The sequence below is a fragment of the Rhodococcus ruber NBRC 15591 genome, assembly GCF_001894945.1.
Taxonomy (GTDB): Bacteria; Actinomycetota; Actinomycetes; order Mycobacteriales; family Mycobacteriaceae; genus Rhodococcus; species Rhodococcus ruber.
Window position 1 is genome coordinate 114,737 of sequence record NZ_BCXE01000021.1, and the last position, 56,932, is coordinate 171,668.

A 56,932-nucleotide genomic window follows, 5' to 3' on the forward strand; every position below is an offset into this window, starting at 1 on the left:
CCGCCGCGGGGCAGGTCAACGCGGTGTACGACGCCTACCCGACGGTGCGTGCGGCTCTGGGTCTGAGCAACTACCGCACGGTGCCGCTCGCCGAGGCCTTGGGCTCGGCGGCGGCGACGATCGACCGGCGACCTCTGTCGGAGAACTGGACACCGCGCGGCGACCTGCCGGAAACCGGGGCGGTGACGACCGCACGGATACCGGGCGCTGTCTCCGGATTCCGTGCGCGGGACGCACGAATCTACCTCCCCCCGGCGTACTTCGCCGACCCGCGACCCGAACTGCCCGTGCTGGTGCTGCTGGCCGGCCAGCCCGGTGGCACCGAAGACTGGCTCGTCGGCGGACGGTTGACGCAGATCATGGATGCCTACGCGGCGGAGCACGACGGCCTCGCACCCGTCGTCGTGCTGGCCGACGGAACCGGCGGGCAGTTCGACAACCCGCTGTGCGTCGACTCGCATCTCGGCAACGTCGCGACGTACCTGACCGTCGATGTGCCGGCCTGGGTGCGCAGGCAACTGCAGGTCGACCCGGATCCGTCCGGATGGGCGATCGGCGGCTTCTCCTACGGCGGGACGTGCGCCCTGCAACTGGCGACCACCCGGCCCGACGTCTACCCGACCTTCCTCGACCTGTCGGGGCAGGCGGAACCCACCATCGGAGACCGGGACCGCACCGTCCGGGAGGTATTCGGCGGCGACGCGGCCGCCTTCGCGCGCAACAACCCGGCCGAGTTGCTGACGCGTAACCGGTACCCCGGATCGGCGGGTGTCTTCGTCGTCGGTCTCGACGACCGCGAATATCGCTCCGGGCTGGAGCAGCTGACGACAGCGGCCGCGGCCGCCGGAATGGACGTCCACCTGACGGAGCTTCCCGGCGCACACAGCTTCGCGGTGTGGTCCGCCGGATTGGAGAAGGAGTTGCCGTGGCTCAGCCGACGACTCGGCCTCGTCGCTCGATGACGGCGCGTGCCGGTGGGGTGCTGCGCCGGGCTCCGGTGTCCCTGACCCTGCTCGCGGTGTTCTGGGTGGCCGGACTCGTCACTGGTTCGGTGCTGCACGGCCCGTCGCGCGAGTTGGCCCTCCAGATCTCGCTGGGTACCGGCAGCATCGGCGAAGGCCGCGTATGGGTGCTGTGGACCTCCGGGCTGTTCGCCTCCGGTCTCGGCGAGTACATTCTGGCGACTGCGGCGATCCTTGCGGTGGCCGTGCCCGTCGAGAACCGGATCGGTGCCGGCAGGTTCGCGGTGGCCGCCGTGGTCTCGCAGGGCGCAGGTGCCACGCTCGCGCTCGTCGTGGCGCTGCTCGCGTCCTCCGTACCGAACTCGTGGGGATTCGAACTGCACGGTCACCTGATCGAGGACCCACTGCCGTGGATCCTGGGCGCCCTGCTCGCGGCCACCGCGGGGATGGGCACTCTGTGGCGTCGCCGTATTCGCACACTGGTGCTGGTGTTCCTCGTCACGACCGCGCTGTTCGCCGGCCACCTGCAGGACGTCACGCGCCTCTGCGCGGCGCTGACGGGGTTTTTCCTCGGTCCGGTGCTGTTCGGGCGGGCCGCCCGCGGTCCGGCACTCGGCGGCACGGTGCGGGAGCGCCGCACCCTGGTGGCGCTCGTCGTGGCGGCGAGCGTCCTCGGGCCCGTCCTCGCGGCGTTCTCGCCACACGCCATCGGCCCGCTGTCCGCGCTGCGCGAGCTGTTCGACCAGGTCCCCTATACCGCACGGGAGCTGGTCGACGTCTGCGCGGACCCGGCTCTGCGTGACGAGTGCCGCAAGGGGCAGCAGGCGCTGCGCTTGTCGGGCATCGGGCCCCTGGTGATGAACCTCATGCCGTCGGCGGTGCTACTGGTCGGGGCGGAGGGTCTGCGTCGCGGGCGCCGCGCCGCCTGGCTCCTGTCGGTATGGGGACACGTCGCACTGATCGCCGTGGCCGCAGTGAGCGTGATCGTGCAGATCACCGAGCAGGACGAGACCCGCTCACTGCTGTACGGCGCGCGCCGCAGCAGCTCGGTCTCCATGGAACTCGCACCGCTGCTCGCCCTTGTCGCGGTGCTCGTGCTGCTGCTGGCGACCCGGCGGTTGTTCGGCGTGCAGGCACCGCGCGGCACCTATCCCCGCGTGTGGCTGGGCACCGGGGCCGCCGCAGGCGTCGCCCTCGTCACCTATGTGGCGCTGGGAACGCTGCTCTCCGACGACTTCGACCGCGATCCGGGCATCGGCACGCTGCTGCGCGACGCGCCGCGACGGCTCGTGCCGCCTGTGTACCTGCAGTTGTTCGAACCCCCCGTACTGCCGCTGACGTCACCCGCCACACTGCTGTTCGAGTGGGTCGGAGTGCTCGTGTGGGTCACATTCTGCATGCTGATGCTCCGCAGCTTCGTGGTCCCCGCCGTCGGGCACGATCCCCGCGACGAGCTTCGCGTCCGTGCGCTGCTGCACCGCCCCGGGGGTAGTTCCCTGTCCTGGATGACCACGTGGAGCGGCAACCGGTACTGGTTCACCGCCGACGGCCGGCACGCCGTCGCCTACCGGGTGCACTCGGGTGTCGCGCTGACCACCGGTGACCCCGTGGGCAATCCGGCCGACCTCGAGCGGGCGGTCGACGAGTTCGCCACGTACTGTCTCGGCAACGGCTGGACCCCGTGCTTCTACTCGGTCGGGGAGGACACCGCCGCAATCGGCCGGGGTCACGGCTGGAGCTGCCTGCGGGTAGCCGAGGAGACGGTCGTGGCATTACCCGGCCTCGCCTTCAAGGGCAAAAAGTTCCAGGACGTGCGCACCGCCCTCAACCGCGCCGTCAAGGACGGAGTGCAGGCACGGTGGACGACGTTCGCCGAGGCTCCGCTGGCGGTGACGGAACAGATCGTGGCGATCTCCGAGGAGTGGGTCGCCGACAAGGGCCTCCCCGAGATGGGCTTCACCCTCGGCGGCCTCGAAGAACTGCGCGACCCGGAGGTGCGACTGCTCCTGGCGATCGACGCGGACGACCGCGTGCACGCGGTGACGTCGTGGCTGCCGGTCTACCGGGACGGCGCCCTGATCGGTCTGACGCTGGACTTCATGCGCCGCCGCTCGGAGGGATTCCGTCCCGCAATGGAATTTCTCATCGCCTCCGCCGCGATGTCCGCGCAGGAGGAGGGTCTCGAGTTCCTCAGCTTGTCGGGCGCGCCGCTCGCCGGAACCGACCCGGCGGCCGACGCACTCGACCGCGGCGCACTCGACGCGCTGCTCGATCTGCTGGGCCGCACCCTCGAGCCGGTCTACGGATTCCGGTCCCTACTCGCCTTCAAAACGAAGTTCCAGCCGCAGCACCGGCCCATGTACATGGTCTTCCCCGACGCCGCAGCACTGCCCACGATCGGACTCGCCGTCGGGCATGCGTATCTGCCCGACGTGTCGCTCGGGCAGGGACGCCGGCTGGTCGCGCAGTTGCTGCGCCGATGAGCCGGCGTGACCTCACACCCGGGTGATGTGATCGTCCTTGCTGCCGCTCACGGCCTTGTACACCATGTAGCCGCCGAAGATCAGCGCACTCACCACGAGAATTCCGAACAGGTGCTCCGCGAGCGCCCCGATCACCACGAGAGCGATCCACACCAGCGCCACCACACCCACGATCTTCCAGAACATCGTCCACTCCTTGCCTCGTTGCCGTCGAGGTCGATCCTGACACTCCCCGCACCGAAAAACACCAGGTCAACGCAGAGATCAGGGAAAGATGGGTGGTTACCCGGAGACCGGAGCCGCACTGCTGGGGGCCCGGCCCGGAGCGGGGTGGTGACAGGGAGCACGCCGCGGCGACATACCCTCGACAGGTTCGGTCCCCTCGTCAGAAGGCTGAGAATCGTGTCCTCGACCCGCAGCACGCCCGCCCGCGACCTGGCACAGATCGCCGTGTTCGCCGCCCTGATCATCGCCCTGGGCCTGCCCGGACAGATCACCATGGGCTCGTCGGGCGTGCCGATCACGCTGCAGACGCTGGGCGTCATGCTTGCCGGCGCCCTGCTCGGCGTCCGCAGGGGCGTGCTGTCGGTGGCGACGGTGATCGTGCTGGGCCTGGCGCTGCCGGTGCTCGCGGGGGGACGCACCACGCTCACGGCGCTGGCCGGGCCCACGGTCGGCTTCCTGCTCGGCTGGCTGCCCGCCGTGGCGGTGATCGGCTGGCTCTCGGCGCGCATGCTGCCCCGCTACCGGGTGCTGCCGGGCATCGCCGTCAACGTGCTCGGCGGCATCGTCGTGCTCTACGCGTTCGGGATCGCCGGCATGCTCGCGCGCACCGATCTCACGCTGTGGGCGGCCCTGAGCGCGAACGCCACCTTCCTGCCCGGTGACCTGCTCAAGGCCGTCGTGGCGGCGGTCGTCGCCGCGCAGGTGCACCGCGCCTACCCCGCCCTGTCGAGTCCGAGCGCACCGGCGCGCCCGGCCGCCGATCCCGCGCACTGAACGTCGCGCCGGACACGACCGCATGAGCGAGATCCGCTTCCGGCAGGTGGGGCACGCCTACGGGGAGCGCACCGTCCTCGACGGCATCGACGTGACCCTCACCGAACGCCGCGTCGGGATCGTCGGTGCCAACGGCAGCGGCAAGTCCACCCTGGCGCGGATGATCAACGGACTGGTGGTCCCGACCTCCGGCACCGTCACGGTGGACGGCCTCGACACCGCCCGCAAGGCCCGCGAGGTGCGCCGGCGCGTGGGATTCGTGTTCACCGATCCCGATCATCAGATCGTGATGCCCACTGTCGCGGAGGACGTCGCCTTCTCCCTGCGCCGCAGCGGACTCGGCAAGGACGAGCGCGCGGAACGGGTACGGCGGGTGCTCGCCGACTTCGGGCTGGCCGGGCACCACGACCACCCGAGTCACCTGCTCTCCGGTGGGCAGAAGCAACTCCTCGCCCTCGCGGCGATCATGGTCACCGAGCCGCACGTACTGGTGGCGGACGAGCCGACGACGCTGCTGGACCTGCGCAACGCCCGGCTGATCGCCCGGACCTTCGCCGCCCTCGAGCAGCAACTGGTCGTGGTCACCCACCATCTGGATCTACTGGCGGGCTTCGATCGGGTGCTCGTCGTCGACGGCGGCCGCGTCGTCGCCGACGATGCGCCGGGCCCGGCGATCGACTTCTACCGCAAGCTGGTCTCGTGAGCACCCTGGGGCTGTACCACCGCGCGTCGTCGCCGGTGCACCGGGCACCGGCGGGACCGAAGCTGCTCGTCACGGCCGCGCTCATCGTGGCGCTCACGGTGTGGATGCGGCAACCGTGGCAGGTGCCGGCCGCCTCGGCACTCGTGCTCGGGCTCTACCTGCTGGCCCGGATCCCGCCCCGTCCCGCGCTGCGACAGCTTCGGCCGCTGCTGTGGATGCTCGTGGTGATCGCGGCGTTCCAGGTGCTGCTCGCCGGCTGGGAACGGGCGGTGGTGGTGTGCGGCCAGCTGCTGGTCGCGGTGGCCCTGGCCGCGCTGGTCACGCTGACGACCCGGGTGAGCGACATGCTCGACGCGATCGTGACGGGACTTCGTCCGCTCCGCCGGGTCGGCGTCGACCCGGAGCGGGTGGGTCTCGTCCTGGTGATGACCGTCCGGGCGGTCCCGATGCTCGGAGCGATCGTCGCGCAGGTCACCGAGGCGCGGAAAGCCCGCGGCCTCGGCTTCTCGCTGCGGGCCCTGGCGGTGCCCGTCGTGGTGGGGGCGCTGCTGACCGCCGAGGCGATGGGTGAGGCCCTCGTGGCCCGCGGCCTGGACGACTAGTCGCCGGCGCGCCGTCAGTTCCGGTAGCGGCTCTCGATCTGCTGGATCTCCCGCCACGACTGGGCCCAGCCCTCGAGTCGATCCGACGCCGAGATCAGCTCGGCGCGCTGACGGTCGAGCAGATCCATCGAACGGGTCCCGTCCGGGGCCGCCGCGAGCCGGGCCGCGGCGGCGACGAGTTCCTCGAACTGGTCGACGCCCGTGTCGAGCCGCTTCCCGGCGGCCGCGACGGCCGGACCGAGGTGGGCTTGGGCGGCGGCGCTGTCGCGGGCCGCGGCTTCGAGTGCGACCACGTCGACCGCGACTGCTTCGAGGGCGCCGGCGGCGTCTCGGGCGGCCGACGCGATCTCCTCCAGATCGTCGGCGGCGACGGTGCGGGACCGGGCCAGCACCGTCAGCAGCTGGGCGAGACTCTGTTCGTCGCTGGCGAGCCGGGCCATCGGGGACCGCGCGACGGAACCCGACGGCGGCAGGGCCCGGCGGGCGGGCGCCGGCGGCGGCAGCGCCACGGCGTCGAGACGCCGGAAGGTACGGAACGCGAGTGCGGCGGGCACGACGAGCGCGGCCGTCGTGCCGCCGGTGGCGACGACGGTCCAGTCGGGAGCCGACGCTGCCACCAGGGTCGCGGTGCCGACCCCACCCATTCCGGAGGCAGTGCCGAAGATGCGGGCACGGCGACGCGCGCGACGCTTCTTGCGCCGCAGCCGGGCCGCGGGGTCGTTCCAGCGGCGCGCCGCCTCGACCACGTTGCCGGTCATGTCCCGGAGCGCGGCCGCGGCCGGACCGGGAAACTGTCCGGTCCGGCCGCGTGCGGGAATGTTCATGACGATGTCGCGTTTCTGCAGTCGGTGATCGACGCCGGCGCTACTGAGAGCCGGCGCTACCCGCCGCCGAGGGCGGTTCCTTGGTCGGGTTGACCGCGGGGGTCGCGGGCGCCGCGGCGCCGGGCAGCGCCTCGCCCTTCATGGAGGCGCGGATCTGCTCGAGACGGCTGTGGCCGGCCATCTGGACGGTGGCCTGCTGGACCTCGAGCATCCGGCCGTGCACCGAGTTCTGGGCGAGCTCGGCCGACCCGAGCGCGGTGGCGTAGCGACGCTCGATCTTCTCGCGGACCGCGTCCAGGCTCGGCGTGGTGCCCGGCGCGGCGAGCGTCGAGTCCATCGAGCGCAGGGACTCGCTCACGCGCTCCTGCATCTTGGCCTGCTCGAGCTGGCTGAGCAGCTTGGTGCGCTCGGCCACCTTCTGCTGCAGCGCCATCGCGTTCTGCTCGACGGCCTTCTTCGCCTGTGCCGCAGCCTGCAGCGACTGGTCGTGCAGGACCTTCAGATCCTCGACGGACTGCTCGGCGGTGACCAGCTGGGCAGCGAAGGCCTCTGCGGCGTTCGTGTACTGGATGGCCTTCTCGGTGTCGCCGGCCGCGTTGGCCTGGTCGGCCATGAGCACGGCCTGCCGCGCGCTCGCGTTCAGCTTCTCGACCTCGTCCAGCTGCCGGTTGAGCTTCATCTCCAGCTGACGCTGGTTGCCGATGACGGACGCGGCCTGCTGGGACAGCGCCTGGTGCTGACGCTGCGCATCCTCGATCGCCTGCTGAATCTGGACCTTCGGATCGGCCTTCTCATCGATCTTGGAGTTGAACAGTGCCATCAGGTACTTCCAACCCTTGACGAACGGATTAGCCATGGGTGTGATCCTGCCTCCATCTGGTACGCCGCGGCGAACGCGACCCGATGCACGGCCCTCGCGCACCGTTTCCGGACGGTCCCGGGAGCCCCGCATACCCGGCCGTCGTGTGTCCCGAGCCACCCCCCGGTGGTGACCCGGAGTGTGTCGCTTTCGTCCGCGTCCGGCCAGGCCGTCGCGGTCCGACCTCCATGTTATGCGGCAGCCAGCGCGCGTGCCGCCGGCGGCGGGATCACCACCCGCGTGTCCTGCGCCACGAGTGCCGCGTGCTCGGCGGCGAGGGCCTCCGAGTCGCGGGGAGCCGGCTCGGCTCCGACGACCGCCGCTCCCACCGGGGTCCGGCCGCGGGCGGGAACCGCATCGGCGAGCGACTCGCTGACGTCGAAGAGCACGTCGGACAAGGGCACGTCGAGGGCGTCGCAGATCGCGGCGAGCAGTTCGCTCGACGCCTCCTTGCGTCCGCGTTCGATCTCGGAGAGGTAACCGAGGCTGACCCGGGCGCTGCTGGAGACCTCACGCAGGGTGCGGCTCTGCGAAACGCGGGTGCGCCGAAGGCTGTCACCGATTGCCTCACGCAACAACAGCGCCATCCCATCCTCCTTCGTCCGTCGTCGCTCAACCCGTCAACGCACGACGCACGTCGCCGGGTTCCCGGCTCCCCGCCCGGGCACGAAAACCCCTGCCGGGCGCGGCTCCGCACGGGTCCGGTTGCCACCGGTACCGCGGTGTCAAGACACTACATCCCCGCGGCGGCGTGCACGCGGGTGAGTAGGCCCGACACGGCGGCGTGGGTGGCACCGGACCGGATGTCCCACCGGTCTCCGGACACCGACGGACAAGTGACCACCGTGCCTCCCGGTCCGGCGATCCCGAGGTACAGCGTGCCCGGCGGATGCCCGTCCTGCGGATCCGGCCCGGCCACGCCGGTGACGCCCACGCCCCACGTCGCGGCGCAGCGCGCCGCGGCGCCCTCGGCCAGGGCCGCGGCGGTCGACTCGGAGACCGGCCCGTCCGCCGCGAGGCGCCCCGCATCCACCCCCGCCAGGGTGGACTTGAGGTCGGTGGCGTAGACGATCAGCCCGCCGCGCAGCACCACGCTTGCACCGGGTACCCCGGCGATCGTCGCCGCAATCAGCCCGGCCGTGAGAGATTCGGCCGTCGCCACCGTCTGCCGCTGCGCGGCCAGGGCCGCGACCAGCTCCGCGGCCGCGGTACCGGCAACGAGGGGGTCGGGCACCATCCCACTCACTGCCCGTGCTGTTGCTCGACGCGGTGCACGCCGGCGCGTAGCCGCACCGCCTGGACGACGTAGTCGATGCCGGTGCCGACCGTCAGGATCACTGCCAGCGCCATCAGCGCGACCGCGAACGGCGTCGCCGCCGCCGGCAACGGCAGCAGGTACAGCACGATCGCGAGGGACTGGAACAGGGTCTTGGCCTTGCCGCCGCGGCTCGCGGGGATCACCGCGTGCCGCAACACGAAGAAGCGCAGTGCGGTGACGCCGAGTTCGCGCGCCGCGATGATGCCGGTCACCCACCACGACAGGTCACCGAGCAGCGACAGGCCCACGAGGGCGGCGCCGATGAGGGCCTTGTCGGCGATCGGATCGGCGAGCTTGCCGAAATCCGTCACGAGTCCGTGCTTGCGCGCGAGCTGGCCGTCGATCCGGTCCGTGATCGCCGCGACGGCGAACACGGCCGTGGCGGCGAGGCGCCACGCGGCATCGTGGCCGTCGCCGGCGAACAACACCAGCAGGAACACCGGCACCAGAGCGATCCGCACCATGGTGAGGATGTTGGCGATGTTCCACAGCGGCACCGGCTCCGCGGCCGCGGGCGCGTGCGGCCCGGGGGCCGCCGCGGCCCCACCGGTCCCGGCCACCTCGGGATGCGGCGCGCTCACACCGGCCTCCCTGCCGCGGACGGCGCCGGGGGACGACGCGGACCCGGGTCCGCCGGGGCGACACGTGAGCATGGAGATCCGACCGGCACACGGACACAATATCGGTAGAGCGACCGGCTACTGTTCACCACTATGAATTCGCGGACGACGGACCCGGAACCCCACGACCGCATAGTCGTGCGACGGGCGCGAACCGGCGACATTCCGGAGATCAAGCGACTGGTCGACATCTATGCGGGCAAGATCCTCCTCGAGAAGAATCTCGTCACGCTGTACGAGTCCGTGCAGGAGTTCTGGGTGGCCGAGACGGCGGGCACCGTCGTCGGCTGCGGGGCCCTGCACGTGCTGTGGTCCGACCTGGGCGAGATCCGCACCGTCGCGGTGGATCCGCGGGTCAAGGGCCGCGGAGTCGGCCACCTGGTCGTCTCCCACCTGATCGACGTCGCCCGCGACCTCGAACTGGAGCGGCTGTTCGTACTCACCTTCGAGGTCGAGTTCTTCGGCCGGCACGGATTCACCGAGATCGACGGCACTCCCGTCACCGCGGAGGTGTACGCGGAGATGTGCCGTTCCTACGACACCGGTGTGGCCGAGTTCCTGGACCTGAGCTACGTCAAGCCGAACACCCTCGGAAACACCCGGATGCTGCTCTCCCTCTGAGCCTCTTCCCCCACCACGAATGCGAGGATCCATGCCGCTGTTCGCTGTCGAGTACACCTACTCCGAGGCCACCGCCGACGGCCGCGACGAGCACCGGCCCGCCCACCGGGGCTGGCTCGGAGAACTCGTCGACGCCGGGACGGTACGCGCGACCGGCCCGTGGGCCGACGGGTCGGGCGCGCTGATCGTCGTCGAGGCTGCGGACGAGCCGGCCGTGCGCGAGGTCATGGCGCAGGATCCCTTCGCGCGTCGCGGCCTGGTCGACGACGTCCGGATCACGGAGTGGCTCCCGGTGATGGGCGTCTTCAACGACTGACGCCCCTCACCGGTGCCGCGAGGTCAGGTGAGGTCGGCCTTCTCGCTGCGCGTCTTGAGCAGACTCGCCACGGTCGTCACCACGAGCACACCGACGATCACGCCCAGCGACAACCACGTCGAGATCTCCGGCACCGCGACGTGCTCCCCGCCGTTGACGAACGACAGCGTGTTCTCGTGCAGCGCGTGGAGCACCAGTTTGATCCCGATGAACCCGAGGATCACGGACAGGCCGTAGGACAGGTAGACCAACCGTTCGAGCAGGCCGCCGATGAGGAAGAACAGCTGTCGCAGGCCCATCAGAGCGAACGCGTTGGCGGTGAACACCAGGTAGGGCTCGCTGGTGAGGCCGTAGATCGCGGGGATCGAGTCGAGCGCGAACAGGATGTCGGTGAAGCCGATGGCGGCCAGGGCGAGCAGCATCGGGGTCGCGAACCGCTTGCCGTCGATCCGGGTGAACAGCTTGTCGCCGTGGTACTCGTCGGTGGTCGGGTACACCTTGCGGACCAGGGAGACGATCCGGTTCTCCCGCTCCTTCTCGTGCTCGACCTCCTCACCGTGCTCGCGGATCAGCTTGATCGCGGTGTAGATGAGGAATGCGCCGAAGAGGTAGAACACCCAGCTGTAGGTGTTGATGGCCGCGGCACCGACGGCGATGAACGCCCCGCGCATCACGAGTGCCAGGACGATGCCGATGGTGAGTACCTTCTGCTGGTACTCGCGCGGCACCGCGAAGGTCGACATGATGATCACGAAGACGAACAGGTTGTCGACGCTGAGAGCCTTCTCGGTGACGTACCCGGCGAAGTACTCACCGCCGTACGTCGGTCCCCAGACGGCGAACACCACGACGCCGAACACCACGGCGAGGCCGATGAACACCGCCGACCAGAAGCCCGACTCGCGCAACGTGGGCGCGTGCGGTTTGCGGACGTGCGCGTAGAAGTCGAAGACGAACAGTCCCAGGATCACCAGGATGGTGACGATCCAGACGAGCGGGGTGACATGCATCTGCAGGCATTCCTCCGGTAGGCACAGCAAACCACCGGAGGTCTCTCCCACCTCGACTCACGGCTCCGAGGAGCGGCTTCGAGGTCGACAGCCCCGGGACGACATCGGTGTCGCACGTGTTGACGGAACTGCCGCGAGTTAGGGGATACTCCCCTCCACTTCGTCCATTCAACCACATGCGGGAAGCGGCATCGATCCGTGCCGCCCCTACTCCGCCGGTGCCGGCGCGTCCGCGTCCCCGCCGCCCCGGATGGAGAGCAGCAGGCCGTCGAGTTCGTCCGGCTTGACCAGGACCTCCCGCGCCTTGGAGCCTTCGCTGGGACCGACGACCCCGCGGGTCTCCATCAGATCCATCAGGCGCCCCGCCTTCGCGAACCCGACCCGCAGCTTGCGCTGCAGCATCGACGTCGACCCGAACTGACTCGACACCACCAGCTCGACCGCCTGCAGGAACACGTCGAGATCGTCACCGATGTCGGGGTCGACATCCTTCTTCTCGCCGGGCTTCGCGGTGGTGACACCCTCGGTGTACTCCGGTTCCTTCTGGTTCTTGGCGAAGTCGACGACGGCCGCGATCTCCTCGTCGGTGATGAACGCGCCCTGCATTCGGATCGGCTTGCCGGCACCCATCGGCAGGAACAGGCCGTCACCCATGCCGATGAGCTTCTCGGCACCGGGCTGGTCGAGGATGACTCGGGAGTCCGTCAGCGACGAGGTGGCGAACGCGAGTCGCGACGGCACGTTCGTCTTGATCAGACCGGTCACCACGTCGACGGAGGGCCGCTGGGTGGCGAGCACCAGATGGATGCCGGCGGCCCGGGCCTTCTGCGTGATCCGCACGATGGCGTCCTCGACGTCACGGGGGGCCGTCATCATCAGGTCGGCGAGTTCGTCGACGATCGCGAGGATGTAGGGGTACGGCCGGTAGACCCGCTCGCTGCCGAGCGGCGCGGTGATCTCGCCGGACCGGACCTTGGTATTGAAGTCGTCGATGTGCCGGACCCGGTTGGCCTGCATGTCCTGGTAGCGCTGCTCCATCTCCTCCACCAGCCACGCGAGAGCGGCGGCTGCCTTCTTCGGCTGGGTGATGATGGGCGTGATCAGGTGCGGGATGCCCTCGTACGGCGTGAGCTCGACCATTTTCGGGTCGATGAGGATCATCCGGACCTCGTCCGGGGTGGCCCGCACGAGCAGCGACACGAGCATCGAGTTGACGAAACTGGACTTGCCGGAGCCGGTGGAGCCGGCGACGAGCAGATGCGGCATCTTGGCCAGGTTCGCGCAGACGAAGTCGCCCTCGATGTCCTTGCCGAGCCCGATCACCAGCGGATGGTGATCCTTGCGTGTCGACGGAGCGGCGAGCACGTCGGCCAGACGCACCAGTTCGCGGTCCGAGTTCGGGACCTCGATGCCGACCGCGGACTTGCCGGGGATCGGCGCGAGCAGGCGCACGTTGTCGGTGGCCACGGCGTAGGCGATGTTGCGGGCGAGCGCGGTGATCTTCTCGACCTTCACGCCGGGTCCGAGTTCCACCTCGTACCGTGTGACCGTCGGGCCGCGGGTGAAGCCCGTGACCGCGGCGTCGATCTTGAACTGTTCGAGCACCTCGGTGATGGCCTCGATCATCTGGTCGTTCGCCGAACTGTGCTTCTTGGGCGGATCGCCCTCGAGCAGCAGCCCGAGCGACGGCAGAGCGTAGTCGCCCTCCACCACCCGGTCGGGAACGAGCGGCTCGAGCTTGCCGTCGTCGGAGGGTTCCTCGACCGGCGGGACCGGCGCGGGAGCCTTCTTGGACCGGGCGCGGGCGCGCGGCGGCTCGGGTGCCGGATCCGGTGCGGGTTCCGGCGCCGGAGGCGCGGCGGGCGCCGGCTCCGGATCCCACACCGGCAGCACCTCGGTGCGGGCGTCGCCGTCGAATTCGTCCGTCGGGTAGTTCTCGACGGGGGTACGCCGCCGGCCCCGGGTACGCCGCTCGACCGGGTAGCCGTCGGCGTCGAACAGAGTCGGGTCGTGCTCCGGGTCGTAGTCGTCGGCGTGGTCCGGGTCGTACGCGCCGTACTCGTCGTCGGCCCGATAGTGCAGGCCGAAGTACTCGCGGAACATCCCGGGCAGTTCCCGGATCGTCGTGCCGGTGAGCAGCAGGATCCCGAACCCGGCTGCCATCAGCAGCAACGGCACCGACAACCACACCGTCAGACCGTCGGTGAGGGGCCCGCCCACCAGATATCCGAGGAAGCCGGCGCCCCCTGCCCGGCCCGCGCCGTCGGTGGGCATGCCCGAGGCGATGTGCCACAGGCCGAGCGCGGGGAGGGCGACGAGTATCGACCCCAGGACGAGCCGGGGCCGGATCTCCGGCCGCGGCTCGGTGCGCATGAGGACGACCGCGATCACGAGACCGGTCAGCGGCAGCACGGCGCTGGCGCCGCCGACGAGCGCGCGGACCGCGGCCTCGATCCAGCCGCCGAGCGGGCCGCCGACGGCGAACCAGACGCTGCCGGCGACGACGACGCTCGCGGCGATGAGCCCGAGGGCGATGCCGTCGCGGCGGTGGCCGTGCTCGACCTCCGTCACCCTGCCCACCGTGCGGGTGGTGGCACCCACCCCGCGGGCGATCATCGTCCAGCCGGTGCCGATCCCGCGGCCGAGCGTCTGCAGGACGCCCGGCCGTGATGAACGAGAGGGCGCCTTGCGCCGGGGGCCGGCGGTGCTGCGAGCCGGGCGTCGTGCGGCGGGTTGCCGGCGGGTCGTCGTGGCGGGCTTGCGGGTGCTGCCCTTCGCCCGCGACGCGCCCGAGGCCCCGGACGAGCCGCGCGCCCCCGACCTCGACCGTGAGGTCGTCGACGACGATCCGCGGGCACCCGACTTTCCTGCCATACCCGTCAGGTTAGTCGCAATGTCCACAACCGAACCATCCGCAACACCGGCATCAGCCGCGCGCGGTGGTCACACGGGCGGATCAGATGCCGCGACCGGACGCGGCAACCTCCGCGACGTCGGCGGCCGGCCCGGTGGTCTCGACGCGCACCTCGTCACGGCCGAAGGCGTGCAGCAACAACTCGGACGGTTCGCCGCGCAGGATCACGGTGCGCGGACCGCGCCGACGGACCGTCGCGCGGGTGCCGTCGGGGCGCTCGAACACCACGGTGACGTCGGTGCCGCGGTAACCGCGCCGGCCGATCTGCCGGGCCATCTGCCACAGGCGGTCCTGGGTCGGTGCGTCGAGCGGTCGCGGCTGCCACCCGGGCGCGGCGCGGCGCACGTCCTCGTGGTGGACGAACATCTCCGCGGCATTGGCGATCCCGTCGACGAGGTACAACGGCGACCAGACCGGCGGGCCGGACTCGATGTCGGCGAGCAACTGCTCCCACGGTCGGTCCGCCGCCCCGGCGCGCACCCGCTCGGTGTGCCCGGCCAGCGGAGGCAGGACGATGCCCGGCATCGTGTCGATCCGGCGTTCGCGGACCACGAGATGGGCGGCCAGGTCCCGGGTGGTCCAGTCCCCGCACAGGGTGGGGGCGTCGGGACCGGTCTGCGTCATGGTGCGGACGAGTGCGTGTCGTTCGTCACGGGCGAGGCTCACACGGCCCACTGTAGCGTCGGACCACCGCTGCCGCCGGACCGTCCGCGCCGTGGAGTGCCGCTACGCCGGACCCGGAACGGTGATCACCGTCGGCACGATCATCGGCCGGCGACGGTAGGTGTCGGACACCCAGCGCCCGACGACGCGGCGGATCGCCTGGGCGATGCGGTGGGCGTCGTCGATGCCCTCGGCAGCGAGTTCGTTGAGGACCTTGTCCACGAGCTGCGCGGCCTCGGACAGTGCCCCCGGGTCGTCGGAGAACCCGCGGCCGGACACCCCCGGCGTGCTCACGGCGCGGCCGTTCTCGTCGACGGCGACGGAGATGGAGATGAAGCCGCCCTCGCCGAGGATCAGCCGGTCCGACAGGGTGGATTCGCCGACGTCGCCGACCGACAGGCCGTCGACGTAGACGTGGCCGACGGGTACCTGCCCGACGATCTCCGCGAGCCCGTCGACGAGGTCGACGACCACGCCGTCCTCCGCCAGCACGATCCGCTCCCGCGGAACCCCGGTCGCCTCGGCGAGCGCCGCGTTGGCCCGCAGGTGCCGCCATTCACCGTGCACCGGCATCGCGTTCGTCGGGCGCACCGCATTGTACAGGTACAGCAGTTCGCCCGCGGAGGCGTGGCCGGAGACGTGCACCTTCGCGTTCTGCTGGGTGACGACGGTGGCGCCACGCTTGGCGAGGCCGTTGACGACCGCGAACACCGAGTTCTCGTTGCCCGGGATCAGCGAGGACGCCAGGACGACGAGGTCGTCGGCCCGGATGTTGATCTGCCGGTGTTCGCCCCGCGCCATCCGGGAGAGCGCGGACAGCGGTTCCCCCTGGGAGCCGGTGGAGATCAGCACGAGCCGGTTGTCGGGCAACGTCGCCGCGGTGTCGAGATCGACGACGAGCCCGTCCGGCACCCGCAGGTAACCGAGGTCCTGCGCGATCTGCATGTTGCGCACCATCGACCGCCCGACGAAGGCGATGCGGCGGTTGTACCGCTCGGCGACGTCGACGACCTGCTGGATGCGATGCACGTGGCTGGCGAAGGACGCGACGATCACGCGCTGGGTGGCCTTGCCGATGACATTGTCCAGCACGCCGCCGATTTCGCGTTCCGGCATCACGAAGCCGGGAACCTCGGCATTGGTGGAGTCGACGAGGAACAGGTCGACGCCCTCGTCACCGAGCCGGGAGAAGCCGGCGAGGTCGGTGAGGCGGCCGTCGAGCGGCAACTGGTCGAGTTTGATGTCGCCGGTGTGCAGCACGAGGCCGGCCTCGGTACGGACGGCGACGGCGAGCGCGTCCGGGATCGAGTGGTTGACGGCGAAGTACTCGCACTCGAACGGCCCGTGCGTGGTCCTGTCCCCCTCGACGACCTCGACGAGGTTGGGACGCAGCCGGTGCTCGCGGCATTTCGCGGCGACGAGTGCGAGGGTGAACTTCGAACCCACGACCGGGATGTCGGGACGCAGCCGCAGCAGGAACGGCACCGCCCCGATGTGGTCCTCGTGCCCGTGGGTGAGGACGACGGCTTCGACGTCGTCCATGCGGTCCTCGATGTGCCGGAAGTCCGGCAGGATGAGGTCGACGCCGGGCTGCTGATCCTCGGGGAAGAGCACGCCGCAGTCGATGACGAGGAGCTTGCCCTGGTGCTCGAAGACCGTCATGTTGCGGCCGATCTCGCCGATGCCGCCGAGCGCGACGACGCGCAGACCCTTGCGCGGTGCCTTCGGCGGGGTGCCCAGACGCACCGACATGTCCGCGACCTTGCGCGGGTCGGGCCGCTGGGTGTCGGCCGAATTCTGCACGGTCCGGCGGACGGGCCGGGTGCTGGGCGGTCCGGCGTTGCGGGTGGCGCGGCCCCGGCCGCGCGACGGGCGGCTCATGCGAGCACCCCTGCGGCGTGCAGGTCGGCGGCCAGTGCGTCGATCTGCAGGGAGGTCGGCGCCACCTGCGGCAGGCGGGGCTCGCCGACGTCGAGGCCCATCAACCGCAGCCCCGCCTTCGACGCGCTCACCCCACCGAGGCGGGAGACGGCACGCAGGATCGGCATGAGGCTCAGGTTGATCGCGCGAGCGCGGACGAGATCACCGGCCTGGAAGGCGTCGTACAGCTCCCGCAGGCGGCCGGGCACGAGATGACCGATGACACTGACGAATCCGACGGCACCGACCGACAGCCACGGGAGGTTGAGCGGGTCGTCTCCGGAGTAGAACTTCAGGTCGGTGGTGCCGATGAGCTCGGCGCCGGCGTTGAGGTCGCCCTTGGCGTCCTTGACCGCCACGATGCGGGGGTGCTCGGCGAGCCGGCGCAGCGTCTCCGTTTCGATCGGCACGACCGAGCGCGGCGGTATGTCGTAGAGCATGACGGGCAGGTCGGTGGCGTTCGCGACGGCCGTGAAGTGGGCGTAGAGCCCGGCCTGCGGCGGCCGGGAATAGTAGGGGGTGACGACGAGCAGTCCGTGGGCGCCGGCTCGCGCGGCGTCGCGGGCCAGTTCGACGCTGTGGGCGGTGTCGTTGCTGCCGGCGCCGGCGATGATCTTCGCGCGGTCCCCCACCGCGGCGAGCACGGCGCGCATCAGCTCGAGCTTCTCGTTCTCGGTGGTGGTCGGCGATTCACCGGTGGTACCCGCGAGGACCAGCGCATCGCAGCCGCCGTCGACCAGATAGGCGGCAAGACGCACACCCGCGTCCACGTCGAGCTTGCCGTCGGCGGTGAACGGGGTCACCATCGCTGTGGCGATGGTGCCGAACGGAAGCTCGACAGCAGAAGCGGAATCACCGTTGGTCATGGTCAGAAGGCTACCGCGTGACCCGGGCTCTTCCACACACACCTGCCGGTCAGGTCTCGGTCGCGAAGGCACCGGCGGCAACCTCGGAACCGTCGGGCAGACGGGTGATAGTGAAGTCGCCGAAGATGTTCGGCGCGGCGTCCTGCAGCTGGCGCAGGCACTCGACGGCGAGGCGGCGGATCTCGACGTCGGCGTGCTCGGTCGCACGCATCGCCACGAAGTGCCGCCAGGATCGATAGTTGCCGGTGACGACGACGCGGGTCTCGGTGGCGTTGGGCAGTACCGATCGCGCGGCCTCGCGGGCCTGCTTCGCACGGATCGGCCCCTCGGGCAGATGGGACAGCTTCTCGTCGAGCGCGTCGAGCAGTTCGATGTACGCGGCCCGGCTGGACTCGGTGGCGGCGAGGAACAGGTCCTCGAGTCGCGGGTCCCCGGCCACGGCCGGCGGGACCACGACCGGAGCGTCGCTGCCGCGGACGAACCGCTGGGACAGCTGCGAGTAGGAGAAGTGGCGGTGCCGGATGAGTTCGTGGGTGCAGGACCGGGAGATGCCGGTGATGTAGAAGCTCACCGAACCGTGCTCGAGCACGGACAGGTGCCCGACCGTGAGCAGGTGGCGCAGGTATCCGGCATTGGTGGCCGTGCGGGGGTTCGGCTTGGACCAGCTCTGGTAGCACGCCCGGCCTGCGAACTCGGCGAGTGCCTCTCCGCCGTCGGCGTCGGTCTCCCAGGGCACGTCGGCGGGCGGGACGAACTCGGTCTTGGCCACCAGCCTGACCTTGAGCGTGACTGGCTCGGGCGCCATCGGTTCTCCTCCAGGTTGTCGATCCAGTCGACCGTAGCGCCGCGCGGGGCGGCACCCGACCGCGGGCTGCATTCCGACGCCTTGACTGACATCACATATGACGTCATGATGGCGTCATGCGCCTCGATCCGTATCTGGATGCGATCACCGATTCCCTCGTCGCCGCCGCGGAACTCGGCGACGAACAGACCCGCCGGACCGCGGCGGCCCTCGCCGCAGCGGTCGCTGCGCCCGCCCGCCTGGCCGTGCTGCAGGCACTGTCGGACATGGCGGCGGAGATCTCGGGCGAACTCGGCGACCGGGTGGTCACCGTACGTCTGGACGGCGACGACGCCGTACTCGAGGTGCGGTCGGAGATGTCCGCCGAAACCCCCAGCCCTGCCCAGACTTTCGAGGACGTCACCGGAGACATCAGCCGGGTGACCCTGCGCCTGGTCGAGCAGATCAAGGCCCGCGCCGAGGAGGCGGCGGCCCAGAACGGCGTGTCGCTGAACTCGTGGGTGTCGCAGGCCGTCCAGGGGGCGCTGCGCGAACAGATGCGATACCAGCGCCGCGCCGACGAGCGCGCCACGAGGCGCCCCGCCGACGAAACCGGAGCGGGTCCGTCCGAAACCTCCGAGCGCGAGGACGGTTGAGCGGGAGGCGGTGCGGTACATTGCCGACGCACGTCACCCGAAAGCCGAGGAAGTGAGCGCATGGCCGTCAGCAGTTCCAGCAGTTTCGAGATCAAGGCCGACCCGAGTCGCGTGATGGCGGGCATCGCCGCGGTCGATCGACTGCCGGAGTGGTCCGGTCCGCACAAGACCGTCGTCGTCGAGACCACCCACCCGGACGGCCGCCCCCACCGCGTCCGGATGACCGTGTCCATCATCGGAATTCACGACGAACAGGTGGTGGACTACTTCTGGAACGGCGACGAGTCGATGTCCTGGACCCTGATCGAGAGCCACCAGCAGCATCAGCAGGACGGCACCTACACCCTCACCGCCACCGAGAGCGGCACCCGGGTGGACTTCACCCTCACGATCGACCCGAAGATCCCGCTGCCCGGCTTCATGGTGAAGAAGGCGCAGAGGATGGCGATGGAGACCGCCGAGAAGGGTCTGACGAAGTTCGTCGAGAAGCTGCTCTGACGCGCCGCGCGGTGTCCGCGCGGTCAGACCTCCGGTGACACGGACACCGCGACGGTCGCCCCGAGCTCGTAGCAGCGCTCCCGGACCTTCGCGTCGATCGGACCGGTGATCTCGAGGTCCTGCGTGACCTGCGCCAGGGCGAGGCCCGTGACGAGTTTCCGCACGGAGGCAACGGCGCCCGCGGTGTCGTTGTTGCCGTGCACCCACAGCCCGTACGGCCGCCCTGCGACCGCGTCGAGGCACGGGTAGTAGACGGTGTCGAAGAAGTGCTTCAGGGCCCCCGACATGTACCCGAAGTTCGCGGTGGTGCCGAACACGTAGCCGTCGGCGGCGAGCACATCCGGCACCGTCGCACCGAGCGCGGGCACCGTCCGCACCCGCACCCCGGCGATGTCGGGGTCGTGCGCCCCGGCGAGCACCGCCTCGAGCAACTCGCGGGTCGACGGGGACGGGGTGTGGTGGACGACGAGCAGCGTGCGCTCGCCGTCGGCAGGAGCCTCGGTCACACCCTGCAGGGTACGTCGCCGGCCGCGCGGTGTCCGTGCCCCGCAACGGCACCCGCCACCCGCGCCGGGCCGGGTGCGGGTGCCGCCGACGTGGATCGAGCGCATGTACCGCCCGCGACTGCCGAGGAGAGGACCGATACATTCGCTCGGCGCGGGATCAGTCGGGGGACTGTGTGCGTTCGAGCTTCTCGAGGGCGACCGCCCGGCGCATGGTCTCCCGGGCCCGGCCGCGGTCACCGGCGTAGTCGTAGGCGCGGGCCAGCCGGTACGAGTGGCGCCAGTTGTCCGGGTCGGCCTCCCACTCCTCCTTGACCTGCTCGAACAGGGCGTCGGCGGCGTCGCGGTCGACCCGTCCCGAGGGCCGGCGTGGCAGATCGCTCACGTCGAGTTCGAGGCCCTCGTCGTGGATCCGCCGGGCCAGGTGCTGGTGCTGGAGACCGGCCCGCAGGGTGGCGTAGACGATCCACACACCCACCAACGGCAGCAGCAGCACGCCGATACCGAGGCCGACGGCCGCAGCCTCGCCCGAGCGCACCAGTTCGAGCCCACGCCCGCCGAGGAGCACGAAGTAGAACCCCAGCGCGAGAACGATGAAGACGATCGGCGCCAGGACCTTGACCAGGTCGCGTCTCACAGGTCGAGGAGCGGGTCGATGCCGACGGTGAGGCCGGGCCGGCCGCCGATCTCGCGTACGCCGAGCAGCACGCCGGGTGCGAAGGAGGAGCGGTCGATCGAGTCGTGGCGGATGGTCAGGGTCTCGCCCTGGGTGCCGAGCAGGACCTCCTGGTGGGCGACGAGACCGGCCAGACGCACGGAGTGCACCCGCACCCCCGCCACGTCGGCGCCGCGGGCACCGTCGAGTTCGGTGGTCGTGGCGTCCGGGCTGCGGCCCACGCCGGCCGCGGCGCGGGCTTCGGCGATGAGCGCCGCGGTGCGGTACGCCGTGCCCGAGGGCGCGTCCGCCTTGTTGGGGTGGTGCAACTCGATGACCTCGACGGAGTCGAAGAACCGAGCTGCGGCCTGCGCGAAGCGCATCGACAGCACGGCACCGATCGCGAAGTTCGGCGCGATCAGGACGCCGACCTCAGGTTTCGCGGCCAGCCAGGCGCGGACCCGGTCGAGCCGTGCCTCGTCGAATCCGGTGGTGCCGACGACCGCGTGGATGCCGTGCTCGACGAGGAACTGCAGATTGCCCATCACCACGTCGGGATGGGTGAAGTCCACCACCACCTGCGCCCGGGAGGTGACGAAGTCCTCGAGGCTGTCGTCCCGGTCGACCGCGGCGACGAGCTCGAGGTCGGTGGCCGCCTCGACGGCCGCGCAGATCGCCTGTCCGACCTTGCCCTTGGCGCCGAGCACACCCACCCGGATTGCTGCTGCGTTCACTTGACTCTCCACGCTTCCTCGTCCGATCTCCGTCCCGCAGCAGCCTACGCAACCGGACGTCCCTGTCCGTGGTCAGGCCGCGGTCACGCGACGAGGGCGCGCACCGACGCGGGCAGGTCCCGGGGCCGCCGGTACGGCCCGGCGACGGCCGCAGCGAACGGCCGGTGCAGCAGTTCGGCGGCGACCTCTCGGACCTCCGCCGCGCTCACCGACGAGATCCGCTCGAGTGTCTCGGTGACGCTCCAGTGGGTGCCGTAGCTCAGTTCGCTGCGGCCGATCCGATTCATCCGGGCCCCGGTGTCCTCGAGGCCGAGCACCAGGGCGCCGCGCAGCGAGCCCTTGGCACGGGCGCACTCCGCCTCGGTGACGCCGTTGTCGGCGACGTCGGTGAGCACCTCGCGGACGAGGGCGGCCACCTCGCCGAGGTTCTCGGGCTGGCACCCGGCGTAGACGGAGAACGCCCCGGTGTCGGCGAAGGTGTCCACGCCCGAGTACACCGAGTAGGCGAGCCCGCGCTGCTCCCGGATCTCCTGGAACAACCGTGAGCTCAAGCCGCCACCGACCGCGGCGTTGAGCACCGACAGCGCCCAGCGCCGGGAGTCGTGGCGGCCGAAGGACCGCACACCGACCGCCAGGTGGGCCTGCTCGCCGTCGCGGTCGGTGATGCTCAGCGTCGGCGCCGTACGCAGGCGGAGACTGCCCTCCCGCCGGGGGGCGGCGGTCGCGGCGGGGTCGAGGTGCCCGGCGAAGGCACGACGGACCAGTTCCACGGTGTGGTCGTGGTCGACGTTGCCGGCGACGGCGACGACCATGCGGTCCGGCGTGTACCGCCGCACGTGGAACGAGTGCAACTGGGTGCGGGTCATCGCCTCGATCGACTCGACCGAGCCGATGATGGGCCGGCCGATCGGGTGGTCGCCGTACAGCGCGGTGAGGAAGGCGTCCCCGAGCAGATCCTCCGGATCGTCGTCGCGCATCGCGATCTCCTCGAGGACGACCTGTCGTTCCAGGTCGACGTCGGCGCTGCGGCATCGGCCGCGCAGCACGACGTCGGCGACGAGGTCGACGGCCAGGGACAGGTCGTCGTCGAGCACGTGGGCGTAGAAGCAGGTGTGCTCCTTCGCGGTGAACGCGTTGAGTTCACCGCCGACTCCGTCGACGAGTTCGGCGATGTCGAGCGCCGTCCGGGTGGGGGTGGCCTTGAACAGCAGGTGCTCGAGGAAGTGGGCGGCACCGGCGACGGAGGGCTGCTCGTCGCGGGAGCCGACGCCCACCCAGACACCGACGGCGGCCGACCGCACGCCGGGCACGTGCTCGGTGACGACGCGGAGCCCCCCGGGCAGGAGGGTGCGCCGAACCCCGGCGTCGGGTTCGGTGGGCGCCGAGGTGGATGCGGCGACGGACGGGGCGGCGGAGCGGCGGGTGGCAGCCATGAAGATGTTCGACGGTCCTACAGGCGAGTGGGTGTGCTGGACTGAACGACTCACACTACACGCGGCGCCGTGCACCCGATCCGGTCACCACCCGCGGCGGCGAGGCTGCGACCCGACGAGCTGTCCCTTCGCGGCGACGTCCCGGCTCCGGTAGACCACATACGGCCGGAACAGGTATCCGACGGGCGCGCTGAAGGCGTGCACCAGGCGGGTGAACGGCCACAGCGCGAACAGGATCAAGGCGATCAGCGCGTGCAGCTGGAACGACAGGGGTGCCTGCACCATCAGATCGCCGCGCGGCTGCAGGATCCAGATGGATCGGAACCACGGCGAGACGGTCTCGCGATAGTTGTGCTCCTCCCCCACGACACCCGAGCCCATCAGAGTCGTGGCGAGTCCCGCGACGATCGCGGCGACGAGGACGACGTACATGAGCTTGTCGTTGGCCGTCGTCGCCATGAACACCGGACCACGGGTGCGGCGACGGTAGATCAGCAACAGGATCCCGACGAGGGTGGCGATCCCGGCGATGGTGCCCAGCGTCACCGCCTGCACGTGATACGCGTGCTGGCTCAGGCCGACCGCCTCGGTCCAGGACTGGGGAATGAGCAGACCGATTACGTGGCCCACGATCACCACGAGGATCCCGAAGTGGAACATCGGGCTGGCGATGCGCAGCAGCCGGCTCTCGTAGAGCTGAGACGAACGCGTGGTCCAGCCGAACTTGTCGTAACGGTAGCGCCACCACGTACCTACGACGACCACGGCGATCGTGACGTACGGCGCGACATCCCAGAAGATCTCCCCTGCGGACATGGTCAGCCGGCTCCTTCGACTCGGGTCTGCGCCGCGGCGGGTGCGGTCCGGCGCGGCGGGACCGTGAGGGTGAACGGTTCGAGACCGATCGCCTCGGCGGGTGGACCGGCCTCGGCGAGGTGCCGGGCGCGGTGCACTTCCTGATCGCCGACCGGAGGCAACGTCGCACACACCGCCCCGATCGTCGCCGCATAGCAGGAATTGCGTTCCTCGAGTGCGATGCGGAGCACGTCGATCGGGACCCGGTGCGCGGCGAGCAGTCGCTCCCCCGCATCCGGGTCGACGGTCGCGGCGAATTCGAGCACCACCGGCAGATGATCGGGCGCCTCGCCGGTCGGTGGCTCGACGCCGGCCTCCCGGTAGGCCTGCGCGAACGCGTGGATTGCCGTGCCGCGGTTGCGGGTGTCACCGCCGGTCCAGTACGTGAGATACATCGTCGACCGCCGGCGCATGTCGAAGGTGTCGACGTAGTCGGCCTGCGCAGCAAACGGATCGGCGTCGCGCAGGGCGGCGAGAGTCCGGCTCAACAGCTGCGCCGGTGCCCCGGTGATGTGCCCGAGAAGACCGTCGACCGTCGCGAGGCGCGACCGCAGCCCGTCGTCGGGGTATGCCAGCAGCAGCGAAGCCGCCTGCCGGATCAGCCGGTGCTGCAGTTGCCGCGACGCGGTGTCGCGCCCCCGGCGTATCCGCGCCCTCATTGCCCACTCCCCCGGTCGTCGACACGATGCCCGGCCGGGAACAACCCCTGGGGCACGCCCTTACCGTCCCAGTTGAGCAGGTTCACGCGGGAGGGATTCGACGCGTTCGCCGCCATTCCCTCGGAGGTCTGTCGCTGCCGGAGCGCGTGGAAGGTCTCCACCGCGACCGGGACCGGGCCTCCGCTGGCCTCGCCGAACGGCCCGGAGTCGTACATGCCCGGGCCGCCGTCGTACGACAGGGCGCAGTCGGTGGCGGATTCCTCGAGCCGGTGCCCCTCGGCGGCGTAGGCGGTCGGGATCACGTACCGCTCGTCGTACTTGGCCAGGGCGAGCAGGCGGTACATCTCGTACATCTGCTCCTCGGTCATGCCGACGGCGTCGGGGATCTCCGGTCGCGTGTCCCGGCCCAGGTTGATGTCCCGCATGTACGACCGCATCGCGGCGAGCCGGTGCAGCACTGCTTCGACGGCATCGGTGTCGCCCGCGGTGAACAGTCCCGCCAGATACTCGATCGGGATGCGCAGCGATTCGAGGGCACCGAACAGATTGCCCATGTCCTCGCCGTCGTGACCGTCGCGCGAGACCGCGTCGACCACCGGGGACAGCGGCGGCACGTACCAGACCATCGGCATCGTGCGGTACTCCGGGTGCAGGGGCAACGCGACCCGGTACGTGTTGATCAACGCGTACACGGGTGACCGCTGGGCGGCCTCGATCCATTCGTCGGAGATGCCCTCGGCGCGGGCGCCGGCGATCACCTCCGGGTCTGCAGGGTCGAGCAGCACCTGTCGCAGTGCGTCGTAGAGGTCCTTCTCGTCCTCGACGGACGCGGCCTCGAGCACCCGGTCGGCGTCGTAGAGCACGAGGCCGATGTAGCGCAGCCGGCCCACGCAGGTCTCGGAGCACACGGTCGGCAGGCCCACCTCCACGCGCGGATAGCAGAACGTGCACTTCTCGGCCTTGCCGGTCTTGTGGTTGAAATACACCTTCTTGTACGGACATCCGGACACGCACATCCGCCAGCCGCGACAGCGGTCCTGGTCGACGAGAACGATGCCGTCCTCGACGCGCTTGTACATCGCTCCCGACGGGCACGACGAGACGCACGACGGGTTCAGGCAGTGCTCGCAGATGCGAGGCAGATAGAACATGAAGGTCTGCTCGAGTTCGAGCCGGACCTGCTCGCCGACCTTCTTCAGGACCGGATCGTCGGGCACGATCTCCGGGGAGCCGCCGAGGTCGTCGTCCCAGTTCGCCGACCATTCGACCTTCATCGGCTTGCCGCTGATCAGACTTCGCGGCGGCGCCACCGGGATCTGGTCGCCGAGCGGCGCGGTGGTGAGGTTCTCGTAGTCGTAGGTCCACGGCTCGTAGTAGTCGTCGATCGCCGGCATCTTCGGATTCGAGAAGATCCGGAAGAGCTTGTTCCACCGGCCGCCGTCCCGCAGCCGCAGCCGCCCGTTGCGGTCGCGGATCCATCCGCCCCGCCAGCGTTCCTGGTCCTCGTAGGTGCGCGGGTATCCCTGGCCGGGGCGGGTCTCGACGTTGTTGAACCACACGTACTCGGTGCCGGATCGGTTGGTCCAGGCCTGCTTACAGGTGACCGAGCAGGTATGGCAGCCGATGCACTTGTCGAGGTTCATCACCATCGCCATCTGGGCCATCACCTTCATGCCGGCCTCGCTTCGCTGGTCGTGGTCGTGGGCATCGACATCAGTACCTGACCTCCTGCGACCGGCGGCGTACGACCGTCACCTCGTCGCGTTGATTTCCGGTGGGCCCGAGGTAGTTGAACGCGAAGGCGGTCTGCGCGTAGCCACCCGCCATGTGGGTGGGTTTGATCAGGATCTTCGTGAGCGAGTTGTGGATGCCGCCGCGGGTACCGGTGGTCTCGGTGAGCGGCACATCGATGGTGCGCTCCTGCGCGTGGTAGACGTACACGACACCCTCGGGCATGCGGTGCGAGACGATCGCGCGGCACACCACGACGCCGTTGCGGTTGACGGCCTCGACCCAGTCGTTGTCCCGCACCGAGATCTTCGCCGCGTCCGCCGGACTCATCCACATGGTCGGTCCGCCGCGCGAGAGCGAGAGCATGAACAGGTTGTCCTGGTACTCGGAGTGGATCGACCACTTCGAGTGCGGGGTCAGGTACCGCACGGTCAGTCCGACGCCGTCGCCGCTGCCGACGGCCGGTTCACTGCCGCTGCCGCTGCCGACGGCCGGTTCACCGAACAGGCGCGACATGTCCAGCGGCGGGCGGTAGGTGGGGAGTTGTTCGCCGAGTTCCTCGATCCAGTCGTGATCGACGTAGAAGTGCATGCGGCCGGTGAGCGTGTGGAACGGTTTGAGTTCCTCGATGTTCACCGTGAACGGGGCGTAGCGGCGCCCACCGGTCTCGCTGCCGGACCATTCCGGGCTGGTGATCACGGGGACCGGGCGGGACTGCGTGTCGGCGTAGGTGATACGGCGTTCCTCACTGCCCTCGGCGAGGTGCACGAGCCGGCGGCCGGTACGCTTCTGGAGTTCGCGGAAGCCCTCGACCGCGAGCCGTCCGTTCGAGGTGCCCGACAGCGCGAGGATGACGTCGGCCATGCGTTCGGCGCTGGTGACCGCCGGGCGGCCCTCGCCCGCACCGGAATTCATCACGCCGAACTTCTCGGCGAGTTCCGCGACCTCCTGCACCGGGTGCGTCGTGACGCCCTTGGTGGTCAGGCCGAGGGTGTCGACGAGCGGCCCGAGGGTCGACCACTTGTCGGCGATCGCCCCGTAGTCCCGTTCGACGACCGCGAGCGGGCCCATGGTCCTGCCCGGGACCGGCACCTCCCCGGTCACGCGCCAGTTGTTCTCCGTGCCCGACGGATACGCCATCGCCCCCGGGGTGTCGTGCTGCAGAGTGCCGAGCACGATGTCGGTGCGGGTGCCGAGGTGCTTCGACGCCAGCGCGCTGAACACCTTCGCGACGGCGCCGAATGCCTCGTAGTCGGAACGGGTCTCCCACGGCGGGTCGATCGCGGGACTGAACGCGTGGATATAGGGATGCATGTCGGTGCTCGACAGGTCGCCCTTCTCGTACCATGTCGCGGCGGGCAGCACCACGTCGGAGAACAGGGTGGTCGACGTCATCCGGAAGTCGATCGACATCAGCAGGTCGAGTTTGCCTTCGGGCACCTCGTCCGGACCTTCGACGTCGTGTGGACGCTGGTCCGGGCCGGTGGGGGCGCCCTGGATGTTGGCGTCGGTCCCGAGCAGGTGCCGCAGGAAGTACTCGTTGCCCTTGCTGGACGAGCCGAGCAGGTTGGACCGCCACACGTTCAGCACCCGCGGCCAGTTGCGCGGGTTGTCCGGGTCGGTGACCGACAGCTTCACCTCGCCGCTCGCGAGTTTCCGGGCGACGTACGCGGGGATGTCCTCGCCTGCTGCTCGCGCCTCGTCGGCGAGGTCGTGCGTGTTGCGATCGAACTGCGGGTAGAACGGAGTCCACCCCATCGCGACGGCGGAGACCATCACGTCCATCGTGTGCTTGTCGCGGAACCGGCCCCGCCCGAGCGGGCTCGCGAGCGCGTCGGCGCGGTACCCGTCGTAGCGCCACTGGTCCGTGTGGACGTACCAGTAGGAGGTTCCCGCCATCTGCCGAGGCGGGCGGGACCAGTCCGTTCCCATGGCCATCGCGGCCCACCCGGTGACCGGACGGCACTTCTCCTGACCCACGTAGTGTGCCCAGCCGCCGCCGTTGCGGCCCATGGAACCGGTGAGCATCAGCAAGGCGAGAATTGCCCGGTAGGTGGTGTCGCCGTGGAACCACTGGCAGATGCCGGCACCCATGATGATCATGGACCGGCCGCCGGATTCCTCCGCGTTGCGGGCGAACTCGCGCGCGATCCGGACGGCCTGTGCGGCGGAGACCCCGGTGATCGGCTCCTGCCAGGCGGGGGTGTACGGCGAGGCCGGGTCGTCGTACCCGCTGGGCCAGTGTCCGGGCAGTCCCGGACGCGCGACGCCGTACTGGGCCAGCATGAGGTCGAACACCGTGCACACCAGATGTCCGCCCACCCGCCGCACGGGGACGCCGCGTTCGACGGTCTCGCCGTGGCCGTCGACGGTGTCGAAACCGGGCAGATGGACGAGCGCGGTCTCGTCCGCGGCGTCGTCCCGATGCGCGACGGTCAGCGCCGGCACGAGATCGCCCAGGTCCAGGTTCCATTTTCCGGCTCCGTCGTCGCCGTAGCGGAACCCGAGGGAGCCGTGCGGCACCGCGACCGTGTCGGTGGCACCGTCGAGCAGCACCGGCTTGAACGCCGCGTTCTCCACGTCCTGGCCGAGGTCGGCGGCGGTGAGGTTCTTGCCGGGCACCAGCCTGCCGTCGCGTTCCTCGAGCCGGACCAGGAACGGCAGGTCGGTGTACCGGCGGACGTAGTCGACGAAGAACGGCACCCGCCGTCGCACGAAGCACTCGGTGAGCACGACGTGCCCCATCGCCATGGCCAGCGCCCCGTCGGTGCCCGCCGCGCACGGCATCCACTCGTCGGCGAACTTCGTGTTGTCGGCGTAGTCGGGGCTGACGACGACGACCTTGGTGCCGCGGTAACGGACCTCGGTCATCCAGTGCGCGTCCGGTGTCCGGGTGACGGGGACGTTCGATCCCCACATCATCAGGTACGCCGCGTCCCACCAGTCGCCGGACTCCGGCACGTCGGTCTGGTCGCCGAACACCTGGGGCGATGCGACGGGCAGGTCGGCGTACCAGTCGTAGAAGGAGGTCATGACGCCGCCGATCAACTCGACGAACCGGGAACCGGCCGCGAACGACACCATCGACATCGCCGGGATGGGCGAGAATCCGGCCACCCGGTCGGGGCCGTACTCCTTGACGGTGTGCACGTGCGCGGCGGCGATCATCTCGGTGGCCTCGGCCCACGTGACCCGGACCAGACCGCCCTTGCCGCGGGCCCGCTGGTACCGGCGGCGTCGCTGCGGGTCGTTCTGGATGTCGGCCCAGGCCAGCACGGGGTCACCGAGCCGGGCCCTGGCCTCGCGGAACATCTCGACGAGCACGCCGCGGGCGTAGGGATAGCGCACCCGCGTCGGCGAGTAGGTGTACCACGAGAACGCCGCCCCGCGCGGGCAGCCGCGGGGTTCGTACTCGGGACGGTCCGGTCCCACCGTGGGATAGTCCGTCTCCTGCGTCTCCCAGGTGATGATCCCGTCCTTGACGTAGATCTTCCACGAGCACGACCCGGTGCAGTTGACGCCGTGGGTGGAGCGAACCACCTTGTCGTGACTCCAGCGGTCACGGTAGAAGACGTCACCTTCGCGGCCGCCGCGGCGGGTGATCGTACGACCGTCCGCGGAGATCTCCCCCGAGGTGAAGAAACGTCCGCTGCTGCGCAGCAACTCTTCGGCGGCACCGCCGGTGTGGTGGATGGTCACATGCACTCCTTCGGGACGGAATCGTCAGCGGCTGTCGGCCTGCACGGGCTCGTGCGCGTGCAGCTTCACCGCGGTGTAGACGAGCGCGACGAGCGCGGTCGCCACGAGCAGCAGCAGACCGATGGTGTAGTCGTTGTCGGCGGAGTCGTAGGTGGCGCCCATGACGAGCGGCGGAAAGTACCCGCCGAGCCCGCCGGCGGCCGCGACGAGGCCGGTGACCGATCCCACGGACGTGGCGGGTGCGCGACGCGCCACCCACGCGAAGACGCCACCGGTGCCGATGCCGAGGAAGATCGCGAGCAGGATGAACGTCGCCGCGGACCACACGTCCGGGGGCGGCTGGGCGATCGCAATCGCGGCCATCGCTGCCGTCCCGGCGAACGACACGAGCACGACGTACTTCGGGGCGATGCGGTCGGACAGGGCACCCCCGATCGGCCGGGCCAGCACTGCGGCCAGAGCGAACGCCGCTGTCCGCGCGCCGGCGTCGACAGCGGAGAAGCCGTAGATCGTCTTGATGTAGGTGGGAAGGTAGTTGCTGAAGGCCACGAAGCCACCGAAGACGACCGCGTAGAGGAACGACATCTCCCAGGTCACGCGGAGTTTCAGCGCAGCGGCAAGCTTCGGGACGACCGCGTCGGTGTTCGGGCGGAACTGCGGCGAATCACGCATCACGAGGAAGCACACCCCTGCCGTGACGGCAAGCGCCGCGGCGACGATGACGTGGGTTACCAGCAGCCCGAACCACTCTGCGAACCGCGGAGTGAAGAACGCGGACAGGGCCGTCCCCACCATGCCGGCTCCGAAGACGCCGGTCGCGAAGCCCCGCCTGGACGCCTCGTACCAGTTGTTGGCGAACGGGATACCCACTGCGAAGATCGTTCCGGCGATACCGAGGAAGAAGCCGAAGACGAGCAACAGAGGGTAGGAGCCGACGCTGCCGGCCACACCGACGGCGAGCACCGGGACGATCGAGGCCAGCGAGATCGCGATGAACATGACGCGGCCGCCGTAACGATCCGTGAGCGAGCCCACCACGATGCGCCCCAGGGATCCTACGAGAATGGGCGTCGCGACGAGGATCGAGGCCTGTGTACTGCTGAGCGAGAGGTCGCCCGCATACGTCGTGGACAAGGGGCCGATCATGTTCCATGCCCAGAAATTGATTGCCGAGACCCACGTTGCCAGCGCGAGGTTCGAGCTCCGCCGCGCCTCTGTAACACCTACCGAAGCCGTCACGGATCCAGCAAATCATCGATACGCGCACGCGGGGTGAATTCGAGGAAAGTACCGACGGTCCGTTCCGCCCCGGAGCCGCGGCAGGGGCGGGTGCTCCTCCTGTTCGAGGCCGGGTGTTCACCCTCGGGCTGCGGTTTCGGGCTGCGGTTTCGGCCTGCGGTTTCACCCTCCAGGGGTGAGGCGCCGCACAGGGGTACGACCTACCGTCGGAATCGACCGCGGATTCACTCGCGGCCGAAAGGCGCACCCGCGTCCCGATCGAACGAAGTGGATCGACGATGACCGCACCCACTCACTCCACCGTCCGTACCCGCGCGCAGAACGCGACGTCACGCAGGGGCGGTGCGTCCCGCCACGACATGCCCTGGTCGCTGCCGATTCCGGCCATCGTCCTCGGCGCCGCAGCGGCCGCCGCGGCACCCGTGGGGGCGTACACCGGCTCCGTTCTCGCCGGCGTCGTCACTGCGGCGGCAACGACCGCGGCCGTGGCGTCCGCCGCGTTGATGATCCGGGCCTGACCCTCAGCCCTCGACGATCCCTACCGGGAACTCCCGAAGGACCCCATGAGGAGACGACAGACCGCGGGTGGCCTCACCCCGACGGCCACGATGACCACCGAAGAGATCAAGACCCGGATCACCGCGATGTTCGACTACGGGAACGACACTGTTCCCGGGTCCGACCGCGCCGCGGAGGAACGGTCGCAGGCGCCGGAGCGCGGTCGATCCGTCACCGGCTCGCCGGGCACGTGACCCGGCTTCCGATCCGCCTCCGTTCACCGCGGATCACCGAACCCGTCCCATGACGAGGGCACCGGCCGCCGCACAGGACTACTCTCGTCGCATGACGGGGCCACCGGCCGGCGCGCAGGACGAGCATGCTCCCGCGTTGTCGATGGTGCGTTCCCTCGTGCCTCGGCTTCCCGGCCGGGTGGTGCGGCGCGCGCGTCTCGAACGCATCCTCGAAGACGGGGTGAGTGCCGGCACCGTGCTCGTATCGGCACCGGCCGGGTCGGGTAAGACGCTGTTGCTGGCCTCCTGGGCAGCGGCACATCCCGGGCCCGTGGCATGGCTCTCGGTGGAACGTGAGGACGCCGAACCGACGCAGTTCTGGAGCCGGGTCCTGGACTCGCTCCGCGCCGTCGGCGGGTTCCCCGCCGGGTCGTTGCTGGCGACGATGCAGGTCCCACCCAGCTTCGACCCCCGATTCGTCTCCGTGTTCGCCGATGCGTGTGGCCGGCTTCCCCATCCCGTCGTCCTGGTGCTGGACGACATGCACCTGCTCGCGGGGACGCCGGCCGTGGAGTCGCTCGCGGCAGCCGTCCGCAGGGGGCTCGGCAACGTGCGACTGGTGATCGCCACTCGCAGCGATCCCGCGTTGCCCCTGCAACGACTCCGCCTGAGCGGTCAGCTGACCGAGATCCGCGCGGAAGCGTTGCGGTTCGATGCCGCCGAGGCGAAACAGCTCCTGGCCGACCACGATGTCCTCCTCGAACCCGCGCAGATGCAGACCCTCCTCACCAAGACCGAGGGATGGGCGGCCGGCCTGCGGCTCGCGGCCCTGTCGCTCCGGAACTCGAACGATGTGGAGGCCACCGTGGAGTCGCTTGCGGGGGACGAACGGTCGGTCGCCGACTACTTCGCGGAAGAGGTTCTGGCCAACCAGGATCCGGCACTGGGCCGGTTCCTGCTCGACACGTGCGTCGTAGGGCGGATTTCCGCCGAACTGGCCGACGTCCTGACGGGGCGTACCGACGGCCAGCAGTTTCTGATTCGGCTCGAACGGGACAACCTGTTCGTCGTCGCGTTGAACCACCGGCGGGAGTGGTACCGCTATCACCAACTGTTCGGGGACCTGCTGCGACACCGACTCAAGTCCCAGGATCCCGAGCGCCGCCGCGTGTTGCACCGGCGTGCCGCCCGGTGGTTCGCGGACCACGGCGAACTCCTCGAGGCGGCCCGCCACCTGCGCGCCGCGGAGGACTGGCTCGGACTTGCCCGGTTCGTCCTGCGAGCGGCGGGAGCAGAAATCCTGGGTCCGGAACGTCCGGCGCTGGTGGCACTGCTGCGGGACGCACCCGCCGAGCTGGTCGGGGGGCATGCCGAGGTGGCGGCGGCCGCCGCGGTCGCCGCGTATGCGGAGTACGATCCGGTCGGCGTCGCCACCCACATGGCCCGCGCCCGCGAGCTGCTCGACCCTCTCCCGACCGCCGACGCGCGGCTCACCGGGACGGTCCTGGTCACTCTCGATGCGGTGCTCGCCTGGATGAAGGCAGATCCGTCGCGGCAGGTCAGCGCCGCACGAGAAGCGATCCGCCAACTCGAGGGGATCTCGCCGGCGGACATGCCGGCCTCTCCCGTATACCGAATCGCCGCCGGCACCGTCCTCGCGATGGGCAAGCTGTGGTCCGGAGAACTCGATGCCGCCGAGGCGATGCTCGCGTCCACGACTTCGGCGCTGGCCGCCGGATCGGCGATGACACCGGTACTCGCGCTGCACCTGCACGGCAACACAGCCGTGCTCATGGCGATGGCCGGCCGGTTGCGGGCGGCACGCAGAGAGGTCGATCTCGGACTGGCTGTCGCCGACGAGCTGGGATGGACCTTCCTGCCGCCGTCGGCCACGGCGCTGCTGGCCGAGTCCATGATCCGCCTGCTCGAGGCGGACATCGAGGCCTGTTCCGTTGCGGTCGAGCGGGGGCACACGAGCCTGGGCGAGTTCCGCGACCGCTACATCGAAACCAGCTTCGGGCTCGTACAGGCACGGCTCGCGCTCTCGGCGGACAACCCGGCGGCGGCACGGGCGCACCTGGGGCGATTGCGGCAGCGCATGTCCGACTGGGTCATCCCGCGCTTCCTTGCCGAGTGGTACGAACTCGTCGAGGCAGAGATCCTGCTCGCCGAAGGACGGGCCCACGAGGTTGCGGCGCTGCTGTCCGCCGAGAAGGGACGAGCGGATCTCGCGCGCCCCGGCGCGCACCGTGTGGTCCTCGTGGCGCGGTCGTACCTGGCGTCCGACGAACCGCGCCGATGCCTGCAACTGGTGGCACCGCTGCTCGGGGGAGAACCGATCGACAACGGGCCGACCGTCGATGCCTGGCTGCTCACCGCACTCGCACACGACCGGCTGCAGGCGGATGGCGAAGCCGAGATTGCCCTGGCACGTGCCCTCGTCGTGGCCGCGCCCGAAGGAATCGCGCGGCCGTTCCTCCTGGCCGGGGGCCGAGTCCGAGCACTGCTGGAACGACACAACCGCCTCGACGACGCCCACCGCGAGTTCGTCTCGATGCTGATCGGCAGGATGGGCGGGACCGCCGACCGGTCCGAGGCCCCGCAACTGCTCGAGCCGTTGACCAGTCGCGAACGGGCTGTCCTTCTGCTCCTGCCCACCATGATGAGCAATGCCGAGATCGCCGACGAGCTCTTCGTGTCAGTGAACACCGTCAAGGCACATCTGAAGTCTCTGTACCGCAAGTTCGGTGCCACGAGTCGCCGCCAGGCGGTGGTGCGGGCGCGGGAACTCGGACTGCTGTCGAGCGCAGGCGCCCCGACTACCTCCCAGGGGCCGTAGCAGGCGCCGCGCCGGCGGGAGAACACGCGACCGCCCGCGTCTCCGTCCGTCCCAGGGACAGACGGAGACGCGGGCGGCCGGGATCCGAGTGTCAGCTCTCGGCGGTGTCGCCGGACTCGGCCGGAACTGCGGGTGTCGCGTCCGAAGCGCCGGCGGTGTCCTCGTCGGGCACCGGCACCAGGCTGATCTTGCCCCGGTTGTCGATGTCGGCGATCTCGACGCGGATCTTCGAGCCGACGTTGACGACGTCCTCGACCTTGGCGATGCGCTTGCCGTTGCCGAGCTTGCTGATGTGCACCAAGCCGTCGCGGCCCGGCAGCAGCGAGACGAACGCACCGAACGCCGTGGTCTTGACCACGGTCCCCAGGAACCGCTCGCCCACCTTCGGCAGCTGCGGGTTCGCGATGGCGTTGATCTTGTCGATCGCGGCCTGGGCGGACGGGCCGTCGGCGGCGCCGACGTACACCGTGCCGTCGTCCTCGATGGAGATGTTCGCGCCGGTCTCCTCGGTGATCGAGTTGATCATCTTGCCCTTGGGGCCGATGACCTCGCCGATCTTGTCCACCGGGACCTTGATGGTGGTGATCCGCGGAGCGAACGGGCTCATCTCGTCCGGGGTCTCGATGGCCTCGGCCATCACCTCGAGGATGGTGGCGCGGGCGTCGCGAGCCTGCGCCAGCGCGCCGGCGAGCACCTGGGACGGGATCCCGTCGAGCTTGGTGTCGAGCTGCAGCGCGGTGACGAAGTCCTTCGTGCCGGCCACCTTGAAGTCCATGTCACCGAACGCGTCCTCGGCGCCGAGGATGTCGGTCAGTGCGACGTAACGGGTCTCACCGTCGACCTCGTCGGAGACCAGGCCCATCGCGATACCGGCGACGGGCGCCTTGAGGGGCACGCCGGCGTTCAGCAGCGAGAGCGTGGAGGCACACACCGAGCCCATCGAGGTGGATCCGTTCGAGCTGAGCGCCTCGGAGACCTGACGGATCGCGTAGGGGAACTCCTCCTGGCTGGGCAGGACCGGGATCAGGGCCCGCTCGGCGAGGGCGCCGTGGCCGATCTCGCGGCGCTTCGGGGAGCCGACGCGGCCGGTCTCACCGGTGGAGTACGGCGGGAAGTTGTAGTGGTGCATGTACCGCTTGCTGGTCTCGGGACCGAGCGAGTCGATCTGCTGCGCCATCTTCACCATGTCCAGCGTGGTGACACCCATGATCTGGGTCTCGCCGCGTTCGAACAGCGCCGAGCCGTGCGCGCGCGGCACCACCGCGACCTCGGCGGACAGGGCACGGATATCCGTGACACCGCGGCCGTCGATGCGGAACTGGTCCCGCAGGATCCGCTGGCGGACCAGCTTCTTCGTCAGGGAACGGAACGCCGCGCCGATCTCCTTCTCGCGGCCCTCGAAGTTGGGGGCCACCTGCTCGAGGACCTCGACCTTGACCTCGTCGGTCCGCTCGTCGCGCTCCTGCTTGCCGGCGATGGTCAGCGCCTCGGACAGCTTGGCCGACGCGGCGGCCTCGACGGCCTCGTACACGTCTGCCTCGTAGGCCGGGAACACCGGGAAGTCACCGGTGGGCTTCGCCGCGGCGGCGGCGAGCTGCTGCTGGGCGATGCACAGCCGCGCGATGAACGGCTTGGCGGCCTCGAGGCCCTCGGCGACGACGGTCTCGGTCGGTGCCTGCGCCCCGCCGGCCACCAGCTCGACGACGTTCCCGGTGGCCTCGGCCTCGACCATCATGATCGCGACGTCGGCGGTCTCGGGGTTGTCGCCGCCACCCACGATGCGGCCCGCGACGACCATGTCGAACACGGCGTTCTCGAGCTGCTCGACCGTGGGGAACGCGACCCACTGGCCGGTCTTGTTCTCCTCCGAGGTGATCAGCGCGACCCGCACGCCACCGACGGGTCCGGAGAACGGCAGGCCGGCGATCTGCGTGGATGCCGACGCGGCGTTGATGGCGACGACGTCGTACAGGTCGTTCGGGTTCAGGCTGAGCACCGTCACCACGACCTGGATCTCGTTGCGCAGGCCGTCGACGAACGACGGGCGCAGCGGCCGGTCGATGAGACGGCAGGTCAGGATCGCGTCGGTCGAGGGCCGGCCCTCACGACGGAAGAACGAGCCGGGGATGCGTCCCGCGGCGTACATGCGCTCCTCGACGTCCACCGTCAGCGGGAAGAAGTCGAAGTGCTCCTTGGGCTGCTTGGAGGCGCTCGTCGCCGACAGCAGCATGGTCTCGTCGTCGAGGTACGCGACGACGGAGCCGGCGGCCTGTTGGGCGAGGCGGCCGGTCTCGAAACGAATCTGACGGGTGCCGAAGGACCCGTTGTCGAGGACCGCGACGGACTCGAACACGCCCTCGTCGACCTCGACTGCGGAATTGCTGGTCATCTCTACTCTTCTCTTCCCTCTCGTCTTCGCCGTACCCGCGCGGGCGCCACAACCCTCGTGGCTGCAGCTGCGCACCGATCGCCCGTACCCGCGTCTCACGGGCCGAGCGTGCGGAGGCGGTCGTCGATCGAAACCGTCCGGACCGGGTCCGGAAGGTCACTACCGAAGACCGACACCGTCGGTGCATACGGTTCCGCGGGCGGTGTCGCCGTCCGCGGGTGCCGCTGCCGGTGTCCGACGGGCACGTAGCCCGTCTCCGACCGCACAGCGGCCAAACACCGATAGCCAACGAGGCTCAGTCTAAGCATTGCCTCGTTGGCTATCGGAAAGATCAGCGAACGCAGATCGCGTCGTCGCTTCGTCGCGCTCCTATCGACGCAGACCCAGACGCTGGATCAGCGAACGGTAGCGGTTGACGTCGACCTTCTCGACGTACTTGAGCAGCCGGCGACGACGACCGACCAGCAGCAGCAGGCCGCGGCGGGAGTGGTGGTCGTGCTTGTGCTGCTTCAGGTGCTCGGTCAGGTCCTGGATGCGCTTGGTGAGCATCGCGACCTGCGCCTCGGGCGATCCGGTGTCGGTCTCGTGGAGGCCGTACTCGCCGAGGATCTGCTTCTTCTGCTCGGTGGTCAATGCCACTGGTGATACTCCTGATCGATGACGTCCGCGCGCTTCGTGAAACGGGCCGGAACCCGTCGGTGCGGCCACCGCGAACCACAGCACACACCAGCGGATGAGCGTACCAGAGGGGTGCGCACCCGCTTCGGTCACCCTCGCCCCCGGGGGCCGGTGCCGGATCGCCGGCCGCCGGTGGCCTCGATCACCTCGGCGAACCCCTCCTCGAGGAGGGTCGCGTACCGATCGAGGTCCGGCATCAGCAGCGGGGAGCTCATGACGGTGACGGCGAACGAATCGCCGGCCCGGCTGAAGGAGTGCACCAGACCCATCCCCGGACGCAGAGACTGGATGCCGGCGACGAATCGGAATGCCGCGCCGCCGTAGGTCCAGTCGGCCTCGCCGCCACAGTCGACACTGGTGACCGCCGTCTGGGCCGGGCCCGGGGCTCCACCTGCCGACGCCGCGCGGTCGTGCCGGTCCGTCACCCGGCGGTACACCGGATACGGCACCGCACCCGCGCCCGCGAGGCGGTCCAACACCTCGGGAGACGTCGCGATCCGCCGCTCGTGGGCGAGCGCGTCGGCCACGGCCGCCACCCGGTCGCGGGGATCGGCGACCTCGGTGCACAACGGAACGATCGCGGCAGTCAGCCGGTTGACGCCCAGCGCGACACCGGCCGCGCCCACCGCGACCGGAACCGCGACGCGTACATCGACGACGGGCGCGCAGTGCTCGCCGAGGTAGCGCTGCAGCGCCAGGGATACCGCCGCCAGGCCCATGGCTGTCACGGTGTAGGTCCGGCCCACGAGACTGCCCAGGTCCGGACGCACGATCCGGATCGCCCGGTCGCGCCCGGGGGCGCGGGCGAGCATCGGCCGCGCCGCCGGCGACGGGACCGCCGGGGTGTCCGCGGACCGCGCCGATGCCGCCCGCCGCACCAGGACCGCGCCGAGCCCCAGGTACCAGCGAGCGAAGCGTGCCACCCCCGACACCGCTGCGGCGGCGTGGTGCGGGCGCGTCGCGGCCGGCGCCAGACCGGGAACGCGCAGTGGCTGCCCGTCCGCGCCGAACAGTGCGCCGAGGAAGGCACCCAACGCCGAACCGACCATCACGGCGTGGCTGACCTGCAGCACGACGACCGTCACGGTCGCCGTCGGGTCGTCGGGGTCGGACACTCCGGCGAAGACGTGCAGGCACCACGCACGCCGCCGGACGTCCAGCGGGTCCGCGCAGAGGTCGGCGATGGCGTCGATGCAGTCCGTGAACGAGCCGCCGGCCCACTCGCGGTACTCGATACGTTGCTCGGGCGGGAGTTGCGCCCGCACCCAGTACGGGTAGTCCAGCCGGCCGGGCGCCTCGACGATCCGCCGGTCCAGCGCCGTCAGCAGATGCGTCCGGGAACGCAGGTGAGCGAGCGCGTCCCCGGGGCCGCGAACGGTCCTGTCCTGCTCATCGAACACGACGAATGCGGACCAGTCGGTCGGCCGGCCCGGTTTCGACTCGTAGTAGTTCGCGGCATCTGCCCAGGTCAGGCGCGCGTGCCGCCACTGACGTATCGACACACCGGGAATTGTCCCCGATCGGGGCGCGATCCCGGGCCGGAACGGCCCCTAGCCGCGAGCGCGCTCGAGCACTTCGCGTGCCCGCTCGGCGTCACGGTGCATCGCCGAGACGAGGGCCTCCACCGATTCGAACCGCTCCATCCCGCGCAGCCGCTCGACGAAGTCGACCGCGACGTGCTGGCCGTACAGGTCGGCCTCCTCGTCGAGGACGAACGCCTCGACCGTGCGGGTACGCCCGGAGAAGGTCGGGTTGGTGCCCACCGATACGGCCGCGAGGTACCGCTCCCCCGGGGTGACGGTGCCGAGTCCACCGCTACCCGGACCGAGGACGGTGAACCAGCACGCGTAGACGCCGTCCGCGGGAATGGCCGAGTACATGGGCGGCGCGACGTTCGCGGTGGGGAAGCCGAGATCGCGGCCCCGGCCGTCGCCGTGCACCACGACGCCCTCGACGCGGTGGGGGCGGCCCAGCGCGTCGGCCGCGGCGGCGACGTCGCCGGCGTCCACGCACGAGCGGATATAGGTGGACGAGAACGTCACCGCATGTTCGCTGAGCAGGGTCAGGCCCTGGACGGCGAAGCCGAAACGCTCGCCGATGGTGCGCAGCAGATCCACATTGCCGGCGGCCTTCTTGCCGAAGGTGAAGTTCTCGCCGACGACGACCTCGGCGACATGGAGCCGCTCGACGAGGATCTCGTGGGCGTACCGCTCGGGGGACAACTTCATGAACTCGGGCGTGAACGGCATGACGCAGAAGACGTCGATGCCGAGTTCCTCGGCCAGTTCGGCACGTCGCGCCAGGGTCGTGAGCTGCGCCGGGTGGCTGCCCGGCCGGACGACCTCCATCGGGTGCGGATCGAACGTCATCAGGGCGCTGGCCGTGCCGCGTTCCTTCGCCGACTTCACCGCCCGCGCGATCAGTTGCTGATGCCCGCGGTGCACACCGTCGAACACCCCGATCGTCAGGACACAACGACCCCAATCCGCAGGAATTTCGTCGAGACCTCGCCATCTCTGCACACGCTGCAGCCTACGACCCGGCGGCCGGGCGGTCATCTCCGGCTCGCCCGGAGCGCCTCATGGACAACTCCGCCAGTGTCCCGCCATAATTTCGGCATGCCGAACATTTTCGTTGGACTACGCAAAATCGTGGTGGTCGTCGCGGCCACGACGGTCCTGGCGGGCTGTGCCGCGGCGCAGAGTTCCGACGACGACCGGCCCCTGGTACTGACCACTTTCACCGTGCTCGCGGACATGGCCCGCAACGTCGCCGGGGAGCACCTGCGGGTCGAGTCGATCACCAAGGTCGGCGCCGAGGTCCACGGTTACGAACCCACCCCGGGCGACCTGCGTTACGCCTCCCGCGCCGACCTCGTCCTCGACAACGGCCTCGGCCTCGAGCGCTGGTTCGAGCAGTTCCTCGCCGATACCGACGCGGCCCACGCCGTGCTCAGCGACGGGGTTCCGCCGCTGCCGATCGGCGAGGACGCCTACGCGGGGCGGCACAACCCGCACGCGTGGATGTCCCCGTTGGCGGCCCAGACCTACGTCGACAACATCGCCGCCGCCTTCACCGACCTCGACCCCGAGCACGCCGCGGACTACGCCGCCAACGCCGCGGCGTACCGCACCGAACTACAGGCGCTGCACGAAGAACTCGTCGCCGATCTGGCCGTGCTGCCGCCGAACCACCGGGCGCTGGTCACCTGCGAGGGGGCCTTCAGCTACCTGGCCCGCGACGCCGGCCTGAGCGAGGCCTACCTGTGGGCGGTCAACGCCGACCAGCAGGGCACCCCGCAGCAGATCGCCCGCACCGTCGACTTCGTCCGGACCAACGCCGTGCCTGCCGTGTTCTGCGAGTCCACCGTCTCGGACAAGGCCCAGCGGCAGGTCGCCGAGGACACCGGAGCCCGGTTCGGCGGAACCCTGTATGTCGACTCGCTCTCCGAGCCGGACGGTCCCGTGCCCACCTACCTCGACCTGCTCCGGCACGACGTCCGCACCATCACCGAAGGGCTGCGTCCATGACCGCGACACCCACCCCCGCCCTGGCCGTCTCGCGGCTCAGCGTGCACTATCGCACCGTCACGGCGCTCGACGGCGTCGACCTGACGCTCATCCCCGGCCGGGTGTGCGGGCTCGTCGGTACCAACGGCTCGGGCAAGTCCACCCTCTTCAAGGCGATCATGGGCATCGTGCGACCGAGCACCGGCACCGTGTCCATCGGCGGGACCGACACCGTCACCGCCCGGAAGGCCGGTGCCGTCGCGTACGTGCCGCAGAGCGAGGCCGTCGACTGGGACTTCCCCATCAGCGTGGGCGAAGTCGTGATGACGGGCCGCTACGGCCGGCAGAACTGGCTGCGCCGGCCGCGGCCCGCCGACCACGCCGCCGTCCGGGCCGCGCTCGAACGCGTCGACATGGCCGGCTACGTGCAGCGGCAGATCGGCCAGCTCTCCGGGGGTCAGCGCAAGCGTGTCTTCGTCGCCCGTGCCATCGCCCAGGGCGCTCCCCTGCTCCTGCTCGACGAGCCGTTCGCCGGCGTGGACAAGCGCACCGAGGCTGCCCTGACGGAGGTGATCCGGGACCTTGCCGGTTCGGGGCACACGATCCTCGTCGCCACCCATGACCTCGCCGGACTGTCGCTGCTGTGCGACGAGGCCGCGCTGCTGCAGCGGCGCATCCTCGTCCACGGCGCCCCGGACGAGGTGCTGCGGCCGGAGAACCTCGCGCGCGCCTTCGGCGTCGACCCCCTGCTGCCGGCCCCCCACGTCGCCCAGGAGGCACGGTGAACCTCGTCGAACTGATCGTCGAACCTCTGCAGTACGGCTTCATGCAGCGCGCCCTCGTCGTCGCGGTGGCCGCCACGATCGTGTGTGCCCTGCTCAGCTGCTGGCTCGTACTCATCGGGTGGTCGCTGATGGGCGACGCCGTCTCCCATGCCGTGCTGCCCGGCGTGGTGCTGGCCTACCTGGTGGGAGCGCCGTTCGCGGTGGGCGCGCTGCTGTTCGCCGGGGCCGCCGTCGCTCTGATCGGGCTCGTCCGCAACACCACCAAGGTCAAGGAGGACGCCGCGATCGGCGTGGTCTTCACGACGTTGTTCGCCCTCGGTGTCGTGCTGATCTCGAAGAACCCGAGCCAGGTGGACCTGCACCATGTGCTGTTCGGCAACCTGCTGGGCCTGGCCACCGCGGACATGTGGCAGGTCACCGCGCTCGCAGTGGTGGTGCTCGTCGTGTTGATCGCCAAGCGCCGCGACCTGACCCTGTTCGCGTTCGACCGGGGGCAGGCCCACGCCCTCGGGATCTCCCCGGCCCGGCTGTCCGCGCTGCTGCTCGCGCTGCTGGCGGTCACCATCGTCGCCGCCATCCAGGCCGTCGGGGTCATCCTCGTCGTGGCGATGCTGATCATCCCCGGTGCGACGGCGTACCTGCTCACCGAACGGCTGTCGCGGATGCTGGTGCTCGCTCCCACCCTGGCTGCACTGACGTCGGCGACCGGCGTATACGTCAGCTACTACACCGATGCCTCCACCGGCGGCGTCGTCGTTCTGGCCCAAGCGGTCGTGTTCACGATGGCCTATCTGTTCTCGCCCCACCAGGGACTCGTCACCGGAGCCCTGCGACGGCGCACTCGGCTGCGCGAGCCGGATGATTCGACGGTGAGAGTTGCCTAAGCTGTCCCCGTGGGCGACAGGAGCGGGGCGACCGAGGTGGCGGCGACGGACATGCTGACGCCGGTCGCGCAGGACTATCTCAAGATCATCTGGACCGTCCGGGAATGGTCGGGTGAGAAGGTCTCGACGAAGCTGCTCGCCGAGAAGCTCGGAGTGTCGGCCTCGACCGTCTCCGAGGCCGTCCGCAAGCTCGCCGAGCAGGGTCTCGTCGACCACGCACGCTACGGCGCGATCTCGCTCACCGAGGCCGGGCGCGCGGCGGCCGTGGCCATGGTCCGCAAGCACCGCCTGCTCGAGACGTATCTGGTCCGGGAACTCGGCTACGGCTGGGACGAGGTGCACGACGAGGCCGAGGTGCTCGAGCACGCCGTCTCCGACCGGCTCGTCGCCGCGATCGACGCCAAGCTCGGCCATCCGGAACGGGACCCGCACGGAGATCCGATCCCGGCGGTCGACGGCACGATCCCCACGCCGCCGGCCCGCCAGCTCAGCGCGTTCGTCGACGGTGAGCACGGCCGGGTCGCCCGCATCTCCGACGCCGACCCGGCAATGCTGCGCTACTTCGACGACGTGGGCATCGCCCTCGACACCGACATCCGCGTCGTCGAACGCCGCGACTTCGCAGGCACCGTCGCGGTTCGCATCGGCGGCGACGCCGGCAGCACGGTCGACCTGGGACATCCCGCCGCCGACGCGATCTGGCTGGTGTAGGCGGCTCCGCCGCTACCGGGATGTGGGTCAGTGCGCCGCCGTTCACGGCGGTGGTGAAGGCCCGCGCGGGAAGGGCCGCCAGGGCCGAGCCGTGCCCTGGACGGGACGGTTCTGCTGCTCGATGTACTGGCGCACGATGCTCAGCGGCGCGCCGCCGACGGACCCGGCGAAGTAGGACCCGGACCACAGCCGTTGCGCGCGCCAGTAGTGCCGGACCAGCTCGGGGAACTCCTGGCGCAGACGACGGGAGGAGACGCCTTTCAGGCTGTTGACCAGCTTCGAGACGGCGACCTTGGGCGGGTAGTGGACCAGCAGGTGTACGTGGTCGGCCTCGCCGTGGAACTCGACCAGCTCGGCCTCGAAGTCCGTGCACACCGCGCGCATGATCTCTTCCATCCGGTTCAGGTGCCGGTCACCGAACACCTGGCGCCGGTACTTCGTGACGAAAACCAAGTGCACATGCATGAGGAACGTGCAGTGTCTGCCAGTGCGGATGTCGTCGTCATCGCCCATAAACCAATACGGTACAGTGGTCTGTGTGCAGCTCCGGTACGCCTACCGGCTCGACCCGACCCCGGCCCAGCGCCGAGTGTTGGCGCGGGTGTTCGGCTGCGCCCGGGTGGTGTTCAACGACGCCATCGCCGCTCGGCGGGCGGCGCACGAGGCGGGGGCGCCGTTCCCGACCGACGCGGCGCTGTCGAAGGCGCTGACCGCGGCGAAACGGACCCCGGAACGGGCATGGCTGGCCGAGGTGTCCGCCGTCGTCCTGCAACAGGCCCTCGCCGACGCCTGCGCCGCCTACCGGAACTTCTTCGCCTCCCTCGACGGCACCCGGAAGGGTCGCAAGCTCGGCGCGCCCCGGTTCCGGTCACGGACGGACCGGGCCCAGTCGATCCGGTTCACCAAGGCCGCCCGGTTTCCGGGTGCTCCCGAACGGGCGGCTGCGGCTGCCGGGGGTCGGGGACGTCCCGGTGCGCTGGTCGCGCGACCTGCCCTCGGCGCCGTCGAGCGTGACGGTGACGATGGACGCGGCCGGGCGGTACCACGCCTCGTTCGTCGTCGACGTCCCCGACCAGCCGTTGCCCCTCGTGCCGCACGAGGTGGGGATCGACCTGGGGCTGACACACTTCGCGGTACTGTCGGACGGCACGAAGGTCGACGCCCCCCGCCTCGCCCGCAAGGCGCAGGCCAAGCTGCGGACCGCGCAGAAGGAACTCGCCCGGCGGCAGAAGGGCTCGGCCCGCCGGGAGCGTGCGCGCCGAAAGGTGGCGCGCTGCCACGCCCGGGTCGGGAACACCCGCCGGGACTGGCTCCACAAGCTCTCCTCCACGATCGTCCGCGAGAACCAAGCGGTGTACGTGGAGGACCTCGCCGTGTCCGGGCTGGCCCGGACGAAGCTCGCCCGCTCGGTGCACGATGCCGGGTGGTCGACGTTCACGGCGATGCTCGAGTACAAGGCACGGCGGCACGGGCGCACCTTCGCCCGGGTCGACCGGTGGTTCCCCTCCACGCGGGCGTGCTCGGTGTGCGGGGCCATCGGGGAGGCCAAGCCCCTGCACGTCCGGTCGTGGACCTGCCCGTGTGGCGCGGTCCACGACCGAGATGTGAACGCCGCGAAGAACATCCTGGCCGCGGGACGCGCGGACAGCCCAACGCTCGTGGAGCCGGTGTCAGCCGGGACCCCGGTCCCGCACCCGGCCGTGAAGCGAGAACCCGCCGGGAGCACCGCATGAGCGGCGCAGACCGGAATCCCCGCTGTTCACGACGGGGAGGACGTCAAATGGTGGCCGGGCGCACGACGAACACCGCCGAGGCCCGCGTGCCCTTCTCCTGGAGCAGCGCCGCGGCGCGGCCGGACGGATCGATCGCCGCGTACACGCCGGGGATCCCCACCGGGTCCAGCCACCGGCCGTTCGCGAGCAGTGCCGCCTCCGCGGCGGTGACGTCCCGGCACGGGAACGCCGTCCGGATCGCGGCGTCGATGTCCAGGCTCACGGTCGGGTCGTCCTCGAGCTGGGCGAGCGTGCGAGCGTGCTCGAGCCCGAACGGGCCGACCCGGGTGCGGCGGAGCGCGGTCAGATGCGCGCCGACACCCAGCGCGGACCCCAGGTCGCGGGCGAGCGCCCGGATGTAGGTGCCCGACGAGCACTCCACCTCGACGTCGAGGTCGACGAAACACCCGCGGTCCGCGCGCACCTCACGCCGGGCGAGTACCGCGAAACGGGAGACCGTGACCGGGCGGGCCGCCAGCTCGACGGCCTCCCCGTCGCGCATCCGGGCGTAGGCACGCTTGCCGTCCACCTTGATCGCGCTGACGCTGGCGGGCACCTGGGAGATGTCCCCCGTGAGCGCGGCGACGGCCGTAGCGATCGCCTCGTCCGTGACCGCGGCGGCGTCGGTGGTCGCGAGCACCTCGCCGTCGGCGTCGTCGGTGACGGTGCTCTGGCCGAGCCGGATCGTCGCCGCGTACGCCTTGGTGGTGAGGGCGAGCAGACCGAGGATCTTCGTCGCGCGCTCCACCCCGAGGACGAGCACGCCCGTCGCCATCGGATCCAGGGTGCCGGCGTGACCGACCTTGCGAGTGCCGAGCAGTCGCCGGCAGCGGGCCACCACGTCGTGGCTCGTCATGCCCGCGTCCTTGTCGACGACGAGCAGACCGGCACGGGTGAGGGCGGGGTTCTCGGAGGCAGACACGGGGCCCGATTCTGCCACGACGACTGCGACGTCAGCGCACGACGATCGCCGTGAGCACCAGACCGTCGGCGATCAGCCAGCGCCCGTCGAACGCGGCCAGGGGGGCACCCGTCCGGGTGTCTCCGGGGACGAGCAGGTCGGAGCGAAACGTGCCCGACGCGACTGCGCCCGGTGCGGCCGCGCCGTCGCGCTCGAACGTGATGTGGGCGTCCTCGAAGCCGAGCCAGCGTCCGGTGAGCGGGAACCACGCCTTGTAGGTGGCCTCCTTGGCGCAGAAGAGCAGGCGGTCCCAGTGCAGACTCGGATCGGTGCCCGCGAGCCAGGTGCGCTCCTGGGGCAGGGAGACCGCTTCGAGCACCCCGTCGGGGAGAGGTCCGTGCGGCTCGGCGTCGATCCCCAGCGACCGCACCTGCAACGCATAGGCCAGAACAGCTCCGCGGTATCCGTCGCAGTGGGTGAGGCTGCCGACCACCCCTCGCGGCCAGACCGGTGCCCCTTTGTCGCCCTTGAGCACCGGGCCGGGTTCCATCCCGAGCTGCCGCATGGCCAGCCGGGCGCAGTGCCGTGCCCCGGCGAACTCCCGCCGGCGCTTGTCCACCGCGCGGGCGACCAGCGGCTCTTCCTGCGGGTGCGGTCGCAGACCGGGCGGGTCCTCGAACAACTCCGCGGCGGCGATCCCGTCGGGCAGGATCCGGCTGATCAGCCCGGTGCGGGTCGCGGTGGTCGGGTCGGTCATCGCAACTTCCCTTCGCGCCCCGCGCGCATGCTCTGTGCAGTGCGCGCTGCACGCATCTTCTCGACTTCGGCTTCCATCTCGGGCGTGACCCGGAAGTGTCCGCCCCATTTGTTCAACGATCCCGGCGGGTACTCCGGCACGGGCAGGATCTGGCGTAACAGTCGATCCGGCAGGCCCCGGCGCTGCCATTCCCGCGGATAGCCGAGAGAGACCTCCTCGAAGCGGACGCCGTCGTAGTACGTGGTACGCGGGATGTGCAGGTGCCCGTACACGGCGCAGAGGGCGCGGTAGCGCAGGTGCCAGTCGGCGGTCTCGGTCGTGCCGCACCACAGGGAGAACTCCGGATAGAACAACATCCGGGTGGGCTCGCGCACCAGCGGGAAGTGGTTGATCAGCACCGTCGGCAGCGACGGATCGAGGGCGTCGAGACGCTTGCGGGTCTCGTCGAGCCGTACGCGGCACCACACGTCCCGAGTGACGTACGGGTCGGGCGCGAGCAGGAATTCGTCGGTGGCGACGACGTTGCGTTCACGGGCCAGCGCCAGGCCCTCGGCCTTCGTCGCGGTGCCCTCGGGAAGGAAGGAGTAGTCGTAGAGCAGGAACATCGGCACGAGCGTCACCGGTCCGCCCTCGCCGTGCCACACGGGGTACGGGTCCTCCGGGGTGAGCACGTCGAGTTCGCGGCACATCGTCACCAGGTAGTCGTACCGGGCGGCGCCGTGCATCTGAACCGGGTCCTTGGCGGTGGTCCACAGTTCGTGGTTGCCGGGAACCCAGATCACCTTCGCGAAACGGCTGCGCAGCAGCGACAGTGCCCAGCGGATGTCGTCGGACTTCTCGGCGACGTCGCCGGCGACGATCAGCCAGTCGTCCGGCGATTCCGGGTACAGATCCTCGGTGACGGGGCGATTGCCTCGATGCCCGACGTGGATGTCGCTGACCGCCCACAGTTTCCCCGTCACCGGCTCTCCTTCTTCGTCTCGTCGCGCGCCGTCTCGTGCGGGGGCCGAGCCTGCCGGTCCGCACCGGTCACCGCCCACCGCCCCGACCGCGTCCGCCACACGACGGCCGCCATCCGGAACACGATGAACACCGTAAGCCCAGTCCAGATACCCGCGAGACCCCAGTCCCACACGAGCGAACACCACACGAGGGGCAGGAATCCGAACAGTGCGGACGCGAGCGTGGCGGTGCGGAGGAAGGCGGCGTCGCCGGCGCCGAGCAGCACGCCGTCGAGCGCGAACACGACACCGGCGACGGGTAGGAGCGCGACGAAGAACCACCAGGCGACGTCGATCTGCTCGAGCACCCCGGGATCGCTGGTGAACAGCGCCGGAATCGCGTCGCCGCCCCCGAGGAACACCAGCGCCAGGCCGGTGGCGAACACCGTGGACCACGCGGTGATCCGCCACGCCAGGCGCTTCGCATCGGAGCGGGCTCCTCCCCCCAGGGCCGCGCCCACCAGCGCCTGGGCGGCGACGGCGAGCGAGTCGAGGGTGAGCGAGACGAAGTTCCACAACTGCAGCACCACCTGGTGTGCTGCGACGGCGGCCGCCCCGAACCGGGCGGCGACCGCGGCCGCGGACAGGAAGCACGCCTGGAAGGCCAGGCTGCGGGCGATCAGGTCGCGGCCGAGCCGCACCTGCGCGGCGATCACCGTCCGTTGTGGTCGTAGCGGCACACCGGACCGGAGCAGTGCCCCGACGAACAGCGCTGCGGACACACTCTGGCCGGCGACGTTGGCGACGGCGGAGCCGACGAGTTCCCAGCGGGGGGCTCCGGCCAGGCCGTGCACGAGCAGCGGGCACAGCACCGCCGAGAGCGCGAGCCCGGCGAGCACGTACCGCAGGGGGCGGGCGGTGTCCTGCACACCGCGCATCCAGCCGTTGCCGGCGAGGCCGACGAGGATCAGCGGTGCGCCGAACAGGGCGACGCGCAGCCACGACACCGCGGCCTCGGCGATCTGCTCGTCGCCGGCGATCAGCGCGGCCACCGGTTCGGCCAGGAGCTGGCCGACGATCAGGATCGCCGTCCCGACGGCGAGTGCGAGCCAGGTGGCCTGCACCCCCTCGGCGACGGCGGCGTCCCGCCGTCCGGCGCCGTGGAATCTGGCGGCCCGGGCGGTGGTGCCGTAGGACAGGAAGGTCAACTGGGTGCTGACCTGGGCGAGGACGAGGCCGCCGATGGCCAGTCCGGCCAAGGCCAGGGCGCCGAGCCGGCCGACGACGGCGATGTCGAACAGAAGGTACAGGGGTTCGGCGGCGAGTACTCCGAGTGCCGGCACCGCGAGCCCGAAGATGCGTCCTGCGGTGGCCTCGGGGACGAGGTGGGACGCGGCGTCCGGTTCCGGGCCGGCGGTGTCCTGCGGCGCCGGCATCGTCAGTCCAGTGCCGCGCGCAGTGCCGCGACGACCAGGTCGCGGTCGCCGTACGCGGTGTAGCCGGATGCGAACCGGTGCCCGCCTCCCCCGAGCGCGGCGGCGGTCGCGGAAACGTCGATGTGCCGCTTCGATCGCAGCGACACCGTCCACACGTCCGGCCCGCACTCCTTGAATACGGCGGCGACCTCCGCCTCTGCCGTCGTTCGAACGATGTCGATGACGCTCTCGATCTCCTCGGCTCCCAGATGCGCGGAGTCCGCGCGGCGCACTGTCGCGTGGACGAGTCCGCGACCGCCGGCGGCATCGGGGACGAGCGTCGCCGAGGCGAGCACCATCGACAGCATGGGCAGCCACCCGAACGGGTGGGTGTCGAGAAGCCGGCGGGTGATCGCGGCGCCGTCGATCCCGGTCGCCAGCAGCCGTTCCGCGAGGCGGTGCGAGCCCGCACGCCCCCAACGGAACGATCCGGTGTCGGTGACCAGCCCCGCGTACAGACAGTGGGCGAGGTCCGCGTCGATCTGCACGCCCCACTCGTCGAACAGATCGGCGAGCACGGCGGTGGTGGATTCGGCGGCCTCGTCGATCAGATTGTGGGTGCCGAACCGCGTGTTGGAGCGGTGGTGGTCGATCACCAGGATGCGCTTCGCTCCGGCCAGGCGGCCCGCGAGTTGCCCGAGTCGGCCGACCGTGCCGCAGTCCACGGTGACGAGGAGATCCACCTCGTGACGGACCTGCCCGGCGGGCACCCGTAGGTGACCGCCGGGCAGGTCGCGCATCGAGGCCGGAACGGCAGCCGGAGACGCGAATGCCACCTGCACCGGAGTGCCACGCCGCTCGAGCACCGTGCCGAGGGCCAGGCCGGAGGCGAAGGTGTCGGCGTCGGGCTGGACATGGCAGAGGATCGTCACCGACGTCGCGTCCTCGAGGAGCGCGACGGCGTCGCGGAGATCGACCGCCGGGGCGGCCTGCGTCGATTCGGCCATCGGTGCGCTACAGATCGTCACCGTCGTCGGGACGCGACAGATCGTCACCGTCGTCGGGACGCGACAGATCGTCACCGTCGTCGGGACGCGACAGATCGTCACCGTCGTCGGGACGCGACAGATCGTCACCGTCGGGACGGGTCCGGGGCTCCTTGTATGGGTCGGGCTCGCCGGCGGGTGCGGCTCCCTCCCGGGCCTTGGCCAGCTCCTCGTCGGCAGCCCGTGCGCGCTCGAGAAGTTCCTCCATGTGCCGGGCGGTGTCCGGCACGGTGTCGGTGACGAAGGTCAGCGTGGGGGTGAATCGCACTCCGGTTCCCGCTCCGACCTTCGAGCGCAGCACACCCTTGGCCTTCTCCAGGCCGGCGGCAGCCGCGGCCAGGTCGGGTTCGGCGTCCAGATTCTCGCCGCGGACCGTGTAGTAGACGGTGGCGTCGTGCAGATCGGCGGTGACCTTCGCGTCGGTCACCGTGACGAACGCCAGCCTCGGATCCTTGATCTCGTGATCGATGGCCGTGGCGACGATCGTGGCGATGCGCTTGGCCAGTCGGCGTGCCCGTGCTGGATCGGCCATGTCAGTCGGTTCCTCTCCCCGGCCGCCGACGGCGACCACATGTTGTTCGACCGGTCCGGTCAGTCCTCCGGACCGAAAATTCTTCGCCGCACGGAGAGCAGCTGCAACTCCGGGCGTTCGGCGACGAGCCGCTCGCACGTGTCGAGCACCTCGTTGAGGTACGGCACCGCGGACGCGGCCACCGCCACCCCGATCTCGGCGCGGCGGTAGAGGTCCTGGTCACCGGTCTCGGCGGCACTGACCGTCATCCGCCGCAGCTCGGCGAGCACAGGACGGATCACGGACCGCTTCTGCTTGAGCGAGCGCACGTCGCCGAGCAGAACGTCCAGTTCCAGAGCCCCGAGATACATCCGTCCTCCGATGTCGTGCGGTGCCGATCTCCGGCACGCCGACGGCGGCGGGCGATCATCTCGCCCACCGCCGCCGACGAGACCGTCGGGTGTATCCGGCCGCGTCAGTCGCGCGGCTTCTCGCGCAGCTCGTACGCCTCGATCACGTCACCGATCTTGATGTCGGAGTAGGTGACCGTCAGACCGCACTCGAAGCCTTCCCGCACCTCGGTCACATCGTCCTTCTCGCGCCGCAGCGAGGAGATGGTGACCGTCTCGGCGACGACGTTGTTGTCGCGGAGCAGACGGGCCTTCGCGTTGCGCTTGACGATGCCGGACTGGACCATGCAGCCCGCGATGTTGCCGACCTTGGACGACTTGAAGATCGCCCGGATCTCGGCGCGGCCGAGCTCGACCTCCTCGTAGATGGGCTTGAGCATGCCCTTGAGCGCCTTCTCCACCTCGTCGATCGCCTGGTAGATGATCGAGTAGTAGCGGATGTCGACACCCTCGCGGTTGGCGAGCTCGGTGGCCTTGCCCTCCGCGCGGACGTTGAAGCCGATGATCACAGCGTTGGACGCGGCAGCCAGGTTGACGTTGGTCTCGGTCACACCACCGACACCGCGGTCGATGACTCGCAGCCGCACCTCGTCCCCGACCTCGATACCCATGAGGGCCTCCTCGAGGGCTTCGACCGTACCGGCGTTGTCGCCCTTGAGGATGAGGTTGAGCTCGTTGTGCTCCTTGAGCGCGGCATCGAGGTCCTCGAGGCTGATCCGCTTGCGGCTCTTGGCGGCCAGCGCGTTGCGCTTGCGCGCATTGCGGCGGTCCGCGATCTGCCGTGCGATGCGGTCCTCCTCGACGACGACGAGGTTGTCACCGGCGCCGGGCACCGACGTGAAGCCGATGACCTGGACCGGCCGCGAGGGCGACGCCTCGAGGACGTCGTCGCCGTGCTCGTCCACCATGCGGCGGACCCGGCCGTACGCGTCACCCGCGACGATCGAGTCGCCGACCCGCAGCGTGCCGCGCTGGACCAGGACGGTGGCCACGGGGCCGCGGCCACGGTCGAGGTGCGCCTCGATCGCGACGCCCTGCGCCTCCATGTCCGGGTTGGCCCGCAGATCGAGGGACGCGTCCGCGGTGAGCAGCACGGCCTCGAGCAGCTGGTCGATGTTCAGGCCCTGCTTCGCCGAGATGTCGACGAACATGGTGTCGCCGCCGTACTCCTCGGTGACCAGGCCGTATTCGGTGAGCTGCTGGCGGATCTTCTGAGGGTTCGCACCCTCCTTGTCGATCTTGTTCACCGCGACCACGATCGGCACGTCCGCAGCCTGAGCGTGGTTGATCGCCTCCACCGTCTGCGGCATGACGCCGTCGTCGGCCGCGACCACGAGGATCGCGATGTCGGTCGACTTCGCGCCACGGGCACGCATGGCGGTGAACGCCTCGTGACCCGGGGTGTCGATGAAGGTGATCAGCCGGTCTTCGCCGTTGAGGTGGGTCATCACCTGGTAGGCACCGATGTGCTGGGTGATGCCGCCGGCCTCGCCCTCGCGGACGTTGGCCTTGCGGATCGTGTCGAGCAGGCGGGTCTTGCCGTGGTCGACGTGACCCATGACGGTCACCACCGGCGGGCGCTGCACGAGGTCTTCCTCGGTGCCCTCGTCCTCGCCGTAGGTGATGTCGAACGACTCGAGCAGCTCGCGGTCCTCGTCCTCGGGGCTGACGACCTGAACGTTGTAGTTCATCTCGGAGCCGAGCAGCTCGAGAGTCTCGTCGTTCACCGACTGAGTGGCCGTGACCATCTCACCGAGGTTGAACAGCGCCTGCACGAGGGCCGACGGGTTCGCGTCGATCTTCTCCGCGAAGTCGGACAGCGACGCCCCGCGAGCGAGACGGATGGTCTCGCCGTTGCCGCGCGGCAGCCGCACACCGCCGACCGACGGTGCCTGCATCGAATCGTATTCCTGCCGCTTCTGCCGCTTCGACTTGCGGCCACGGCGCGGAGCGCCACCGGGACGGCCGAAGGCACCCGCGGTGCCACCGCGGCCACCGCGACCGGCACCACCGCCGCCACCACCGGGGCGACCGCGGAATCCACCGGGAGCGCCGGCACCGGTGCCGGCACCCGGAGCGCCGCCACCACCACCGCGGTAACCGCCGCCACCGCCGGCCGGACGCCCACCGGGGGCACCGGGACGACCGGGACGACCGGTCGGGCCGGGACGTGCAGCACGCTGCGGCATCGCGCCCGGGTTCGGACGCGGGGGCATCGATCCGGGGGACGGCCGGGGGCCACCCTGACCGGGGGCCGGACGGGGACCGCCGGGACCGGCCGCGGGGCGACCCTGGCCGGGGGCCGGACGGGCACCACCGGGACCGGCCGCGGGGCGACCCTGACCGGGAACCGGACGCGGGGCGCCCGGACGCGGCGCAGGACGCTCCGCGGGGGCGGACGAGTACGGGTTGTTGCCGACGCGCGGCGGCTTGGGACCGGGACGGGGACCGCCCGGCTTGGGGCCGGGGCTCGGCGTCTGCGGGGCCGGTGCCTGCGGGGCCGGTGCCTGCGGCGCGGCCTGCGCCGCCGGGGTCTCCGGGACGGCCGGCTTCGGGGCGGCCGGGCGCGGAGCGCCGGGCTTGGGGCCGGACGCGGCGGGACGCGCCGCCGGAGCCGGGCTGGGCGCCGGGGCGGCGGCTTCCGGCTGCGGGGCCGGGGCGGGTGCCGGTGCGGCCTGCGCGGGCGCAGCCGGACGGGGGCCGGGGCGCGGCGCCCCGGGCTTGGGGGCCGCCGACGGGGCTGCGCCGTCGCCGTTCGCCTTCGCGAAGGACTCGCGCAGTCGGCGCGCCACCGGCGGCTCGACTGTCGAGGACGCCGACTTCACGAATTCGCCCTGTTCCTTCAAACGGGCGAGAAGTTCTTTACTGGTGACACCGAGTTCCTTGGCCAACTCGTGTACACGGGCCTTGCCTGCCACTGCTCTCCTCACTGATGAGGTCGAGCGGCTGGTGCCCGCACGACCTCGGGTTATCTCCGATGGACGTTCATCGCTGGTGCTTCACGGTGTGCTCATGAGTGTTCGTACCTGTTCTTCTCAGAGTTGGTGTCCCCGGTCCGGCGCGTATCGCTACGCCGAGTTCCCCTCGTTCCGGACCCCGACCAGCTGAACAAGCGCGGACGGGTCGATTGTTCCCGACACCCGCAGCGCTCTGCCGAATGCTCGACGCCGCTCCGCCTGACCGAGGCATTCCGGATCGGGGTGCAGCCACGCGCCCCGACCGGGCATCCTCCGCCCCGGATCCGGCACCAGCACGAAACCTGTCGACTCCGTCGCCCGCGCCACGACCCTCAGCAGATCGGCAGCCAGCACCCGCTGCCGACACCCGACGCAGGTGCGCACCGGAGCGATGCGCTCTCGGCCGGCCGAGGGCAGCTCATGCTGAGCCATCGACCACTCTACCGCTGATCGGGCCGGAACCGTGCATTCCACCCCTACCTGCCTGTCGCGGGCGACCCCGCCGACTCCGAACCACCGGCCGCGGCGTCGCTGCGGATGTCGATCCGCCACCCGGTCAGCCGCGCAGCCAGGCGGGCATTCTGCCCCTCCTTGCCGATCGCGAGGGAGAGCTGATAGTCGGGGACGACGACCCGGGCCGCACGCGCGTCGGGATCGACGACTGTGACGGATACCACCTTCGAGGGGGACAGTGCGTTGCCGACGAACCTCGCCGGGTCCTCGTCGAAGTCGATGATGTCGATCTTCTCGTCCCCGAGTTCACGCATGACGTTGCGCACCCGTTGCCCCATCGGGCCGATGCACGCGCCCTTGGCGTTGAGCCCCGGCACTCGCGAATGGACCGCGATCTTGGAACGGTGGCCGGCTTCCCGCGCGACGGCGACGATCTCCACCGACCCGTCCGCGATCTCCGGCACCTCGAGGGCGAACAGCTTGCGCACCAGATTGGGGTGCGTCCGGGACAGCGTGATCTGAGGACCGCGCTGCCCACGGGAGACCCCGACGACATAGCAGCGGATCCGGTCACCGTGCTCGTACGTCTCGCCGGGCACCTGCTCGGCCGGCGGGATCAGCCCCTCGGCGCCGGTGGTCTCGCCACCGATCTTCACCACGACCATGCCGCGGGCGTTGGCGCGGGTGTCGCGCTGGACGACGCCGGCGACGACCTCGCCCTCGTGCGTCGCGAACTCCCCGAACCGCTGTTCGTGCTCGGCATCGCGAATGCGCTGCATGATCACCTGGCGCGCGGTGGTCGCCGCGATGCGGCCGAAGCCCTCGGGGGTGTCGTCCCACTCGGAGACGAGGTTGCCGTCCGCGTCGAACTCCTGCGCCATCACCCGCACAGCGCCGGTCCTGCGGTCCACGTCGACACTCGCGTGCGGCTGGTGCCCGTCGGTGTGCCGGTAGGCGGTGAGCAGGGCCGTCTGGATCGTCTCGATCAGCGCATCGAACGGGATGTTCTTGTCGGCCTCGAGGACCTTCAGGGCTGCGATGTCGATATTCACTTGTCCACCTTCACTTCGTCCGTGCCGTTGTAGTCGGTGCCGTTCTCGTCGTCCGGATCCTCGCCGTCGCTCTCGGCGATCTCGCCCGCACGCACCCGGCCGTCCGGCACCCCGCCCGCGAGTTCGAGTTCGCGCGGATTCGGCGCGTTGAACTCGACCTCGACGACGGCGCGGCGCACATCCGCGAGCGGAAGCACCCGCACGGACGGCCCGTTGCGGCCGGGGACGACGACCCGGACCTCGTCGCCGACGAGCTCACCGATGCGGCCGACGATCGTCTCGTCGTCCAGGTCGATCCGCGCCTTGCGGGCCTGGGACCGGCGCCAGTGCCGTTCGAGGGTGAGCGGGCGGCCGATGCCGGGGCTGGTCACCTCGAGCACGTAGGGCGACTCGCCGAAGTCGGCGACGGAATCGAAAACCTCCGAGACGAGAGTGCTCAGACGGGCGGCCTCGTCGAGGCTCAGTCCGGTGTCGCTGTCGACGAACAACCGCACCGTGCTGTGCTTGCCCGCAGACGTGACCACGATGTCCTCGAGGTCGTATCCCTCGCGCTCGATCGGTCCGGAGACGAGTTCGGCAATTCTCTCCGGGGGCGGCACCGGCATCGCGACAAGCTCCTCGTTCAGTTGTGATCGCAGCGGACGACATGCCGGCGCACGAGCGGACCGGCAGGTATCCCAGGATATCGCGCATTCGGTGCCCCCGTGACCAACCCCCGCGGCCGACCACCGTCGGATCCACGCGGACCGGGCTGGCACGATGGTGCGGTGCCGACGCTCGCATCCTCACCGCCCGTATCCCGCCGCACCGTGTTGCGGTGGTCCGGCGCCGCGCTCGGCAGTCTCGGCGCGCTCGCCGTCGCCGGGTGCGCTGCCGGCGAGGACGACGGCAGCGGAGAGGTCGATCCGCTGATCGCGCAGGCCGAGCGGGCGCGCGTCGACGCCGCGACCGCCGCCCTGCTCGTCGCGCTGCTTCCGGACCGTGCGCAGGCGCTGCAGGCCGTCGCCGCCGAACGCACGACCCACGCCCAGACCCTGGACGCCGAAGTGGCCCGGCTCGCCGGGA

At 70.4% G+C, this 56,932-nt stretch carries 55 protein-coding genes and 1 pseudogene (2 of these 56 cut by a window edge); 19 read left to right on the forward strand and 37 right to left on the reverse strand.

The annotated features are described in order from the left end of the window. Together RR3_RS13605 and RR3_RS13610 are read left to right on the forward strand one after the other, a co-directional pair. Window positions 1-962, forward strand: the 3' portion of a protein-coding gene (locus RR3_RS13605; RefSeq protein WP_017680680.1) for an alpha/beta hydrolase. 370 nt of this gene lie to the left of the window's left edge; 962 of the gene's 1,332 nt are visible here — the last part of the coding sequence; its start codon lies off the left edge, out of view; it ends in the stop codon at window positions 960-962. Beyond that, window positions 959-3,445, forward strand: a complete 2,487-nt coding sequence (locus RR3_RS13610; RefSeq protein ID WP_017680681.1) for a DUF2156 domain-containing protein — start codon at window positions 959-961, stop codon at window positions 3,443-3,445. The genes RR3_RS13605 and RR3_RS13610 overlap by 4 nt, the downstream gene beginning before the upstream one ends. Window positions 3,446-3,457: 12 nt before the next feature. Here RR3_RS13610 and RR3_RS24915 read toward each other — a convergent pair whose 3' ends face one another. Continuing rightward, window positions 3,458-3,631, reverse strand: coding sequence for a hypothetical protein (locus tag RR3_RS24915; RefSeq protein ID WP_003935645.1), 174 nt, complete (start codon window positions 3,629-3,631; stop codon window positions 3,458-3,460). 216 nt (window positions 3,632-3,847) lie between these two features. Between RR3_RS24915 and RR3_RS13615 the strand changes: the two genes are divergently transcribed. From RR3_RS13615 to RR3_RS13625, 3 genes are read left to right on the forward strand one after another with little or no spacing between them, the layout of a single operon-like run. Then, window positions 3,848-4,444, forward strand: a complete 597-nt coding sequence (locus RR3_RS13615) for a biotin transporter BioY (RefSeq protein ID WP_017680682.1) — start codon at window positions 3,848-3,850, stop codon at window positions 4,442-4,444. 22 nt (window positions 4,445-4,466) lie between these two features. Beyond that, a complete protein-coding gene (locus tag RR3_RS13620; protein WP_010592663.1) occupies window positions 4,467-5,147 on the forward strand; it encodes an energy-coupling factor ABC transporter ATP-binding protein in 681 nt (226 codons plus the stop codon). Further along, the gene (locus tag RR3_RS13625; protein ID WP_010592664.1) at window positions 5,144-5,749 is read left to right on the forward strand and encodes an energy-coupling factor transporter transmembrane component T family protein; all 606 of its coding nucleotides are present in this window, start codon (window positions 5,144-5,146) and stop codon (window positions 5,747-5,749) included. Before RR3_RS13620 ends, RR3_RS13625 begins: the two co-directional genes overlap by 4 nt. 14 nt (window positions 5,750-5,763) lie before the next feature. Here the strand turns inward: RR3_RS13625 and pspM are convergent, their stop codons facing one another. From pspM to pgsA, 5 genes are all read right to left on the reverse strand, one after another. Further along, a complete protein-coding gene (gene pspM / locus RR3_RS13630; RefSeq protein WP_010592665.1) occupies window positions 5,764-6,573 on the reverse strand; it encodes a phage shock envelope stress response protein PspM in 810 nt (269 codons plus the stop codon). Window positions 6,574-6,613: 40 nt separating this feature from the next. Further along, window positions 6,614-7,429, reverse strand: coding sequence for a PspA/IM30 family protein (locus tag RR3_RS13635; protein WP_003935651.1), 816 nt, complete (start codon window positions 7,427-7,429; stop codon window positions 6,614-6,616). Window positions 7,430-7,623: 194 nt separating this feature from the next. Further along, window positions 7,624-8,019 (reverse strand): helix-turn-helix domain-containing protein, encoded by a 396-nt coding sequence (locus RR3_RS13640; protein WP_010592666.1) that lies wholly within the window; start codon window positions 8,017-8,019, stop codon window positions 7,624-7,626. A gap of 146 nt (window positions 8,020-8,165) precedes the next feature. Then, entirely contained in the window at window positions 8,166-8,666 is a 501-nt protein-coding gene (locus tag RR3_RS13645; RefSeq protein ID WP_026137742.1) for a CinA family protein, read from the reverse strand. An 8-nt stretch (window positions 8,667-8,674) separates the two neighbouring features. Then, complete coding sequence (gene pgsA / locus RR3_RS13650; protein ID WP_010592668.1) at window positions 8,675-9,331, reverse strand: CDP-diacylglycerol--glycerol-3-phosphate 3-phosphatidyltransferase; 657 nt, start codon at window positions 9,329-9,331, stop codon at window positions 8,675-8,677. A gap of 132 nt (window positions 9,332-9,463) precedes the next feature. Between pgsA and RR3_RS13655 the strand changes: the two genes are divergently transcribed. Together RR3_RS13655 and RR3_RS13660 are read left to right on the forward strand one after the other, a co-directional pair. Next, window positions 9,464-9,991 carry an amino-acid N-acetyltransferase gene (locus RR3_RS13655; protein WP_082061259.1) on the forward strand — a complete coding sequence of 176 codons (528 nt, stop codon included), beginning with the start codon at window positions 9,464-9,466 and terminating at the stop codon, window positions 9,989-9,991. Between the two features lie 31 nt (window positions 9,992-10,022). After that, the gene (locus RR3_RS13660) at window positions 10,023-10,307 is read left to right on the forward strand and encodes a YciI family protein (protein WP_017680684.1); all 285 of its coding nucleotides are present in this window, start codon (window positions 10,023-10,025) and stop codon (window positions 10,305-10,307) included. A 23-nt stretch (window positions 10,308-10,330) separates the two neighbouring features. On the opposite strand, the gene RR3_RS13665 is transcribed toward RR3_RS13660, so the two are convergent. The 6 genes from RR3_RS13665 to thyX all read right to left on the reverse strand — a co-directional run bounded on the left by RR3_RS13665 (window position 10,331) and on the right by thyX (window position 18,485). Next, the gene (locus tag RR3_RS13665; protein WP_010592671.1) at window positions 10,331-11,317 is read right to left on the reverse strand and encodes a TerC family protein; all 987 of its coding nucleotides are present in this window, start codon (window positions 11,315-11,317) and stop codon (window positions 10,331-10,333) included. A 207-nt stretch (window positions 11,318-11,524) separates the two neighbouring features. Then, a complete protein-coding gene (locus tag RR3_RS13670; RefSeq protein ID WP_172603552.1) occupies window positions 11,525-14,191 on the reverse strand; it encodes an FtsK/SpoIIIE family DNA translocase in 2,667 nt (888 codons plus the stop codon). Between the two features lie 82 nt (window positions 14,192-14,273). After that, window positions 14,274-14,897 (reverse strand): TIGR03085 family metal-binding protein, encoded by a 624-nt coding sequence (locus RR3_RS13675; RefSeq protein ID WP_026137743.1) that lies wholly within the window; start codon window positions 14,895-14,897, stop codon window positions 14,274-14,276. Window positions 14,898-14,957: 60 nt separating this feature from the next. Beyond that, entirely contained in the window at window positions 14,958-16,775 is a 1,818-nt protein-coding gene (locus tag RR3_RS13680) for a ribonuclease J (protein WP_017680686.1), read from the reverse strand. Then, window positions 16,772-17,680 (reverse strand): 4-hydroxy-tetrahydrodipicolinate synthase, encoded by a 909-nt coding sequence (gene dapA, locus RR3_RS13685; protein WP_010592676.1) that lies wholly within the window; start codon window positions 17,678-17,680, stop codon window positions 16,772-16,774. Before dapA ends, RR3_RS13680 begins: the two co-directional genes overlap by 4 nt. Window positions 17,681-17,729: 49 nt before the next feature. Continuing rightward, window positions 17,730-18,485: an FAD-dependent thymidylate synthase gene (gene thyX / locus RR3_RS13690; protein ID WP_010592677.1), complete on the reverse strand. Its 756-nt coding sequence runs from the start codon at window positions 18,483-18,485 to the stop codon at window positions 17,730-17,732. Between the two features lie 116 nt (window positions 18,486-18,601). On the opposite strand from thyX, the gene RR3_RS13695 reads away from it, so the two are divergent. Together RR3_RS13695 and RR3_RS13700 are read left to right on the forward strand one after the other, a co-directional pair. Then, complete coding sequence (locus tag RR3_RS13695; protein WP_010592678.1) at window positions 18,602-19,120, forward strand: toxin-antitoxin system HicB family antitoxin; 519 nt, start codon at window positions 18,602-18,604, stop codon at window positions 19,118-19,120. Window positions 19,121-19,180: 60 nt separating this feature from the next. Continuing rightward, window positions 19,181-19,618 carry an SRPBCC family protein gene (locus RR3_RS13700; RefSeq protein ID WP_010592679.1) on the forward strand — a complete coding sequence of 146 codons (438 nt, stop codon included), beginning with the start codon at window positions 19,181-19,183 and terminating at the stop codon, window positions 19,616-19,618. Window positions 19,619-19,641: 23 nt separating this feature from the next. Here the strand turns inward: RR3_RS13700 and RR3_RS13705 are convergent, their stop codons facing one another. The 9 genes from RR3_RS13705 to RR3_RS13745 form a co-directional block, all read right to left on the reverse strand. Beyond that, a complete protein-coding gene (locus RR3_RS13705) occupies window positions 19,642-20,124 on the reverse strand; it encodes a flavodoxin family protein (protein WP_010592680.1) in 483 nt (160 codons plus the stop codon). A 157-nt stretch (window positions 20,125-20,281) separates the two neighbouring features. After that, window positions 20,282-20,758 carry a hypothetical protein gene (locus RR3_RS13710; RefSeq protein WP_010592681.1) on the reverse strand — a complete coding sequence of 159 codons (477 nt, stop codon included), beginning with the start codon at window positions 20,756-20,758 and terminating at the stop codon, window positions 20,282-20,284. Continuing rightward, entirely contained in the window at window positions 20,755-21,510 is a 756-nt protein-coding gene (gene dapB, locus RR3_RS13715) for a 4-hydroxy-tetrahydrodipicolinate reductase (RefSeq protein WP_010592682.1), read from the reverse strand. The genes RR3_RS13710 and dapB overlap by 4 nt, the downstream gene beginning before the upstream one ends. Before the next feature lie 83 nt (window positions 21,511-21,593). Then, entirely contained in the window at window positions 21,594-22,943 is a 1,350-nt protein-coding gene (locus RR3_RS13720; protein ID WP_010592683.1) for a M16 family metallopeptidase, read from the reverse strand. 84 nt (window positions 22,944-23,027) lie between these two features. After that, the gene (gene narI, locus RR3_RS13725) at window positions 23,028-23,759 is read right to left on the reverse strand and encodes a respiratory nitrate reductase subunit gamma (RefSeq protein ID WP_010592684.1); all 732 of its coding nucleotides are present in this window, start codon (window positions 23,757-23,759) and stop codon (window positions 23,028-23,030) included. Between the two features lie 2 nt (window positions 23,760-23,761). After that, a complete protein-coding gene (narJ, locus tag RR3_RS13730) occupies window positions 23,762-24,457 on the reverse strand; it encodes a nitrate reductase molybdenum cofactor assembly chaperone (protein WP_010592685.1) in 696 nt (231 codons plus the stop codon). Next, complete coding sequence (gene narH / locus RR3_RS13735; RefSeq protein WP_010592686.1) at window positions 24,454-26,130, reverse strand: nitrate reductase subunit beta; 1,677 nt, start codon at window positions 26,128-26,130, stop codon at window positions 24,454-24,456. Before narH ends, narJ begins: the two co-directional genes overlap by 4 nt. A 40-nt stretch (window positions 26,131-26,170) precedes the next feature. Further along, complete coding sequence (locus RR3_RS13740; RefSeq protein ID WP_064066487.1) at window positions 26,171-29,887, reverse strand: nitrate reductase subunit alpha; 3,717 nt, start codon at window positions 29,885-29,887, stop codon at window positions 26,171-26,173. A 24-nt stretch (window positions 29,888-29,911) separates the two neighbouring features. Next, entirely contained in the window at window positions 29,912-31,126 is a 1,215-nt protein-coding gene (locus tag RR3_RS13745) for a nitrate/nitrite transporter (protein WP_072786443.1), read from the reverse strand. A 278-nt stretch (window positions 31,127-31,404) separates the two neighbouring features. Here RR3_RS13745 and RR3_RS13750 point away from each other — a divergent pair, with 278 nt between their 5' ends. The 3 genes from RR3_RS13750 to RR3_RS13755 all read left to right on the forward strand — a co-directional run bounded on the left by RR3_RS13750 (window position 31,405) and on the right by RR3_RS13755 (window position 34,696). After that, a complete protein-coding gene (locus RR3_RS13750; protein ID WP_010592689.1) occupies window positions 31,405-31,644 on the forward strand; it encodes a hypothetical protein in 240 nt (79 codons plus the stop codon). 45 nt (window positions 31,645-31,689) lie between these two features. Beyond that, the gene (locus RR3_RS24675) at window positions 31,690-31,878 is read left to right on the forward strand and encodes a hypothetical protein (RefSeq protein WP_124258794.1); all 189 of its coding nucleotides are present in this window, start codon (window positions 31,690-31,692) and stop codon (window positions 31,876-31,878) included. Between the two features lie 91 nt (window positions 31,879-31,969). Beyond that, complete coding sequence (locus tag RR3_RS13755; RefSeq protein WP_064066488.1) at window positions 31,970-34,696, forward strand: winged helix-turn-helix domain-containing protein; 2,727 nt, start codon at window positions 31,970-31,972, stop codon at window positions 34,694-34,696. A 91-nt stretch (window positions 34,697-34,787) separates the two neighbouring features. Here the strand turns inward: RR3_RS13755 and RR3_RS13760 are convergent, their stop codons facing one another. From RR3_RS13760 to RR3_RS13775, 4 genes are all read right to left on the reverse strand, one after another. Continuing rightward, entirely contained in the window at window positions 34,788-37,085 is a 2,298-nt protein-coding gene (locus RR3_RS13760) for a polyribonucleotide nucleotidyltransferase (RefSeq protein WP_010592691.1), read from the reverse strand. 369 nt (window positions 37,086-37,454) lie between these two features. Further along, window positions 37,455-37,724, reverse strand: a complete 270-nt coding sequence (gene rpsO, locus RR3_RS13765; RefSeq protein WP_003935677.1) for a 30S ribosomal protein S15 — start codon at window positions 37,722-37,724, stop codon at window positions 37,455-37,457. 128 nt (window positions 37,725-37,852) lie between these two features. Continuing rightward, entirely contained in the window at window positions 37,853-39,265 is a 1,413-nt protein-coding gene (locus RR3_RS13770; RefSeq protein ID WP_010592692.1) for a wax ester/triacylglycerol synthase domain-containing protein, read from the reverse strand. Between the two features lie 48 nt (window positions 39,266-39,313). Further along, complete coding sequence (locus RR3_RS13775) at window positions 39,314-40,285, reverse strand: bifunctional riboflavin kinase/FAD synthetase (protein ID WP_026137746.1); 972 nt, start codon at window positions 40,283-40,285, stop codon at window positions 39,314-39,316. Between the two features lie 96 nt (window positions 40,286-40,381). Between RR3_RS13775 and RR3_RS13780 the strand changes: the two genes are divergently transcribed. The 4 genes from RR3_RS13780 to RR3_RS13795 are packed head-to-tail and all read left to right on the forward strand — an operon-like array spanning window position 40,382 to window position 43,652. Next, entirely contained in the window at window positions 40,382-41,293 is a 912-nt protein-coding gene (locus RR3_RS13780) for a metal ABC transporter substrate-binding protein (protein ID WP_072786447.1), read from the forward strand. Next, window positions 41,290-42,057: a metal ABC transporter ATP-binding protein gene (locus tag RR3_RS13785; protein ID WP_010592695.1), complete on the forward strand. Its 768-nt coding sequence runs from the start codon at window positions 41,290-41,292 to the stop codon at window positions 42,055-42,057. The genes RR3_RS13780 and RR3_RS13785 overlap by 4 nt, the downstream gene beginning before the upstream one ends. After that, window positions 42,054-42,941 (forward strand): metal ABC transporter permease, encoded by an 888-nt coding sequence (locus RR3_RS13790; RefSeq protein ID WP_010592696.1) that lies wholly within the window; start codon window positions 42,054-42,056, stop codon window positions 42,939-42,941. Before RR3_RS13785 ends, RR3_RS13790 begins: the two co-directional genes overlap by 4 nt. 51 nt (window positions 42,942-42,992) lie before the next feature. Then, on the forward strand, window positions 42,993-43,652 hold the full coding sequence (locus tag RR3_RS13795; protein ID WP_040271917.1) for a metal-dependent transcriptional regulator: 660 nt from the start codon (window positions 42,993-42,995) through the stop codon (window positions 43,650-43,652). Window positions 43,653-43,694: 42 nt separating this feature from the next. On the opposite strand, the gene tnpA is transcribed toward RR3_RS13795, so the two are convergent. Next, complete coding sequence (gene tnpA / locus RR3_RS13800; RefSeq protein WP_017680694.1) at window positions 43,695-44,165, reverse strand: IS200/IS605 family transposase; 471 nt, start codon at window positions 44,163-44,165, stop codon at window positions 43,695-43,697. Here tnpA and RR3_RS25170 point away from each other — a divergent pair. Next, window positions 44,146-44,262, forward strand: a pseudogene (locus RR3_RS25170) (helix-turn-helix domain-containing protein); the annotation flags it as partial. The gene tnpA and the pseudogene RR3_RS25170 overlap by 20 nt on opposite strands. 313 nt (window positions 44,263-44,575) lie before the next feature. Continuing rightward, window positions 44,576-45,385, forward strand: coding sequence for an RNA-guided endonuclease InsQ/TnpB family protein (locus RR3_RS13805; protein ID WP_064066489.1), 810 nt, complete (start codon window positions 44,576-44,578; stop codon window positions 45,383-45,385). Between the two features lie 43 nt (window positions 45,386-45,428). Here the strand turns inward: RR3_RS13805 and truB are convergent, their stop codons facing one another. The 11 genes from truB to rimP form a co-directional block, all read right to left on the reverse strand. Beyond that, window positions 45,429-46,346, reverse strand: coding sequence for a tRNA pseudouridine(55) synthase TruB (gene truB, locus RR3_RS13810; protein ID WP_017680695.1), 918 nt, complete (start codon window positions 46,344-46,346; stop codon window positions 45,429-45,431). A 31-nt stretch (window positions 46,347-46,377) separates the two neighbouring features. After that, window positions 46,378-47,082 (reverse strand): 4'-phosphopantetheinyl transferase Npt, encoded by a 705-nt coding sequence (npt, locus tag RR3_RS13815; protein WP_010592701.1) that lies wholly within the window; start codon window positions 47,080-47,082, stop codon window positions 46,378-46,380. After that, a complete protein-coding gene (locus RR3_RS13820; protein WP_010592702.1) occupies window positions 47,079-48,044 on the reverse strand; it encodes a metallophosphoesterase family protein in 966 nt (321 codons plus the stop codon). Before RR3_RS13820 ends, npt begins: the two co-directional genes overlap by 4 nt. Beyond that, window positions 48,041-49,459 carry an MATE family efflux transporter gene (locus RR3_RS13825; protein ID WP_040271863.1) on the reverse strand — a complete coding sequence of 473 codons (1,419 nt, stop codon included), beginning with the start codon at window positions 49,457-49,459 and terminating at the stop codon, window positions 48,041-48,043. Before RR3_RS13825 ends, RR3_RS13820 begins: the two co-directional genes overlap by 4 nt. A 2-nt stretch (window positions 49,460-49,461) precedes the next feature. Beyond that, a complete protein-coding gene (locus tag RR3_RS13830) occupies window positions 49,462-50,445 on the reverse strand; it encodes a DHH family phosphoesterase (RefSeq protein WP_010592704.1) in 984 nt (327 codons plus the stop codon). A 7-nt stretch (window positions 50,446-50,452) separates the two neighbouring features. After that, complete coding sequence (gene rbfA / locus RR3_RS13835) at window positions 50,453-51,016, reverse strand: 30S ribosome-binding factor RbfA (RefSeq protein WP_064066762.1); 564 nt, start codon at window positions 51,014-51,016, stop codon at window positions 50,453-50,455. A 59-nt stretch (window positions 51,017-51,075) separates the two neighbouring features. Beyond that, window positions 51,076-51,366 carry a DUF503 domain-containing protein gene (locus RR3_RS13840; RefSeq protein ID WP_003935690.1) on the reverse strand — a complete coding sequence of 97 codons (291 nt, stop codon included), beginning with the start codon at window positions 51,364-51,366 and terminating at the stop codon, window positions 51,076-51,078. A gap of 104 nt (window positions 51,367-51,470) precedes the next feature. Further along, window positions 51,471-54,323 (reverse strand): translation initiation factor IF-2, encoded by a 2,853-nt coding sequence (gene infB, locus RR3_RS13845; protein WP_072786449.1) that lies wholly within the window; start codon window positions 54,321-54,323, stop codon window positions 51,471-51,473. 150 nt (window positions 54,324-54,473) lie between these two features. After that, window positions 54,474-54,794, reverse strand: coding sequence for a YlxR family protein (locus tag RR3_RS13850; RefSeq protein WP_010592706.1), 321 nt, complete (start codon window positions 54,792-54,794; stop codon window positions 54,474-54,476). A 44-nt stretch (window positions 54,795-54,838) separates the two neighbouring features. Next, window positions 54,839-55,867, reverse strand: coding sequence for a transcription termination factor NusA (nusA, locus tag RR3_RS13855; RefSeq protein ID WP_003938972.1), 1,029 nt, complete (start codon window positions 55,865-55,867; stop codon window positions 54,839-54,841). After that, complete coding sequence (gene rimP / locus RR3_RS13860; RefSeq protein ID WP_059174591.1) at window positions 55,864-56,472, reverse strand: ribosome maturation factor RimP; 609 nt, start codon at window positions 56,470-56,472, stop codon at window positions 55,864-55,866. The genes nusA and rimP overlap by 4 nt, the downstream gene beginning before the upstream one ends. 162 nt (window positions 56,473-56,634) lie before the next feature. Between rimP and RR3_RS13865 the strand changes: the two genes are divergently transcribed. Then, window positions 56,635-56,932, forward strand: partial view of a hypothetical protein gene (locus RR3_RS13865; protein ID WP_064066639.1) — the 5' portion only. 203 nt of this gene lie beyond the right edge of the window; 298 of the gene's 501 nt are visible here — the first part of the coding sequence; its start codon is at window positions 56,635-56,637; its stop codon lies beyond the right edge, outside the window.

Excerpts from the sequence above, each read along its gene's own strand:
- RR3_RS13610 (WP_017680681.1), top strand. The coding sequence starts at position 959 with ATGACGGCGCGTGCCGGTGGGGTGCTGCGCCGGGCTCCGGTGTCCCTG.
- RR3_RS24915 (WP_003935645.1), bottom strand. The coding sequence starts at position 3,631 with ATGTTCTGGAAGATCGTGGGTGTGGTGGCGCTGGTGTGGATCGCTCTC.
- RR3_RS13620 (WP_010592663.1), top strand. The coding sequence starts at position 4,467 with ATGAGCGAGATCCGCTTCCGGCAGGTGGGGCACGCCTACGGGGAGCGC.
- pspM (WP_010592665.1), bottom strand. The coding sequence starts at position 6,573 with ATGAACATTCCCGCACGCGGCCGGACCGGACAGTTTCCCGGTCCGGCC.
- RR3_RS13635 (WP_003935651.1), bottom strand. The coding sequence starts at position 7,429 with ATGGCTAATCCGTTCGTCAAGGGTTGGAAGTACCTGATGGCACTGTTC.
- RR3_RS13640 (WP_010592666.1), bottom strand. The coding sequence starts at position 8,019 with ATGGCGCTGTTGTTGCGTGAGGCAATCGGTGACAGCCTTCGGCGCACC.
- RR3_RS13655 (WP_082061259.1), top strand. The coding sequence starts at position 9,464 with ATGAATTCGCGGACGACGGACCCGGAACCCCACGACCGCATAGTCGTG.
- RR3_RS13660 (WP_017680684.1), top strand. The coding sequence starts at position 10,023 with ATGCCGCTGTTCGCTGTCGAGTACACCTACTCCGAGGCCACCGCCGAC.
- RR3_RS13665 (WP_010592671.1), bottom strand. The coding sequence starts at position 11,317 with ATGCATGTCACCCCGCTCGTCTGGATCGTCACCATCCTGGTGATCCTG.
- RR3_RS13670 (WP_172603552.1), bottom strand. The coding sequence starts at position 14,191 with ATGGCAGGAAAGTCGGGTGCCCGCGGATCGTCGTCGACGACCTCACGG.
- RR3_RS13680 (WP_017680686.1), bottom strand. The coding sequence starts at position 16,775 with ATGAGCCGCCCGTCGCGCGGCCGGGGCCGCGCCACCCGCAACGCCGGA.
- dapA (WP_010592676.1), bottom strand. The coding sequence starts at position 17,680 with ATGACCAACGGTGATTCCGCTTCTGCTGTCGAGCTTCCGTTCGGCACC.
- thyX (WP_010592677.1), bottom strand. The coding sequence starts at position 18,485 with ATGGCGCCCGAGCCAGTCACGCTCAAGGTCAGGCTGGTGGCCAAGACC.
- RR3_RS13695 (WP_010592678.1), top strand. The coding sequence starts at position 18,602 with ATGCGCCTCGATCCGTATCTGGATGCGATCACCGATTCCCTCGTCGCC.
- RR3_RS13700 (WP_010592679.1), top strand. The coding sequence starts at position 19,181 with ATGGCCGTCAGCAGTTCCAGCAGTTTCGAGATCAAGGCCGACCCGAGT.
- RR3_RS13720 (WP_010592683.1), bottom strand. The coding sequence starts at position 22,943 with ATGGCTGCCACCCGCCGCTCCGCCGCCCCGTCCGTCGCCGCATCCACC.
- narI (WP_010592684.1), bottom strand. The coding sequence starts at position 23,759 with ATGTCCGCAGGGGAGATCTTCTGGGATGTCGCGCCGTACGTCACGATC.
- narJ (WP_010592685.1), bottom strand. The coding sequence starts at position 24,457 with ATGAGGGCGCGGATACGCCGGGGGCGCGACACCGCGTCGCGGCAACTG.
- narH (WP_010592686.1), bottom strand. The coding sequence starts at position 26,130 with ATGAAGGTGATGGCCCAGATGGCGATGGTGATGAACCTCGACAAGTGC.
- RR3_RS13750 (WP_010592689.1), top strand. The coding sequence starts at position 31,405 with ATGACCGCACCCACTCACTCCACCGTCCGTACCCGCGCGCAGAACGCG.
- RR3_RS24675 (WP_124258794.1), top strand. The coding sequence starts at position 31,690 with ATGAGGAGACGACAGACCGCGGGTGGCCTCACCCCGACGGCCACGATG.
- RR3_RS13755 (WP_064066488.1), top strand. The coding sequence starts at position 31,970 with ATGACGGGGCCACCGGCCGGCGCGCAGGACGAGCATGCTCCCGCGTTG.
- RR3_RS13760 (WP_010592691.1), bottom strand. The coding sequence starts at position 37,085 with ATGACCAGCAATTCCGCAGTCGAGGTCGACGAGGGCGTGTTCGAGTCC.
- RR3_RS13780 (WP_072786447.1), top strand. The coding sequence starts at position 40,382 with ATGCCGAACATTTTCGTTGGACTACGCAAAATCGTGGTGGTCGTCGCG.
- RR3_RS13785 (WP_010592695.1), top strand. The coding sequence starts at position 41,290 with ATGACCGCGACACCCACCCCCGCCCTGGCCGTCTCGCGGCTCAGCGTG.
- RR3_RS13795 (WP_040271917.1), top strand. The coding sequence starts at position 42,993 with ATGCTGACGCCGGTCGCGCAGGACTATCTCAAGATCATCTGGACCGTC.
- tnpA (WP_017680694.1), bottom strand. The coding sequence starts at position 44,165 with ATGGGCGATGACGACGACATCCGCACTGGCAGACACTGCACGTTCCTC.
- npt (WP_010592701.1), bottom strand. The coding sequence starts at position 47,082 with ATGACCGACCCGACCACCGCGACCCGCACCGGGCTGATCAGCCGGATC.
- RR3_RS13825 (WP_040271863.1), bottom strand. The coding sequence starts at position 49,459 with ATGCCGGCGCCGCAGGACACCGCCGGCCCGGAACCGGACGCCGCGTCC.
- RR3_RS13830 (WP_010592704.1), bottom strand. The coding sequence starts at position 50,445 with ATGGCCGAATCGACGCAGGCCGCCCCGGCGGTCGATCTCCGCGACGCC.
- rbfA (WP_064066762.1), bottom strand. The coding sequence starts at position 51,016 with ATGGCCGATCCAGCACGGGCACGCCGACTGGCCAAGCGCATCGCCACG.
- RR3_RS13840 (WP_003935690.1), bottom strand. The coding sequence starts at position 51,366 with ATGTATCTCGGGGCTCTGGAACTGGACGTTCTGCTCGGCGACGTGCGC.
- RR3_RS13850 (WP_010592706.1), bottom strand. The coding sequence starts at position 54,794 with ATGGCTCAGCATGAGCTGCCCTCGGCCGGCCGAGAGCGCATCGCTCCG.
- rimP (WP_059174591.1), bottom strand. The coding sequence starts at position 56,472 with ATGCCGGTGCCGCCCCCGGAGAGAATTGCCGAACTCGTCTCCGGACCG.